Genomic DNA, 56,164 nt, shown 5'->3' with positions numbered 1-56,164 from the left:
AACACAAGCATCAACATCCGCGGGCTCGGCAACAACGTGTCGGTCTATAACGACGGGCTCGAGCCTGCGGTCGGCGTGTATCTGGATCAGGTCTATCTCGCGCGGCCGGGACAGACCGTCTTCGATCTGGTCGATGTCGACCGGATCGAAGTGCTGCGCGGTCCGCAGGGGACGCTGTTCGGCAAGAACACCTCGGCAGGCGCGGTGGTGATCTCGACGCGCGCACCAAGTTTCACCCCCGAGGCCGGGGGCGACGTGACGCTGGGCAATTACGATTTCCGCCAGGTCCACGCCTATCTCAGCGGACCGCTGGTCGGCGATACGCTCGCGGCGCGGCTGTCGTTCAGCAAGACCGACCGCGACGGCTTCAACGTCAACCGGTTCGACGGCAGCAGGACGCAGGATTATCATGATCTCGGCCTGCGCGGCCAATTGCTCTACAAACCGACCGACGCCTTCAAGCTGCGCGTCATCGGCGATTACGGCCGCCAGCACGCGACGACCGCCGCCGCGGTGCTCGAAGGCGTCGTCCGCAGCTATGCCAACGGCACCAATTTCCCGAACAACTACACCGATCGGGCGACCCGGCTCGGCTACACGCCCGTCCCCTACAGCACCACCGACCGCGTGGTCGATGTCGATGCGAACCCGCGCTACAAGATGAATCAGGGCGGCGTGTCGGCGATCGCGGACCTGAGCCTGCCGGGAAACACGCTGACCTCCGTCACCGCATGGCGATACTGGCACTGGTACCCGCATAACGACGGCGACGGCACCGCGCTGGATGCCGGTCGCGATTTCCACCAGAGCAACGAACAGCAGCAGTTCAGCCAGGAGCTGCGCATCGCCTCCGAAGGCGAACGGCGCGTCGATTACGTTGCCGGCGTCTATTACCTCTGGCAGGAGATCAAGGCCAACGCCGTCAACGCCTATGGCACGCGGGCAGCCGACTGGTTCCTGGCGCCTACGGTCGACCGCGTCGTCGGTGCCGCCGCGCTCAACAATTACAGCTATGTCAGCGAGTCGAGTCCGGTTACGAACAGCTACGCCGCCTTTACCCAGGGCATCTGGCACATCACGCCGACGCTCGATCTAACCGGTGGGTTGCGGTATACCTACGAGACCAAACGCGGCTATTTCGACCAGACCGCAACCGGGACGGATCTGTCGACGCTGACGACGACGCAGCAGGCCGCGGCGCAGGCGATCCGCTCGCGCTATGGCATCGCCAACAGCTATACCGCGCGGACCAGCGCAGGCCGGGTTTCCGGCCAGGCGACGCTGGCGTACAAGATGACACCCGATGTCCTGACCTATGCGACCTATTCGCGTGGGCATAAATTCGGCGGGTTGAACCTTGCCAACATCAACGTCGTCGGTGCCCTCGCCGCCGATCCGGTGATCCGGCCCGAGACGATCGACAGCTACGAGGTCGGCCTGAAGACGAGTTGGGCGAACGGCCGGCTGATCGCCAACATCGCCGCGTTCTGGACCGACGATCGCGATTTCCAGTCGACGATCGTCGATGTCGAGCGCAACGGCGCGAGCTTCTTCACCAACGTCGGCGCGGTGCGATCGCGTGGGATCGAAGTCGACACCCGCGCCACGCCCGCACGCTGGCTGTCGCTGTACGCCTCGGGCACCTACGACGATGCGACATACGTCTCCTACCCGACCTCCCCCTGCCCGATCGAGACCACCGGCCAGGTGCTGTGCGATCTGAGCGGCGCGCGCCTCCCCGGTGTCAGCAAATGGGCGGGGTCCGCTGGTGGCGAGGCGCACGGCGATGTCGGCCGGATCGCCGGACGCGACGTCGAACTCTACGCCGGTGGGGACCATAGCTACCGCTCGTCCTTCTACACGACCGCGAACCTCTCCGCTTATTCGCGCATCGCCGGGTACGACCTCACCAATGTCCGTATCGGCCTGCGCACGAACGACGGACTTGTCGACATCCAGGCATGGGGACGAAACGTGTTCGATACGCACTACGCGCTCACGAGATCCGCGGCGAACACCGGGGCGGTGACCTACTCGCCCGGCGACCCCGCAACCTACGGCGTGACGTTGCGGACAAGATTTTGATGCGAACGGGGATTTGGCCGCGACTTCGGCCTCGCTGGCCGTTTGAACCAGAAGCTCCAGACGCTCAACGTGCCGAGCAGGCCGAGTACGAGGCCTGACACGGTCATCACCAGCCGGTAGCCGAGCCCGCCGACCTTGGCCGCGTGCAGCGGATACAGGATATTGTAGGCGGCGACGACGTTCGACAGCGAGCCTGCATCACGCGCCCCGATCAGACGACCGTCATCGGCCGCGAACCACAGCGTCGTCCGCCCGTTCGGCAGCCATTCCTGCGGTCGCTTCATCCGGATCGTGATGAGGCCGCTCTCCTTGCGCGGCAGCGACAGGCTGCGCAGTTCGGCGTCGGGAAAGCGCGCGCGCGCCACGACGATCATGCCCTGCCAGTCGAGGTGACCGGCGAGTGCGACCTTGGGTCCCTTTGGCGGCTTCAATGCCGCGTCGATCGTCGCCGGTGCGCTGGGCCCGAGGAACAGCGCGCTGATCGGCCGGAACACCAATGTCGCACCGGTCAGCAGCGACAGGATCAGCAACGGTGCCGCGACGATCCCCAGATCGCGGTGATGCCGGACGATCGCCGGACGACTGAGACGCTTGGGCAGCAGCCGGAACGCGAACGTCTTGCGCGTCCGCCACCACAGGATCGTCCCCGTGATCACGAACAACAGCCCCGCCACGCCCGCAATCCCGATGATCGTCTCGCCGATGTCGCCCGACAACAGGTGATGGTGCAGGTCGAACAGCCACAATTCGGGCCGCGCCCACTGGCTCGGCCACTGGCTGACGATCGTGCCCGCCTGGTCGGTATAGGCGCCTGCCCCCTTGCCGAAATCGAGCCGGTCGAGCCCGAGATTGGCGTTGGCGAAGGTGACGCTTTGCGGGCGTGTCGCGGGGTCCGCCATCAGCCGCTCGGTGGTCGCGGCGAGGATGCGCGTACTCTGGATCTGCGCGTCGCCGGCATGCGACAGCATGATCCACGCATCGCGGTGGACCAGGATCGCGCCCGTCAGCCCGAGAATTGCGAGGACCAGCCCGACAAAACCACCGGCCCAGCGATGCAGCGTATCGAGTAGTCCCATCCTAGAACCGGACGTCCCAGCCGAGCGTGAAATTACGCCCGCGCCCGGAGAAGAAATGCGCGTTGTCGGTCGGGCGCACCGTGTCGCTGTAATAATCGATGTAGAAATGGTCGAAGATGTTCTGCGCGCTCAGCGTCAGCGCGCCGACTGGCAACGCGTACCGTATGGAGGCATCGGTGATGTTGTACCCGCCGAAATCGTTCGCGGCGGGCAGCCCGGCATATTTGCGGGCGAGGTAGAATTGCTGCTGTACGCGAGCCGACACCTTGCCGCGCGCATAGCTGGCGGCGAGGTTAAGGCGATCGGGCGAGATGTTCGCGCCGTCCAGATCGATATCCACCTTGCCGTCGTCGTTCGAGTCCGTGCGGCCGACGAGATGCGCAAATCCGGTCGACAGCGTCAGCCCGGGCAGCGGCATTCGCGCTTCCAGATTGACCTCGATACCCTGTATTTCGACGCGCTGGCGTTGCGCCTCGTACGCGCCGCCCGTGAACACCAGCACCTGTCCGCGCGTGCTAGTCGACCAGAAATAGGTCGCGCTCGCGTTAATCGGTCCACGCTTCACCTCGACCCCGAGTTCGCGGTTGTTCGACACGATCGGCGCGATGTCGACATAGCTGTCGAGGTCGACCCCGTCGCGGTTGATCGCGCGCGAGATGCGGCCGACATCGGGCACCGTAAAGCCCTGCGCATAGCTGCCATAGGCGCGGATGCCGGAGATCGGCTCGACGATGACGCCGCCGTTGAACAACGCCTTGCTGAAGCTCGGACTGCCGCCGGACACCGCGTGGCTGCCATACGAGGCGAGCGTGGTGTAGTCGTCGATGACGATCGTCACATTCTCGTAGCGTGCACCGCCGGCGAGGCGAACGACCTTGTCGAACAGCGCGAGGTTGACCTGCCCGAATGGCGCGAGGCTGCGGAAGTCGGCGGGCGGTACCCAGACGCGGTTGGTCGCGATCAGGCGTTGCTCTGTGCGATCGTACAGCGCGTCGAAGCCGAGCGTCGCGGTCAGCGCCTCGAAGCCGGGAATGCCGCGTTCGTAGCTGAACTTGCCGCCATATTTGCGCGAGCGGTTCTGCGACTGGTCGAACAACTGACCGATTGGTGCGAGCCGCACGTCCTGGAACGTGGCGATCGGCGCGACCTCGCCGCCGAACGTATCGCGCGACCGGTTGAAGAACACCTGGGTCAAGAGATTGCCGCCCCACAGATCGGGATCGGTCAGCGACAGCGCGATACTCTCGGTGCGGTTCTCGGCCGGGTCGCCCGGCGGCGTCCCGCGCACCGACGTGGTCGGCAGGTTCGTGCGGAAATTACCGTTGCTGGCGATGTAATTGCCGCCGCCCTTCAGCTCGAACCGGTTGGCGATCAGGTCGATCCGCGCGGTATCGGTCAGCGCATAGCCGGCGCGTGCGAACACCGACCAGCTGCGCGAATCCTGCGTCTCGCCCTGCGTCAGGTCGGTGCCGACGCGGTTGCCGTGCCCATCGTAGAACGCACCGCGCTTGTCGTAGGCGCCCCCCGCCATGACGTCGAAGCGCCCCGATTTCCACGCGAGCAGTCCGGCGACCTTGCCACCGTTGCCGTCGCCGCTGAAGCCGGTATCGGTCGTCCCCTGCACCAGCGCGCGGCCCGAAAGACCTTCGGTGCGCGGCGGCTGCACGGTCACCTGGTTGACGATCCCGCCGGTGCCGCCGATCCCCTGCAACGCGTTCGAGCCGTAGATCAGTTCGACGCGGTCGATGAAGAACGGGTCGATCGTGAAGCCGTCGCGCGATCCATCGCGGAGCGGCGTCGACTGCGGGATACCGTTGATCGCGTACAGCGGCGATCGCCCGCGCAACGTCTCGCCCGCGCCCGACAGCTTCTGCCGCGTCGGCGAGAAGGAGGGGGTCAGGTTCGAGACCGCATCGACCACCGAACCGCCGATCGCGACCTGCTGGTCCAGGGTTGGGCGGTCGATCACGTCGATCGTCAGCGGGAGTGCATTGGGCGGCAAGATGCTGCGCGACGCACTGACGATGATGTCGGAAGGGGCGTCCGAAGCCCGGGCGTCGGTATCATCTCCCGCCGGCGTGATCATCGCCTGCGCGCAGACCGGCACGGCGGTACCGACGATCGGCATCGCCAGGATAGTGAATATTCCAAACCGCATCATTGTCCCCCGAACGGGGGCGTCCGTACGCGCGCCGGCCCGCTAATGCAAATCGTTCGCATATGCTCTGGGCGAGCGATGACTCTGCGTCCGGACGCGGGCGCTCCTTTGACGACGACCCACAACCGATATCCGCAAGGTGCTTACGCGTTCTCCGGCAACCGACGTCCGCAACTCCGCCAAACCGATCGCGCCTGGCGAGCCGAGGTCCCGAACCGTCCGGCAACGCAGCTGGCACGGCCCGGCCTCAGGCACCTGTTCACTTGGAGCCGTGGAGAACACATCGGTAAGTCACGAGCCTGCCCGTCCCTTTGCCCGGCTCGCCAGCCGCCGATCGAGGACGAAGCACGCTGTCGGGTCTGCTCGCTTTGAACGCCGTGTATCCTGCCTCGGCGGGCGTGTCTCAAGCAACACGGTTGGCAAGGACCACATCGAGAAGGCCGGGAAAGCGCTGGTCGAAATCGACGCGTCGCAACGTGTTGATCATTTCGCGCCCCGCCTGGGTCGTCTCGATCAGCCCCGCCGCGCGCAGCAGTTTCAGATGGTTCGACAGCGTGCTTTTGGGGATCGACTCGCACGGTGCAGCGTCGGTGCAACTGAGCCGCTCGGTCGCGGCCAGGCGCGCCACCATACCCAATCGATTGGGGTCGGCCAGCGCGTGCAGCGCGAGATCGAGTGGAACGTCCTCCAGCCTGGGATGCGTAAAACGGGGCATCAGCCTCATATAAGAAAACTTTACCGATTTAATAGTTCGGATATATTGAACTGTCGAACTGTTGGCTTATCTTCCATCCTGCCGGCAGCGCACGACGACGTGATCGCGGGCCACATTTCGGAGAATTGACATGTCACTTCAGGGCAAGACGGCGCTCGTCACCGGTGGATCGCGCGGCATCGGCGCGGCGATCGCCAAGCGGCTGGCTGCCGACGGTGCGGCCGTCGCGATCACCTATGCCGGCAACAAGACCGCCGCAGACGCAACCGTGGCGGCGATCGAAAGCGCCGGCGGCACCGCCTTCGCGTTCCAGGCCGACGCGGCCAACCCGGCATCGCAGCGCGCTGGCGTCGAGCAGGCTGCCGCAGCGCTGGGCGCGATCGACATCCTCGTCCACAATGCCGGTGTGGCGGAGTTCTCCGCTGTCGCCGACGATACGGATGAGACGTTCGACCGACAATTCGACGTCAACGTAAAGGGCCTGCACGTCGGCACCCGCGCAGCGCTGCCTCACCTGAACGATGGCGGGCGGATCATCCTGATAGGCAGCGTCTCAGGCGAACTCGCCTTCCCGGCGACCGCGGTCTACAGCGCGACCAAGGCGGCGGTGGCAGCGTTGGCACGTGGCTGGGCGAAAGACCTCGCATCCCGCAATATCCTGGTCAACACGGTGCAACCGGGCCCGATCGACACCGACATGAATCCCGCCGACGGCGAGTTCGCGCAACAGATGATCGGATTTATTCCACTCGGCCGCTACGGCAAGGTCGACGAGATTGCGGGCGCGGTTGCGTTCCTCGCCGGGCCGGATGCCAGTTACATCACGGGCACGACGCTCAACATAGACGGCGGCGCCGCTGCCTGAAAACCAGCGATCGGCCCGACTGCCAGATTGGAAGGGCCGATTGCTCCGATGCGCGTCGGGTAGGCGCACGACAATTTAGCGAGGAGGTTTAGAAGGGCGCTGCGGCTTAGCCGCATCGTCAGATGGCGCTTTGCGCCGCTGGCCGCGCTCACGTTTGCCTGCAAACGTTCGCGGTGGGAGCCGGGACGACCCGTGGCTTAGTCGTTGTGGCTGCTTCCTTCCGGATCTGACCAAGTTGGCGACGACCACGTCCGCCCGACTCCCGCGGCGCATATGGCGGGGTCGGGCGGGATGATCAAGCCGCTTTGAGAGCGGACCCGGACTTAGCGGCTGACACGGACAGTGCGGCAGACGCGCTGGCGATGATGGTTGCGATAGACGTTGCGGCAGACCTGGCGCGTGCGGACGACATGGCGACGGTAACCGGGACGACGGTCGTCATGGCGGACGACGGTGCGCTCATGGACGACGGTACGCTGCGCCGAGGCTTCGGCTGCGATGCCGACGGGCGCGAGGCCGGTGAGTGCGACGAGACCGGCGGCGGCGATGGTGAACAACTTCATGATACTCTCCTCTTGGGTGCGAGGCCTCCCGACCCCGGCAACCTATGTTATCAAACTAAAGGGGTTCGTTACGGTTCCGTACTAGCGGCGGAAGCAGCGACGAACCGGGCCGTAATAGCCACGCTCTATCCGGCAGACGACGCGTGAGCGGCCGTATCCGCGAGGTCCGCGATAGCCGTAGCCGCCGCCACGATAGCCATAGTCGCCACGATACCCGCCGCCATAGCCACGGTAGCCGCGATCCCTGCCGCGCCAGCCGCGGTCACCGTGCCAACCGCGATTGCCGTGCCAGCCACGGTCGCCGTGCCAGCCACCACCGTGGCGGGGGCCGTCCCAGCCGTGGCGCTCCGCATCGGCGGGGGCCGAGGCGAACAGCGTTCCGGCGGCCAGCGCGCCGGCGGCGAACATTGCGATGATCTTCATGTCCGGTACTCCTCTCAAGACCTCGTACATTGAGGCGATGAGGGAATAATCCGCTCCCGGCCGTGCACGTTCCCTGAACCGGCCGTTGTCTTCCTGTAAGCTTTGCTGTCGTTTATTCCGGGATGCGGACGGTCAAGCCATCGAGCGCTTCGGTCAGGCGGATCTGGCAGGCGAGACGGCTGGTGCGCGTCGCATTATGCGCGAGATCGAGCATGTCTTCCTCGTCCTCGCTCGCCGGCGGGAGGTTGGGAAAGTCGGTGGCGTCGACGATGACGTGGCAGGTCGCGCAGGCGAGTTGGCCTTCGCAGGTGCCTTCGAGCGGCTGGTTGTCGGCGTGGGCCACGTCGAGCAGGCGGTCGCCGGGGTTGGCCGCAACGCTGCTGACGGTACCGTCGCGGGTGATGAAGCGGACGATCATGGCCATTGCGCCTCGGCTGCGGCGACGATCGCATCGATCGCGTCGCGGAGTTCGGTTTCGGTGGTGTAGCGGCCGAAGCCGAGGCGGATGCTGGCGCGCGCCTGGGCTTCGGTGAGGCCGATCGCGCGGAGGACATGGCTGGAACGGCCAGAGCCGCTGGCACAGGCGGAGCCGGCGGAGAAGGCGATGTCGCGCAGGTCGGACATCAGGCGGTTCACGTCGAGGTTTGCGCGGCGGACGTTGAAGTTGCCGTGGTAGCGGTGTTCGGTCGAGCCGTTGATTGTCCAGCCGGGGCCGAGGCGGTCGAGCGAGAGGGACCAGAGGCGGTCGATGTGTGCAGCGTCCTGGTCTTTGCGATCCGCCATGAGTTGTGCGGCGACGCCGAAGCCCGCGCAGAGTGCGGGTGACAGCGTGCCCGAGCGGCCGGGGGCTTCCTGACCACCACCGTGCATCAGCGGCGCGAGGTCGATGCCATCGCGGATCCAGAGCGCGCCGATGCCTTTGGGGCCATGGATTTTGTGCGCGGAGATGGCGATGAGGTCTACGGTGTCGGGAACAGGCACACGGCCGTAACCTTGCACCGCGTCGCAGAGTATCAACGCGCCGGCTGCGTGGGCGATCTCGGCGAGCGCGGCGATCGGCTGGATGACGCCGATCTCGTTGTTGACGAGCATTGCCGCGACGAGCCCTGTGCCGGGCGGGATCACGGCGCGGGCTTCGTCGAGGTCGACCACGCCGTCTGGGTTGACCGGGAGGATCGTGACTTGGCGCCTCTTCGCCGCTTCCGCTGCGACCGTGTCTAGGACGGCAGCATGTTCGGTGGCGAGCGTGACGATCGGGCCGGTCGTGCCCTTGATCGCCCAGTTGAGCGCTTCGGTCGCACCGCTGGTGAAGGCGACGCGACCGCCGGGGGGAAACAGCGCCGCAACTTGATCGCGGGCGACTTCGACGGCGGCTTTGGCGCGACGGCCTTCGCGGTGGGGGGAGTGCGGGTTGGCGTGCTGTGACTCCAGCCAAGGGAGCATAGCGGCGAGCGCTTCGGGCGCCAGCGGGGTGGTCGCCTGATAGTCCAGGTACGTCATACGGCGCGCTTTATGTCGATGGCGATGCGCGTCCAGGCTTCGGCGAACTTCGCGACGTCGGCGGCGGTCGTGGTCCAGCCGAAGCTGACGCGGACGACTTCAGCGGCGGCTTGTGCGGAATAGCCCATTGCGGCGAGCACGTGGCTCGGGCGCATGCTGCCCGACGAGCAGGCACTGCCTGCGGAAACGGCGAAGCCGGCCATGTCGAGGCGGATCAACTGTGCCGCGGAACTGACGCCCGGCATGCGGTAGGAGGCGATCGTCGGGATGCGTGGGGAGTTCTGCGCGACGATCTCGCCGCCGCCCGCGAAGATTGCTTCGTCGAGTTCGGCGCGAAGGTCGGCCATGTCGGCGAACCAGTCGCGAGGCGCTTCGAGCGCGGCGGCGAAGCCGAGCGCGCCGGGCAGGTTCTCGGTGCCGCCGCGGTAGCCTCGCTCCTGCCCGCCAGTCGGGTCGAGCAGACCGAGATCGCGGACCAGCAGCGCGCCGATGCCGGGAGGGCCGCCGAGCTTGTGTGCGGAGACGATGATAAGGTCGGCTTCGGGGAGCGGGAGCTTGCCCGCTGTCTGCGAGCAATCGGCTATCCAGACGCCGGTGGGGCGATCCTGGAGGACGCCGGTTTCGCTGTTCGCGGATTGTAGCGCGATCGTCGGGGCGTCCGCCCCGTCCGTGACGATACCGCCGGCATCGACCTCCAGCATCACCGGCTGCTCGGCCGCGCGGAGGACCGCATCATGCTCTACTGCAGCAACAGCGATGTCGGGGCGCCCCCGCAACGCCAGCGCTGCGGACTCGCTCGCGCCGCTCGTCAGGATGACGTGATGTGGCCAGTCTAGAGCCTTGGCGATCCGCTTCCGCGAATCCTCCAGTGCCGCCCGTGCCGCCCGCCCCTCGGCATGCGGCGAGGACGGGTTCGCCCAGCGCGCCATGCCCTCGATCACCGCCGCGATCGCCTCGGGGCGCATCGGCGTGGTGGCGGCGTGATCAAGGTAGATGCGCCGGCTGATAATGGGTCCGTGAGCAGGCAGGGTCGGTTCCAATTGCGGAAAGGGGCGTTCAGCCTATATAATGGAGATCACCCCGCACTCCACCCGAGTGCGTATCCCAGCTCGCGAGTGCCTATGCCAGAAGTCATTTTTCCCGGTCCCGAAGGCCGTCTCGAAGGTCGTTTTGCGCCGGGCCCACGTCCGCGCGCGCCTGTCGCGATGATCCTGCACCCGCATCCGTCGGCCGGTGGCACGATGAACAACGCGATCGTGCAGCAGCTCTACAAGACATTCCAGCGACGTGGCTTTGCGACGCTGCGGTTCAACTTCCGCGGTGTCGGCAAGAGCCAGGGCGTGTTCGATAACGGCGTCGGCGAATTGAGCGATGCGGCGAGCGCGCTCGACTGGGTGCAGAGCTTCCATCCCGAGGCGCAGACGACCTGGATTGCGGGCGTCAGCTTCGGTGCATGGATCGGCATGCAGCTGCTGATGCGCCGGCCTGAGATCCGCGGGTTCATCTCGGTGGCACCACCGGCGAATTTGTACGACTTCACGTTCCTGGCACCCTGCCCTTCGAGCGGAATCATCATTCAGGGCGAGGCCGATGAGGTCGCGACGCCGGGCGCCACGCAGAAGCTGGTCGACAAGCTGCGGACGCAGAAGCATATTACCATCCATCACGACACGATCCCGAAGGCGAACCACTTCTTCGAGCACGAGATGCCGGAGTTGATGGGGTCGGTGGACAAGTATCTCGACATGCGGCTGGACCCGAATTCGCCTATCCGGTGAGCAAATTCCCTTCTCCCCTCGGGGAGAAGGTGGCGCGCCAGCATCGGATGAGGGGGAGTTGGGGATCGATACGCTCTCGCCAAAGCCCCTCACCCTTCCCACCGCAAGCGCGGCGGGCCCCTTCCCTCTCCCCGCAGGGGCGAGGGAGTTAGAGCGTCCAGATCGCCACGTTGGCGAGCAGGACTGCGGCCATGATCAGCATCAGCACTCCCTTCTTCGTGTCGCGCTTCTTCGCGATCAGCGTGATGCCGCCGATCAGGCTGGCGAACATCCCCAGCATGGCGATGGCGGGTGCCGCCGCAGCGATCGACGTCAGTGCGGCGTTCATGCTGCCATTGCCTTGGCGTAGGCGGCGAAGTCGACGTTGCCGCCGGACAGGATGACGAGCAGCCCGGGTTCGAGCTTTACCTTGCCGGCCAGCACGGCCGCCAGTCCGACCGAACCGCCGGGTTCGATTACCAGGCGCAGCTTCTCCGCGGCCCAGCGCTGCGCCGCGGCGATCCCCGATTCGCTGACGGCGACGCCGGTCGCGTCTCGGCGGGAGAGGACATCGAAGGTCAGCGGCGACACACGCATGGTCTGGAGCGAATCGCAGGCGGTTGGTGGCGGGTTGGGGCCGACGGGTTCGATCCAGGATGCCTCCAGCGAGCGGCGCATGTCGTCCCAGCCCTCGGGCTCGACGACGGTGATCGCGCTGTCCTTCAGCGCCAGCGCGATGCCTGCGGACAAGCCACCGCCGCCGCAGGGGATGACGACGCGGCTTGGCACGCCCATGCCTAGCGCCGCCATCTGCGCGGCTGCCTCGATGCCTGTACTCCCCTGCCCCTCGATAATCCACGGATCGTCGAAGCTCGGCACCAGCGTCGCGCCCCTCGCCTCCGCCAGCCCCGCGGCGATCGTCTCGCGGCTTTCGGTCGCGCGGTCGTAGGTCACCACCTCCGCGCCCAGTGCCAGCGTCGACTCGCGCTTCAGCCGCGGCGCATCCGACGGCATCACGATCGTCGCTGCGATGCCGAGCCGTTTTGCCGCCCACGCCACTCCCTGCGCGTGGTTGCCCGACGAGAACGCGACCACGCCTTTTCTCCGCGTGGCTTCGTCCAATGCGGTGAGCCGATGCCACGCGCCGCGAATCTTGAACGCGCCGATTGGTTGCAACGATTCAGCCTTGAAAGCGACCGGTACGCCCTTGATTTCACAGACGAACAGTGGCGTGGGCGGGAGGATGCGGGCGATCTTTTCCGCGGCGTCCCGCACACCCGCCCGCGTCGGTTGTCGCAAAATCGTCACACATCGTCTCCTACGCGCCAAACGCTATTTACATGGGGGGCGCGTAACCCTAGATCGCGCTTCCGCTGCCCCATGGGACTTCCAACCGCAAGGCAGTGTTTTTGTAATTTGTCTCAGGACATTGGAGGTCCCTTGAATTGGTCAAGCATCATATCGCGCTGGGGTTAGCGAAAGCCCATTCGACCGCCGACACCTCCCGCATCGGGAGCGGCATCGACATCGCTAAAGGGCGTCCGGTCAACCCGGTCACGCTCGTTCGTCCGCACGCTGCTGCGCGCGCCGCTCGGTTCTTCGTTGAGAAGTTCCCGGGCCGCTCGATGTATGCGGTGAAGGCGAACCCGTCTCCCGAACTCCTGCAGATCCTGTGGGACAATGGCATCACGCATTACGACGTGGCGTCGATCGCCGAAGTGCGCCTGGTCGCACGGACGCTGCCCGAGGCTACGCTCTGTTTCATGCACCCGGTCAAGGCCGAGGAAGCGATCGCCGAGGCGTATTTCACGCACGGCGTCCGTACCTTCAGCCTCGACAGCCTGGAAGAGCTCGACAAGGTCGTTCGCGCCACGAAAGCCGCCACCGACCTGACGCTCTGCGTGCGTCTGCGCGTATCGTCGGAGCATTCGAAGCTGAGCCTCGCGTCGAAGTTCGGTGCCGCCCCGCACGAAGCCAAGGAGCTGCTGTTCGCGGCCCGTCAGGCAGCGGACGCACTCGGCATCTGCTTCCATGTCGGTTCGCAGGCGATGACCCCCGAAGCCTATTCGAACGCGATGGAGCGCGTCCGTGCGGCGATCGTCGAGGCGGCGGTCACGGTCGACGTCATCGACGTCGGCGGCGGCTTCCCGTCCTCGTATCCCGGCATGGAGCCCCCGCCGCTCGAGCATTTCTTCGAGACGATCCACCGTGCGTTCGAATCGCTGCCCGTCAGCTATTCGTCCGAGCTGTGGTGCGAGCCGGGCCGGGCATTGTGCGCGGAATATTCTTCGATCATCGTCCGCGTCGAAAAGCGTCGCGGGACCGAGCTGTACATCAACGACGGTGCGTATGGCGCGCTGTTCGACGCGGCGCATATCGGCTGGCGTTTCCCGGTCGAGCTGCTCCGCGAGCCGGACAGTCGTGCGAAGGACATGGAGTTCAGCTTCTATGGTCCGACGTGCGACGACATGGACTATATGGTCGGCCCGTTCATGCTGCCCGCGGATACGCAGGCCGGTGATTATATCGAGATCGGCATGCTCGGCGCGTATGGCTCGGCGATGCGGACCGCGTTCAACGGGTTCGGATCGGATGAGACGGTGATCGTCACCGACGAGCCGATGGTCTCGCTGTATGACGAACGCTTCCAGGATCTCGCGTCGAACGTCGTCAAGCTGTAACCAACACTAAGTAATCGTTCGCTCTTCGTCTTCCCCTCCCGCTCGCGGGAGGGGACCGAGGGGTGGGCGCGCGTTTTCCACATCCGGAGCGTTCGCGGTGAGCGGGCGCCCACCCCCTAGCCCCCTCCCGCAGGCGGGAGGGGGGATCAGGAGAAATTAGACATGACCGAAGACACCCGCATCGACGCGCAGCGCAAGGCGGAACTCCTCTCGACCACCGTCGAGCATATTGACATCACCAGCTTCGACGCGCGGCCGATCGTCGATGCGATGAAGAAGATGTCGTTCACCAGCCGCGATCTCGGCCGCGCGACCGACATCTACAACCAGATGCTGGCCGACAAGGACTGCACGATCTTCCTGGTAATCGCGGGCTCGACGAGCGCCGGCGGCTGCATGGACCTGTATGCCGAGTTGCTGCGCAACAACATGATCGACGGCATCGTCGCGACCGGCGCGACCATCGTCGACATGGATTTCTTCGAGGGCCTCGGCCACAAGCATTATCAGGCGCTTGAAGTGCCGCACGACGACGTGCTGCGCTCGCTGATGATCGACCGGATCTACGACACGTATATCGACGAGGAAGAGCTCCAGCACGTCGACCACACGATCTTCGAGATCGCCGAGACGCTCGAGCCACGCGCCTATTCGAGCCGCGAGTTCATCCGCGAGATGGGCAAGTACCTCGTCGAGCACGGCAAGAAGGAGAACAGCCTCGTCAAGCTCGCCTATGAGCATGACGTGCCGATCTTCTGCCCCGCGTTCGTCGATTCGTCGGCGGGCTTCGGGCTGGTCAAGCATCAGGTCGACGCGGTGAAGGCGGGCAAGCCATACATGGTCCTCGACGCGATCGCCGACTTCCGCGAGCTCACCGAGATCAAGATCAAGGCAGGCACCACGGGCCTGCTGATGATCGGCGGCGGCGTGCCGAAGAACTTCATCCAGGACACCGTCGTCTGTGCCGAGATCCTCGGTCACGACGACGTCCAGGTGCACAAGTATGCGGTGCAGATCACGGTTGCCGATGTGCGCGACGGTGCGTGCTCGTCCTCGACGCTGCAGGAAGCGGCTTCGTGGGGCAAGGTGAACACCGGGATCGAGCAGATGGTGTTCGCCGAAGCGGGTTCGGTGATGCCGCTGCTGGCGTCGGATGCGTATCATCGTGGGCTTTGGAAGGACCGTCCGGTCCGCAAGTGGGGCGCGAGCTTCGACAAGGCCTGAATCTTTCGATCCTCCCCCGCTAGGGGGAGGTGGCGCGAAGCGACGGAGGGGGAGGCGGCGATAACGCTGGTTGCCCTCTCCTCCCCCTCCGTCAGGCAAGCGCCTGCCACCTCCCCCTGACGGGGGAGGATTAGAGATACCGTTGCCCCTTCCCGGCAATTGATGCAGCCTCTCCCGAATAACCGGGGGAGGCTTTTTCATGCACAGCGACATCCTGCGACCGATGGTCGTCCTGATCGCGTGGACGCTCGTGATGCTGGGCTGGACGCTCGCGACGCGGTTGCCGGCGATGAAGGCGGCCGGCGTCGACATGGGCAAGCTCGTCGGCACCAAGGCGTCCGACGCGGATCGATCGCTGCCACCGCAAGTCCAGTGGAAGGCGCACAATCACAATCACCTGATGGAGCAGCCGACGCTGTTCTACGCGGTCTGCGCCGTGCTCGCGCTGACCGGCACGGGCAACGGCATCAACGCCTGGATCGCCTGGGCCTATGTCGGGCTACGGATCGCCCACAGCCTCGTCCAGGCAACCAGCAACCGCGTCAGGGGCCGCTTTCTCCTCTTCATGCTGTCGAGCCTGATGCTCGTCGCACTGACGCTCCATGCCGCCCTGGCAGTGTTCTGAATGCTGCCGGGCGGTCCGACCGGGGCGGTGCCTGAAAATAGCATGGGCCGCGTTGGTAGACGCTTTTCCCGACGGGGCCGTATCGGGTAGCAGAGCACCATGACCTTCGACCGCCGTTCGCTCCTGACGCTGCCGCTCGCCGCCGGTATCGCGCCTGCCGCCTTTGCCCGATCTTCCGCGCTGCCTGGACCTTCGGACATACCGGTCTGGCCACCGGTCGAACATTTTGCGCTCTGGCCAGGCCTGCCGCCGGGTGCGCCGAACCCGCTGCCACGCCCCAACCCCGAAATCGCGACGCGGGAGAACGGCTATCGCGACATCAAGATGCGCGGGGTCGCGCGGCCCGAGGTGGGCGTTTTCCGGCCGCAACGACCCGACGGACGTGCCGTACTGGTGATGCCCGGCGGCGGCTATTTTCTTACCTCGCTGCGCAACGAGGGGATCGACGTCGCACGCGTCCTGAACGGCTTCGGGATCACGGTGTTCGTCCTGAGCTACCGCCTCCCCTGCGAGGGCTGGGCCGACCGCGCCGATGTGCCGCTTGCCGATGCGCAGCGGGCGATGCGGTTGATCCGCGCCAATGCCCGCGCCTACCGGATCGATGCGCGCAAACTGGGCGTTGTAGGTTTTTCCGCCGGTGGACATCTGGCCGGGTCGGTAACGGTGCTGCACGACTATCCGGCGTATCGTCCGGTCGACGCCGCCGATCGACACTCCGCGCGCCCGGCGTATGCGGGGTTGATGTATGCGGTTTCGAACGTCGACCCGAACCGCAGCCATGGCGGATCGCGCGCGAACCTGCTCGGTCCGGATCCGCTCCCCGCGGTGCAAGAGCGCTTTGCGATCGATCGACAGCTTCGACCCGGCATGCCGCCGCTGTTCCTGCTGCACGCCGAGGACGACAGGACCGTACCCGTCGCCAACACGGTGGACATGCTCGCCGCCGCACGTCGCGTCGATATCCGGGCCGAAGCGCATTTCCTGCAGCATGGTGGCCACGGCTTCGGCACACGATTGTCGCCGCGGTCGCCGGGATCGCTCTGGCCGCAATTGTTCGATCGGTGGATGGGTGAAACGGTCTCGATCTGAGCTAGGTCAGGGTCACGGACCTAGCCGGTCGATTCAAGCGTTGCTGTTCTGGACGGGAGAATGCTGATGCCGATACCGTATTCCGAGCCGCGCAACGTGTTCCATGAACAAGGCGAAGTCATCATCGACGGTCCCGACGGGACGGTGATCGCAATGACTCCGGAAGCTGCGCTGCGAACGGCTGGGCGGCTTGATGAAGCCGCGCTGGACGAACTGATCGCCCGGGCTCAGGACAAGGTCGGGATCGCTTAACCGAACACGCGGCGCATCGAGCGTTCCAGCATCACGAACTGCCACAGCGTGCGGCCGTGTTCGACGCGCCCCATCCGATGCTCGTCGGCGATCCGCGAGATCGTCGCCATGTCGAACCAGCCGGTCTCTCCCAGCGTTCGCGATTTGGCGAGCGCGCTCGCCTCGCCGGCCAGCGCATCCCGGAACCAGGCACTGATGGGGGTCACGAAACCCATCTTCTTGCGATAGAGGATGTCGTGCGGCAGATACGGCTCCATTGCTTTCTTCATCAGCCATTTGCCCTCGCCGCGCCGTAACCGCATGTCGGCGGGCAACGTCGCGCAGAACTCGATCAGGCGGTGGTCGAGCAGCGGTTCGCGTGCCTCCAGCCCGACCGCCATGCTGGTCCGGTCGACCTTGGTGAGAATGTCGCCGGGAAGCCAATGCTTGATATCCGCATATTGCGCGCGGTCGATCGGATCGCGAGCCGGCGCATTCGCCATCGTCGCGACATAGCGATCTTCGGCACGATAGCCTCGCAGGGCCGCGCTAGCGTTTGCGCTGAACAGTTGCGCGCGCAGTTCGGGCGTGGTGACGCCGACCGATCGGGCATAGGCCTCGCCGCCACCCCGAGCGAGCGCAAGCAGCGTCGATTTAGCGCGCAAAGGTCGCGGTGCCCAATCGGCCTTCGGGTACCACCGCCCAAGCGTGCCGAACACGTCCTGCCGCAGATGCTCGGGGAGGAGTCCGCGCACGCGCTCCTCCGCCGCCTGGAACTTGTAGCGTCGATACCCCGCGAGCGCCTCGTCGGCGCCATCGCCCGACAGCGCGACCGTGACGCTCTCGCGGGCGAGCGCGCAGACTTGATGCGTCGCCAGCGCCGAAGCATCGGCAAAGGGTTCGTCGAAACTTGCTACCAGCGTGTCGATAAGGCCGAAAGCGCCCGACTGGACGACGCGCTCGCGGTGATCGGTTGCGAACCGGCGTGCGACGGTATCGGCATAGCCGCGTTCGTCATGACCAGCCTCGTCGAATCCGATCGTGCAGGTGCGCACAGCCTTAGGGCTCGCCTCGGCCATCAAGGCGACCACCGCCGAGCTGTCGACGCCGCCCGACAGGAATGCGCCAAGCGGTACGTCGGCGACCATCCGCGAACGCACGCCAGCCCGCATCCGGTCGACCAGTTCCTCGCCGAGTGCCTTGGCCGAGCCGGTCGCGCGGTTGGAGAAATCGATGTCCCACCATTTGCGCGGCTGCGGGACCGGACGGCCGCGCTCGACGAGCAGGAAATGCCCCGCCGCCAGCTTCTTCACGCCCGCGACGATGCACGAATCGTCGGGAACATAGCCGAACGCCAGATAATCCTCGACCGCGCGCAGATCGGGCACGCGGCGGAGTTGCGGATGCGCGAGCAGACCCTTCAGTTCGGACGCGAACGCCAGCGACCCATCTGCCAACTCGACGTAATGCAGCGGCTTTACGCCCATCCGGTCGCGCGCGAGGAACAGCGTGTGCGCGGCCGAATCGTGGATCGCGAAGGCGAACATGCCGTTCAGCCGGTCGAGCATCGACGGCCCCCAGGCGCGCCACGCGTGCAGCAGCACTTCGGTATCGCCCGATGTACGGAATATCGCCCCCCTGGCGGCCAGTTCGCCGCGCAGTTCGACGAAATTATAGACTTCGCCATTGTACGTGATCGTCAGCGTGCCGTCCGACATCGGCTGCGGCGAGCCTTCGAGATCGATGATCGACAGGCGGCGGTGGCCAAGCCCCACGCCCGCCGCGGTCCAGATCCCGTCGCCGTCGGGTCCGCGATGGGCCTGTGCCGCGATCATCGCATGGACCCGGTTCGGATCGACGGGCTTTGGCGTGCCCGGATGAAAGATCCCCGCGATACCGCACATCTAGCGCATCCCCGCAGCATGATCGGCGACCGTTCCGATCGGCCCGAGCGCGCCAAGAAAACGCGCCATCGGACGCTGGTCGGTGCCCTCTACCGAGAGGTGGATCGCCACCGCGCGTTGCGGGCCACCGAGCAGCCGCGCCTTCATCGTCTCGATCTTCACCAGCGTCTCGTCCTGCGTGGTCCTGTCGCCGACCCGGTACCACGTCGCGACGATCCGCTCCACGGGGCCGGGCGCGGTAATCCGCATGACACTGCCGTCCACACCACTCGCATCGGCGATGGCGGGTAGATCGGCGACGCGAACCCAGCGGTCTTCCTGCCGCAGCACGCCGGTACCGAAGGCGACCAGTTCCTTACCCTCATGCTGGTTGCCGAACACCGCGACGCTCATGTCCACCGTCGCGCCGGACGCGTCGGCGTAGCGGCCGAACAGATAATGATCGGCGTCGGGGTAATTGGGCGTCCACGGTGCGCGGGTGCTGATCGCGACGCGGTGCCAGCCAGCGACGTCGGGTAGGTCGACATGCGCGGGAAGCGGCTGTGCCCGACCGGCGATCGCCGCGCTCCAAGCCGGAAAAGCCGCTGCCGTCGTCAGTACCAGCGCGGTCGCGACCAACAGGTCGGTACGGTGTCGCGGGATCGTCTGGAAGGCCGTCGGATCGAACGCCGGGTCGTCGGGCGCGCGATCGAACCAGCGCCAGCCGATCGCCAGCACGCCTGCCATGACGAGCGCAAAGAACACCCAGCCATAGACGATGTGATCCATTCCGGTGGCGGCCTCGACCGAGGTCAGGTCCGCCGCCCAGATCGTCGCGAATGCGCGGACGCCGTTGGCGATCACCGGGACGATCACCGAGACCAAGAGGAACACCACGCGCCGCTTCCACGAGACAAAGCACAGATTGGCGACGAGCACGCCGAACGCGACCATCGCCAGAACGAACTTTGAGCCCGAGCATGCCTCGGCGACCTCGAAATAGTAGCGGCCGGCATGGATGAGCACGCCGTCGACCACCGCGGGTACGCCGACGAGGTGCAGCAATGGCATCACGATCGCGACCGTCACGGTCTGCAACGGCGGTTCGAGCCCCTCGCCGAACGGCACTAGGAAGAACGCGTAACACAGCGGAAACAGAAGCCCGCGCGCGACATTGGGACCAAGGATGGTCAACACGGCACCTTGCAGCATCATGACGAGCCCCAATTGGCGCGCGAAACCGACCGAGGCAGCATCGCCCATCAGCCAGCCGAACCCGCCGACCGCCACCAGTGCGAGGCCCGGCCACCATCCAATGGGGGTCAACGCGGCCAGTTCCGCTCGACGCTGCACCACGAGCCACGCGACGACCGGGCCGATGAACAGGCAATGCCCGAACGTCGTGCTGTTCCACCAGATCCGGACCAGGTCAGCAACGTCGCCGCGAAACAGCAGCAGGATCACGACGACCGATGCCGCCAGTGCCATGCCGTGACGGCGCCACGGCGTCACGCGTCGAGACCGAACAGCGTGTCGAGTGGAGCAAGGCGCGCGTCCCACCCGTAGCGCGCGATAACCCGTTCGCGGGCCGCGATACCGAGCGCGGCGGCCGCTTCGGGTGCAGCGAGCAGCCCGATCACCCGATCGGCGAAGTCCTGCGCGGTTTCGGCGACGCGGATCGTACCGGCGTGGTCGATCCCCTCGGCGGCGGCGGTCGAAGCGACGACGGGGCGCGCCATCGCCATCGCCTCGAGCACCTTGTTCTGGATCCCGCGCGCGAGCTTGAGGGGGGCGACGCAGACATCGGCCGCCGCGAGCCAGCCGCGAACGTCGTCGACCTCGCCGGTGACGGTGACATCGTCGCCGGCAAGCGCCTTGACCGCCGAGGTCGGCACGCGGCCGACGATCGCGAAATGCACGGGGACGTGCTGGCGGATCAACGGCAGAATCTCGCGCGCAAACCAGGTGACCGCGTCGACGTTGGGGCGATAATCCATCTGGCCGGTGAAGACGAGCAGCGCTTCTGCCCGCGTCGCAGGCGCATCCGCCACCCCGGCGGAGGCCGGGGTCCAGTTGGGAGACGTTGATGACGGCGGACTGTCCGCATTTACTGCGACCTTCCCCACTGGGCCCCGGTCTCCGCCGGGATGGTCGCCATTCTTGAGCGTTGTAAATTCAGCGGCCGGATCGAACGTCACCGAATCGATACCGTTCTCGACCGCGAGGATCCGCCCGGTCGCGCCGCCGTCGCGAAAGACCGCCCCTTCGGCGTCGCTGACGAAAAGGCTCGCCGAAACCTGCGCGGCAACTTCCCGCTCGAACGCCCCCAGGAGCCGAGCCTCGCGCCGCATCATCCGCCGCATCGGCCCGCGCGCATCCTCGGCAAAGCCCGCAAACTTGGCCGAATCCACGTCGACAAAATCCATCAAGACCGGCGGGCCGTCGGCCGGCAGATACTGCGCCATCTGGCCCGAGAAACAGTAGATTCCCGACACCTCCGGCACGATCCGGTCGACCGCCGCCTGCACCGCGGGATGCGCGAAGGCGGTCAGCGATACCGGCTTGCCGGTTGCCAGCGCCTCGATCGCCGCGCGCACCTGCGACTTGCCGCGCGGCACGATCGTGCAGCTCGCGAGCATGTCGGTGAACACGGCCGGCGGATCGAGGTCGGCGTCGTCATCGGCAAACGCGACCAGGTGGACGCGCGCGCGCTTCGCCAGATAGTGCAGGATGTGGAAGCTGCGAATCTTGTCGCCGCGATCGGGCGGGAACGGGATCCGGTGTGCCAGGAAGAGCAGGCTCACCCCAGGCCTCGGGAAATCCACGGCCCGGCTGCATTCGCTGCCCACAGCGGCAACTTCTTCCACGTCCGCACCATCAACGCGTATTTGGGATTGAGCGGATTCACCTCGCGCGCCGGACCGTTGCTGCGCTTGGCGTAGAGCCGCGGTTCGGGCGTGAACCCCCAATTCTTCTTGAACGCCGCAGCCCCCGTTCCAGTCTTCGACCGTCCGAAATCGAACCGCGTGCAGCCTTTTGCGCGGGCGTGCGCCATCAGCGCGAAATACATCCGGTCGTTGGCGCGAAGCCCCCGCGCCGCCTCGGTGCCGCCGCCCCAATAGGGATAGACGGTGCCGTTGAAATACAGGCTGAGTACGCTCGCGACCGCCCTGCCCTCATGCCGGACGGTCAGAACATCGGCGTCCATCATGCTCGCAACGCTGCGGAAAAGTTTTGCGGGGAACACCGGCGTGCCGAGGTTGCGGACCGACTCGGCATAGACCCGGTAATGCTCGGCAAGCAGTGTCCTATCGGCGCCGGTAACGATCTCCAGATCGAACCCGAGCGCACGACGCACCTCGGCGCGCTGTTTGCGCGGGATCGCGAGCAGTTCCGCCTCGTCGTCCTTCGCCAGGTCGCGTGCGAACCCGAGATAGCTCTGGTCGTCACTGACCCAGCCGTCCGGGGCCGGACCACCGCGCAGTTCGACCGACGGACAGCCGAGTCGCAAGGCGAGGTTCCACGCGCCATCGGCGAGCGCTTCTAGCGAATTGCCCAGCACGCCGCCGTCGACGCCGAACCCGGTCGAGACGAGCGCGCGGCCAAACAACGGGGAGCGCATCTCGGTCAGCGGCAGGACTCCGGCGATCGCCCCGCTCGCGCGCTCGGCGATCAGATAATGTGCACGCTGGCCGCAGCCGTCCTGCACCGCTTGGCTCCATGCTGGCAGATGAAACGGCGCGGACCCGTCGGTCGCCTCGACGAACGCCACGATCCGCGCGCACTCGCCCGGATCGCGAAGGTTCGCTTCGCGCACGCCGACAGGCACGGGTGCGGTCACGCCAACCGCACCGCTTCGCGTGCGACGACCGCATCGACGCGGCCCCATGCGTGCCGGCCGAGCAGCCCGCGCAACTTGCCGGCCATCGCACCGAGCCGCGAATAATGCCGGAACTTCGACCGCATCGGCGCCCGATCGACACGCGGTTGCGCCGGATCGATCTCCCATGGGTGAAAATAGAACATCGCAGGACGATCTTCGCGATTGACCTGGCGCACCGCGAAGTCGGTGATCGCCGCGGGCAGCAGGCGGAAGAAGCCGCCGCCGGTCGCCAGCTTGCGCGTGCCGAACTGCGCGACCGTGACCGGCACCTCGATCAGCGCGCTGTCGGTAAGCGGCTTGAACCCATAGCGCGGCGCATCGAGCCAGCCATAATGATCGTGCTTCACCGGCGCGACGCTGGAGGAATAGGCATAGCCCGCCTCGGCCAGTTCGACGTGCGCCCAGGGCGTGCGCTGGTCGATCGAGAAACTCGGTGCGCGGTAGCCGGTAACTTTGGTGCCGGCCGCATCCTCGATCGCGGATCGCGCCCGCACCAGATCGGCGCGAAAGACCGCCGGCGTCATCGTGAACACGCGCTGGTGATCCCAGCCATGGCTGGCGATCTCGTGGCCTGCCTCGACGATCCGGCGGACAAGCGCGGGATAGCGGTGCGCGACCCAGCCGAGCGTGAAGAACGTCGCTTTGGTGTCGCGCTCGGCAAACAGGGCCAACACGGCGTCGGTATTCGCCTCGACGCGCGGCATCAGCGAGTCCCAGTCGGCCTTGTCGATGACGTTCTCGAAGGCGCCGACCTGAAACCAGTCCTCCACGTCGACCGACATGCCATTGAGAACGCTCATCCTACGCCGCGTCGTGCCAGGCGGCGACGCCGCGGATCGGCGCGTATTCCGGTTTGTCGGTATCGTTTTCCACCCAGTCCACCAGCAAGGTGAGGACGCGGCGAAGCGCCTTGTCCTGCAACTCGACGCGCGCTTCGAGCGCGGCAATCCGGTCCTCGATCATGGGATCGGTCCGCGGCACAGGCGTCGCCACAGCGGCAGGCGGCAGCTTGCCGTCGGATGCAGCGGCGCCCTTCCCCGTGTCGGTCGCGAGCATCGGCAGGTCGCCCTCGAGATCGCGCTGCACCGTCTTCACCACGGCCGCATCGATGACGGTCAGATCCTCGATCGCGGCGTGGAGCATCACCCGGCCGGCCAGCATGTTGAGGCGTCGCGGCACACCCGCGGATCCCGCATAGAACGCCGCAAAGGCATCGTCCGCGAAATCCGGATTGCCGGTCCAGCCGACCACGGACAGGCGGTGTGCGAGATAGTCCGAAACCTCGTCCTCCTCCATCGGATCGAGATGATGGATCGCGATGACGCGCTGGCGGAGCTGTTCGAGCCGCTCCGAGCCGTGCAGGCGATCACGGAACTCGGGCTGGCCGAGCAGCACGATCTGCAACAGCGCATGCCCGCCCGCCTGGAAGTTCGACAGCATCCGCAGTTCCTCGAGCGCGGACACCGGCAAGGCCTGCGCCTCGTCGACGATCAGCAGCGTACGCTTGCCGGTGCGCGCGACCGCGTGCAGCCCGCGTTCGATGGCCGGCAGCAATTCGCCCTTGGTCAGCCCTGCGGGATCGACCTTCAATTCGGTTGCGACGATCCGCAGCAGGTCTTCCGCCTCGATCGCGGTCGATACCAGCTTGATCGCGTTGAGCCGCTGGTGATCGATCGTGTCCATCAGATGGCCGACCAGCGTGGTCTTGCCCGCACCGATATCACCGGTGATGACAATGAAGCCCTCGCCTTGCGCCAGTCCGTAGCCGAGATACGCCATCGCCTTGCGGTGGGTATCGGTCTCGAACCAGAATTTGGGGTCCGGGGTAAGCTGGAAGGGTCGCCCCGTCAGTCCGTAATGTTCGTCGTACATCTGCTGCTCGCCTTCAGAACTGGTACCGCGCACCGACCAACGCCTGGGCAGTCCAGTCGCTGTCGAGGTCGCCGACCTTGAAGCTGTAAAGCCCGAGTGACGCGGTTGTGCCGAGTCGCCCGAAATTGTGGTAATAGGTGCCGGTCGCGCCGTACGACCATATGCCGTCGTCGCCGGACGCGTCGCTCGCTGCGAGGTTGGCGACGCCCGGATCGTAATAGTTGACGAACAGGTCGCCATTCACGCCCGAGACCTGGGTGAGCGAGCGGGAATAGAAGAGCTGCCCGTAATAGCTTTCGTCCTCCAGACCGGTCACGATCAGGCCCGGGGCCACGTTGGGCGCATAGAGCCTGCGGTTGGCATAACCGACGCCCCCGCCCCACGTCGAACGACCGCGCGTGGCGACGATCACGCCGTCGATCCCGCGCGCCCGGTAGCTGGCGGTCGAAATCGACTGGAACACGTCGTTCAAGCACCCGCCCGGTGCCGCGCCCGACGATCCGAACACGCAGCCGTTGAACTGCTGGCCGAAGCCTTGCTGCTGCCCGGTGAGGAAACTGGTCGGGAGATTGCCGATACCGGTCCGGAGCTGCCTGCCGAACGTCTGAACGCCGTCATAGACGTTGACCGCCAGGCCGACCGACTTCGACGCCTGGTAGGTCGCGGTGCCGGTGAAGCTGGTCGACCCATAGCGACGGCCGATATGCCCCTCGACCGACGTCCGGCGATTGGGTCGCCACACCACGCCCGCGTCGTAGTAGACGCCGTCGGTGCGGTAGGCGATCCGGCGCGGCGATGCAGTGTCGGTGACGAATCGGCCGTCCCGGTCGAGCACCGGCGCGCCGGTCGCATCGACGAGCGGGTCCTTCTGACTCGTCTCGATCTTCTCGTAGCCGACGCCGGCGGTGAGCGCGACGTAGGGCGAGATCGGCATCAGCACGTCGCCGCGGCCGTAATAGCCCTCATAGCGCTGTTTCAGCTGGCTCGCCGTTTCGCGATCATAGGAACCGCTGACGGTCACGCCGAACGGCGCGAGCGCACCGGGCGATACCGCGGCGCTGGCGGTGACGGTGTTGCCGATCGAATCGTCGTAATAGTCGAGCCGCTGGCCGCCCAGCGTGGGGTCGCCGAAGGTCGGCGTTTCGACCTTGGTATAGCCCAGGCGGTAGTTCGCGTTGAACGCGACCGGACCCGCGTTGCTCGTGAAGCTCGGGCCGGCATAGACCGAATAGATCTGGCTGACATTGTCGACATTGCCCGCCAGCAGCCCAGGCGCCGCACCGCGGATATCCGAGCGGGCGCGGGTGGCGATCCCGGCCGCTTCCAGAGTCAGGTTCGGGGTCACCTGCGCATTGATGCGGGCGAGGCCCGAATGGATATCCTGGTCGCCCAGATCGTCGCCCCAGCCGAAGCGGCGTTCGTACCGATAGCTCAGCTGCCCGGCAATCCGCTGCGTCGCGAGCGCGGCGTCGACGCCGGCGGCAAGGCTGGTATAGGTCAGCACGTCACCGCCGTTCAGATCGGCGGCGAGAGTCTGGCTCGCCTCGATGTACGGGTTGATCGTGACGCGGCGGCTCGCCTGCGCGAGGACGGGAGTCGCAGCGAGCGTCACCAGCACGGCCGCATTGCCGGCGAGCGCCATGGCGCGAATCGTCGGCCTCGTCATCTGCATGCGCATCACGAAGCCTCCTGACCGTAATAGCTGCCGAACCGCGCGCCGCCCTGGACGAACGATACGGCATTGAGGACAAGCTGAATATGCTCGCAGCCGTCGAGCAGGTTGACCGCGGCACGCAGTTCGTTTTCAGGCGTGCGATCGGCGCGGACCACGAGCATGATCTGGCCGACCCGCATCGCGAGCACGGCAGCGGGCGACGCGGCGAGCGCAGGTGGCGAATCGAAGATGATGACGCGGCGCGGGTTCGCCTCGAGCAGTCGCGCGATCACCGCCTTGGTCCTCGTGCTGGCGAGCAGTTCGGTATCCATCGCCGTCTTCGAGCCCGCAGGCAGGATCGACAGATGCGGGACATCGGTATGGATCACGAGATCCTCGACGTCGATCCGGCTATCGCCGAGCGCATCGAGCAGACCGGGACCATCGGTCAGTCCGAGTTGATGGACGATGTCGGGCTTCGCGACATCGGCGTCGACCAGCAAAACCTCGGTATCGCGCTCGGCAGCGATTGAAAGCGCGAGGTTGACCGCGCAGAACGTCTTGCCGTCACCGGGACGCGCGGAACAGACGAGGATCATCCGCGCCTTGTCGGGGCTGTCGCTCTCGGCGATGCGCGCGCTGGCGATCAGCAGCTGGCGCTTGACGAGACGGAACTCCTCGGCGAGCGGCCCGACCGGGGCGCCCGGCACGATCATGCCATTCGCCGCCAGCATGCCGCGGTCGATCATCGCCGCGTCCCCCGACCCGTTCGGTAGATGGAATTCGTCGGGAAGCTCCTCACCGACCGGGGCGCGCAGTTCCTCGGGGATCGCCAGGAACGTCGGATCAATGAAGGCTGGCCCGGCTCCGGCAGGCTTGGCAACGGGGGCTGCGGCAGGCGCGTCGACAGCCGCATCGACGGGCCAATCGGTCTCGAGCTCCGACACATGCTGCTGGGCGCCGGTACGCGCACGGGCATGCGCGTTGAAGTCGTACACCTTGGCTGCGCGTTCGAGCAGCGACAATTCGCGAACGGGTTTGGTCACGGTCATATCCCTCAAGCCGCCAGGCCGCGCTGCAGGATCTCGACCCCGAGCAGCAGGACGTAGGCAGCACCCAAAGCAGCCGTTCCACCAAGGAACATCCGGAAGCCGCGGCGACGCTGTTCGGACTGGATCCGCGTCACCACTTCGCCGATCGAACCGATCACCGGCATCCCCGCCGCCTTCTCCAGCCGCGTGCTGGTGGCAAACGTGGTCCGCAACTGGCCCAGCGCGAACGCCGCACCGATACCGGCGGCAAGTCCCGCGATCAGGACGCCCGACAGCAACAGCATGCGATTGGGCGCGCTCGGCATGCGCGGCATCGTCGGCGGATCGATCACGCTGAACTTGACGCGATCGGTCTGCGTCTGCGCCTGTCCGCGGAGCGCAATCTGCTCGCGTTGCGTGAGCAACTGGTCGTACTGGTCCTTGAGCACCTGATAGTCGCGATCGATCGAGCCCTGTTCGGCGGCAACCTCGGGATCGCCGGCGAGCTTGGCGTTCAACTGATCGAGATCGCCCTGCAACTGGCTCCTCCGCATGCGGAGCGAGGCGACCGTCGCCTGCTTGTCGGCGACCATCGATTGCAGCGAGGCGTAGAGCGGATTCTGCGCGCTGCCGGCACCACTGCCGCCCGACAGCGGTTCGTTGCGCGCCGCCGCGGTCGCAGCCGCCAACTGGCTCTTCAATGCAACGATATCGGGATGATTCTCGGTATAGCCGCGCGCCCGCGCGTCGGCGAGCTGACCCTGGATCGCCTGCAGTCGCGCACGTGCGGGCCCCGCCGCACCGGCGACGCCGCCGGCGCCAGCGACGGTCGCCGGGGTACCCGCCATCTGGCCCTGCACCGCGGCGAGGCTCGACTGGGCCGCCGCCAGATCGCCATCGACCTGCGACATCTGCGTCCGCGACGCGCCGATCCGATCGGCGACCGAGCCGGTACCGGGCAGGCTGCCGAGATAGCGGTTCTGGAAATCCGCACGCTTGGCCTCGGCGTCGGCCAGCTGCTTCTGGCGGACGGCCAGTTGCTGGTCGAGAAACGCGAGGCTCTGCGTCGTGTTGGTCCGGTCGCCCGCCAGATTCTGCTCGACGAAGATGTCGATCAGCTTCTGCGTGATCTGTCGCGCGAGCTTCGGGCTGGCCGCGGTCGTCGTGATCTGGAACAGATTATCCTGCTGCGACGTGACCTTGATGTTCTGCGCGAGCCCGGCGACCCGATCGGCGACGTCGCGGTCGCTCGACACCGTGTTGGCGAGATCGGTGCCACGAACGACCTTCTGGAGGTTCACCGCGGACACCAAAGTCGTGCGGATCGTGTCGATGTTGGTCTGCGTCGCCTGCGGTGCGGCGTCCATGCTGGAGGGCAGGATGTTCTGCATCTGCACGAACACGCGCGCGGTCGATTCGTAGCGGCTGGGGATCTGCGACACCAGCAGCCAGCCCAGCACGCACACGCCCCATGCGACGCCCAGCGCCAGCCAGCGCCGCGTCCAGATCGCGTGCAGTGCGATCCGCACTTCGTCGTAGATCCCGTTCATCCCGGCGTGCCTCAGAACATCGATTCGGGGATGATGATCACGTCGCCCGGCTCAAGCCGGACGTTCGCCGACGAATCGCCCTTCTTGAGCAGATTGCCGATCTGCAGCGCGAATTCGGTCTGCTTGCCCGTCGCACGGTCGTAGCGCACCAGCCGCGCCTTGTTGCCCGCGGCATATTGGCTGAGCCCGCCGACCGCGATCATCGCGTCGAGCAACGTCATGTTGGCGCGGTACGGGATCGACGCGGGCTTCTCGGTCGCGCCGACGATGCGGACCTGCTGGCTGTAGGTGCCACTGAAATTCTCGACGATCACAGAGACGATCGGGTCCTTGATATAGGCCCCCAGCGCCTTCTTCATGTCGTCCGCGAGCATCGCCGGGGTCTTGCCGACCGCGGGCATGTCGTTGATCAACGGCGTGGTGATGCGGCCGTCGGGGCGAACCTGCACCTTCGACGACAGCTCCGGGTTGCGCCAGACGAAGATATTGAGCTGGTCGAGCGGACCGATCACATATTCCTCGCCCGGCAGCTCCTTGTTCGCGACATACGCGGCGGGCGGCAGTTCGGGGCGGCCGCCGGTGCTGGTGCACGCGGTCAGCGTCGCGGCGGCGAGGCCGAGGGTCGTGAGGGACTTCGAAACGGGTCCGGAACGCATGGGCACTTGTCTCCTGGGCGCCATCCCGACCATCGGTCGCCCGGCGGTCGATTAAACTGGGTATAGGCTATGCGAGGAACAGGTGAAGATAGCGTTAGGAGCGCCGTGTAACCATGCTCGCCACGCCGCCTGGACCTGTGGCTATGAGACAGTAACGATCTCGAGCGCCGGTGGATGCCCGAGAAATGCACTTGGGCTCGCGCTGGCACCATAGGCGCCGGCCATGAAGATCGCGATCAGGTCGCCGACCCGGACCGCAGGCAGCGCGACCTTGTCGCCGAGCCGATCGAGCGGGGTACATAACGGGCCGACCACGGTCACCGGATCGGCCGCGTCCTCGCCCATCCGCGCCGCTACCGCGATCGGGTAGTTGCGCCGGACGACCGTGCCGAAATTGCCGCTCGCCGCGAGCTGGTGGTTGAGCCCGCCGTCGACGACGACGAACATCTCGCCCTGGCTCTGCTTGATGTCGACGATGCGGGTCAGGTACACGCCCGCTTCGGCCACCAGCCAGCGGCCGAGTTCGATCGCGTAGCGCATTCCCGTGTGGGTCAGCGGGCAGTCCGCGATCGCGGACTGCAGCGCCGCGCCGACTGCCTCGACATCCAGCGTCCTGTCGCCGGCAAAATAGGGGACTCCGAATCCGCCGCCCAGATTGACGAGCGGTGGCGTGTACCCCGCCTCGGCCGCCAGCCGTTCGGCCAGCGCCAGCGTCGCGGCCTGGGTGTCGATGATCGCGGCGGCATCCAGCGCCTGGCTGCCTGCATAAATATGAAAGCCACGCCAGTCCGCGCCGGCCCCGACGATCGCGCGCACCAACGCCGCGGCGCGCCCCGCATCGACGCCGAACGGCGACGCACGGCCGCCCATCCTCATGCCCGAGCCGCGCAATTCGATATCGGGGTTCACGCGGACCGCCATCCGGGGGGCGATGCCGAGCCGATCGCCGATCGCGAAGGCCCGTCCCGCCTCGCCTTCCGATTCGACGTTCAGCGTCGAGCCGGCGGTGATCGCGGCGGCGAGTTCGTCGTCGCGCTTGCCGGGACCGGCAAAGCTGACCGAGGCGGCGGGCTTGACGAGCAGCGCCTTGGCGAGTTCGCCCGAAGACGCAACGTCGAGCCCGTCGACCAGCGGCGCGATCGCCGCCAGCACATCGGCGTGCGGATTCGCCTTGATCGCATAATGGAGGTCGATCGCCGGCATTGCCGCGCGAAAGCGCGCGATGCGCGACGCGACGATCGCCATGTCGTAGACGAACAGCGGCGTGTCGCCTGCCTGTATCACCCAATCGTCAGCGGACCGTCCGCCGATTTCGAGATTGCCCGACTGCGCGAGAAACTCCGGAGGAAGAGCACCCATGGGTTTCATCGTGTCACCTGCTCGTTCACCCGGACCTCGGACGCGATCGCAGACCGGTCCAGCTTGCCATTGGCATTGCGTGGCAATTCGTCCCGCCAAAGATATGTTCCCGGCTGCATGAAGCTCGGCAACGCCGTTCGCAGTCGAGCCCGCAGAGACGGCTCTCCGGCCGCATCCCCTGCGAGCATGACGACGATCGCCTGGCCCAATCGTTCGTCCGCAACGCCCACCGCCACCGCCTCGCGCGCTTCACCACCAGCCAGCACCGCCTCCTCGACTTCGAGCGGACTGATCCGGTTGCCGGCGCTCTTGATCATCTCGTCGTCGCGCCCGACGAAGCGCAACAGCCCGTCCGCGCCCTCGACCACGGTATCCCCCGACCACACCGCCATGCCCCGGCCGTCCGGCGCTGGCCGAAACCGCTGCGCCGTCCGCACCGCATCCTGCCAATAGCCCTGCGCGACAAGCGGCCCCGCATGGACCAGTTCCCCCGCCTCGCCCAGCGCCGCGCGCGTCCCGTCGGGCTTTACCACCGAAACTTCCGCGAACGGGATGGCCCGCCCCATCGCGTCAGGTTTCGAATCGATCAGCGTAGGATCGAGATAGGTCGAGCGAAACGCCTCCGTCAGCCCATACATCGCGTAGATATCCGCCGCAGGAAATCGCTCGCGAAGGCCCCGCACCAGTCGCAGCGTCAACGCGCCCCCCGAGTTAGTCAGCCGTTTCAACCGCGCCGCAGTCTCCGCCGGCCAGTCCGCCTCGAGCAGCTGCGTCCACAACGGCGGCACGCCCGCCAGCGTCGTCGCCCCGACCCGCTCGACCGCTTTCACGACATCGCGCGCCACCAGATAATCGAGCGGCGCCACCGACGCGCCCGCCGCCCAGGTCGAGAACAGCTGGTTCTGGCCATAATCGAACGACAGCGGGAGTACGCCCAGGACACGATCGTGCGGCTCCAGCTTCAAGTAATGCGCGACGGAAATCGCCCCAAGCCAGAGATTCGCATGGCTCAGCATGACGCCCTTCGGCCGACCGGTAGAGCCCGAGGTGTAGAGGATCGCGGCAAGCGAATCGGTATCGGGATCGGACGGCCCTATCCTCTCACCGTTCCCCCACGAAGGCGGTGCCCCAGTTTCACAAGGGGCAACGCCCGTGGTTCCTGAGCCCCCGCGTTCGCAAGGAAACAGAGGATCAGCCTCGTCGAGGATGGCACAGTCACTCGGGACATCGCCGTCTTGCAGCGTCCCAGCCCGGACACCCTGCGTCACCAGCAACCGAGCGCCGCTATCCCCAAGAATATACGCGACCTGCGCCCGTCGCAGCAGCGGATTGACCGGCACGTGCACCAACCCCGCCCGCGCCACTGCCAGCGGCATCAGGCACGCGGTGCGCGTCTTCGGCAACCAGGTCGCCACCCGGTCGCCCAGCGTCAGCCCCTGCCCTGCCAGCCAACCCGCCAGCGCCGCCACCGCGTCCTCAAGCTCGGCGAACGTCATCGTGCCGGACTTGTCGACCAGCGCTACGTCCGCCGCGGCACCGCGCAACGCGACATGGTCGATGGGGTACGGAATGGGGTCGAGCGCGATCATCCGCCCCTAATAGCGCCAAGCGCCCTAATATCGCCAAGCGATTGCCGAATTCACCCCCACACGCTAGCGGGGCGCGGTTCGTAACGGTTCAGGCGATGCTCGTGATCTTCGAAGGCACTTCCCAAGTCGAAACGACGGTACGCGCCGTCCTCGCCGATATCCTCGGTCTCAGCGCCGACCGCGTCGCCGCGTTTACTGATGACACGCCGCTGTTCGGGGCGTTGCCCGAACTCGATTCGATGGCGGTGGCCAGCGTGCTGACCGAGCTGGAAGACCGGCTCGGCATCCTGATCGAGGACGACGAGATCGACGGCGAGATGCTCGAGACGTTCGGCGCACTGGTCCAGTTTGCCGCAAGGAAGGCGCTGGTCTAGCTCGCGGAGGGGGTTTAGCCTCTGCCGCAATGACCGGTCTCCGCTTCGATCACTATGACTGGGCGGGCGGGCGCGAGGGGATGCTGCGGTTCGGCCCCGATACCGGCCCGATCGTCATCGCCGCGCTTCCGTTGTTCGAAGAAGCCAACCGCACGCGCCAGTTCGCCGTCACGATTTTGCGCGCGCTCGCGGATCACGGCATTCGTGGCGTGCTCCCGGACTTTCCCGGCACCGGCGAAAGCCTGATCGCGACGTCGGGTTCCACGCTGTCCAACCAGCGCCGAGCCTTTATCGCTCTAGCACAGCAGCTTGGTCCACGTTCCTACGCGCTATCGATAAGAAGCGGGGCGCTGCTAGATACCGACGCACGCCTCGCCGGACGCTGGCACCTCGCACCGCAAGCCGGCGAAGACGTGGTGCGCGATCTCGACCGAGCGCGCGCCGTGGCGTCGCGCTCGGACCGCCCCGCAGAAAACGAGTATGCGGGCAATATCGTGTCCCGAGAAATGCTGGCCGAACTCTGCGCAGCATCCCCTTCGGAAGTGGGTCCGCGGCGGGTCGTCCGCATGGCGACCGACCCCCGGCCCGCCGACGCGACATACCCCGGCGTGCCCCTCTGGCGGCGGTCCGAACCCGATAATGATATCACGCTTGCCCAACAGCTTGCGACCGATATTTCCGAGTGGATCGCATCATGCGAAAGCTGATCGCGTTCCCCTGCGAGGGCGAAACGCTGGCGGCTACGCTGGACGAGGCGAATGGAACGACTGGCGTGCTGATCGTGTCCGGCGGCAATGAAATCCGCAGCGGCGCGCATCGCGGCATGGCATTCCTAGCCAAGCGGCTGGCTGCGACGAGAACGCCCGTCTTCCGCTATGACCGACGCGGCGTCGGTGACTCAACGGGACACAATGGCGGTTTCCTCAGTGCCCAACCGGACCTGATCGCCGCCGCCGCCACGTTCCGTGCAGCGGCGCCCCATATCACCGGCATCGTCGGCTTCGGCAATTGCGACGCCGCCAGCACGCTCGCGCTGTTCGGGCGTGCCGCCGGTATCGACCGCATCGTCCTCGCCAACCCCTGGCTGACCGAGCAGACCGACGATCTTCCCCCAGCCGCCGCCATCCGCGTCCGGTATCAGGCGGCCCTGCGCGACCCCGCCACATGGCAGAGAGCTCTGAAGGGCGGCATCAGTTTTCGTAATTTTATCCGCGGCTTAAAAAAATTGTCTCGCACTGCGACCGAAGCTGAAAGCTCACTCGCAGCGCGGGTTCTCACTGCGCTCGCGGACTGGAAAACTGACGCCGCGATCGTCTTGGCGAGCGGCGATGCGACCGCGATCGCCTTCGCCTCAGCCGCCGGCAAAGGCATCATGGTCGAGACGATCGAAACCGCCTCGCACAGCTTCACCGGCGATGCCGGTACCGCGCTCGAAAACGCGATCAGGCGCAACCTCGCCTGATTTGCTTTGACTATTCGGCGGCTTCGGCCAGTTCGGCGAACTCCGCCGCGGCCAGGAACCGCTCCGCATCCAACGCTGCCATGCAGCCCGTTCCTGCCGCGGTCACCGCCTGGCGGTAGATCTTGTCGGCCACGTCGCCACAGGCGAACACACCCTCGACGTTGGTGCGCGTCGATCCGGTCTCGACCGCGATATAGCCGTCCGAGTCGAGCTCGAGATGGCCGCGGAACAGCTCGGTCGCCGGGTGGTGACCGATCGCCACGAACCCGCCATCGACCGCGAGGCGCGAGCGCTCGCCGGTGACCGTGTCCTCGAGCTCCAGCGCAACCAGACCCGCATTGCCGCCACCGTCGACGAACTCGCGGACCTCCTTGTTCCAGAGCACCGTCACGCCCTTGTGTGCGAACAGGCGTTCCTGGAGGATCTTCTCCGACCGCAGCGAATCACGGCGGTGGATCAGCGTCACGTCGGGCGAATGGTTGGTGAGGTACAGAGCCTCCTCGACCGCGGTGTTGCCGCCGCCGATGACGGCAACCTTCTTGCCGCGGTAGAAGAACCCGTCGCAGGTCGCGCAGGCGCTGACGCCCTTGCCCTTCATCGGCTCCTCGCTGTCGATCCCGAGCCACTTCGCCTGTGCACCGGTCGCGATCACCAGCGTGTCGCCCTCATACACGTCGCCACTGTCGCCGATCAGGCGGAACGGGCGGCGGGTCAGGTCGACCTGTACGATCGTGTCCCACATCATCCGCGTGCCGACATGCTCGGCCTGTGCCTGCATCTGCTCCATCAGCCACGGGCCCTGGATCACGTCCTTGAAGCCGGGATAATTCTCGACATCGGTAGTCGTGGTCAGCTGGCCGCCGGGCTGGATGCCCTGCACGACGATCGGCGCCATCCCGGCACGCGCGCCATAGATCGCGGCGGAGAGCCCGGCGGGGCCCGACCCGAGGATAAGCATGCGGGTGGTATGCGTCGTCATCGTGATTCCTTGGAGATTTGATCCCCATCTAGGCGATGCGCCGCGAAATTTGAACCGCCGGGAAATCTTGTACGCCTGCATCGAAAGCTACGCCGCTTCGTTCTCGTCGCAGGACAAGGAGTTTTCATGAGCGACGCCCCGCGCGAGACCCGCACGATCGAGATCGAAAAATACGACGCACCGGCCGGTGGCTGGGGGTCTATGAAGTCGCTCGTCGAGATCAGCGCCCGGGAAAAGATCGGCCCCGAAGCGCTGAAGGAACTGACCCGCCAGAACAAGCCGGACGGTTTCGCCTGCGTCAGTTGCGCCTGGGGCAAGCCCGCGCACCCGCACGTCGCCGAGTTTTGCGAAAACGGTGCGAAGGCCACCGCCTGGGAGCTGACGTCGTATAGGGTCACGCCCGCGTTCTTCCAGCAGCATACCGTCAGCGAACTGATCACGTGGAAGGATTTCGACCTCGAACAGGCAGGTCGCCTCACGCATCCGCTGAAGTACGACGGTGCCACCGACAAATATGTCGCGTGCAGCTGGGACGAGGCGTTCGCCGGGATCGGTGCAAAGCTGAAGACCTACGATCCGACCAAGGTCATTTTCTACGCGTCCGGCCGCGCCAGCCTCGAGACGTCGTACATGTATGGGCTGATGGCCCGGATGTACGGCAGCCAGAACCTGCCCGACAGCTCGAACATGTGTCACGAGACCACGTCGGTCGGGCTCAAGTCGGCGATCGGGTCACCAGTCGGCACGATCCATCTCGACGATTACGAGAAATGCGACGCGATCTTCTATTTCGGGCAGAACCCCGGCGTGAACAGCCCGCGGTTCCTGCATCCGCTGCGCGATTGCGCGAAGCGCGGTGTCGAGATCGTCGTCTTCAATCCGCTCAAGGAACGCGGGCTGGAGAAATTCCAGGATCCACAGAACCCGCTGGAGATGGTCAGCGGCAAGTCGACCCCGATCGCCTCGCAATATCACCAGGTGAAGACCGGGGGCGACGTCGCGGCGATCATGGGCATGTGCAAATACCTGATCGAGGCGGATGATACCGCGCAGCGGATCGACGGCCTTCCGGTGCTCGACCACGAGTTCCTGAACGCGCATACGAACGGGTTCGACGCGTTCGCGGAGGTCGCGCGCAAGACCGAATGGTCCGCGATCGAGCACGAGAGCGGCCTGTCCCGTACCGACATCGAGGCGGCAGCCAAGGTCTACGCGAAATCGAAGGCGGTGATCGCGGTATACGGCATGGGGCTGACGCAGCATGTTGGCGGGATCGACAATGTCCACATGCTCGTGAACCTGATGCTGCTTCGCGGCAACATCGGCAAGCCGGGTGCCGGCATGGGCCCGGTACGCGGCCATTCCAACGTGCAGGGTCAGCGTACCGTCGGGATTACAGAAAAACCCGAACTGGCGCCCCTCGATATCCTCGCCGAGCAATATGGCTTCGAACCGCCGCGTGACCTCGGCTGGGATACGGTCGCCGCGTGCGAAGCCGTGCTCGAGGGCACCGCGCAGGCGTTCGTCGGACTTGGCGGCAATTTCGTCCGCGCCATTCCCGATCATGGCGCGATGGAACCCAAATGGCGCGGGCTGGACCTGACCGTCCATATTGCGACCAAGCTCAACCGGTCGCATCTGCTGCCGGGAAAGACCTGCTACCTGCTTCCCTGCCTCGGCCGGATCGAGACGGACATGCAGGCGACCGGCCCCCAAAGCGTGTCTATCGAGGATTCGTTCAGCCGGATCTATGGCTCCAAGGGCAAGGCGACACCCGCGGCGGAAACGTTGCTGTCCGAGCCCGCGATCCTGGCCGGGATCGCCAAGGCGACGCTGGCGCCGAACCCTAAGCTCGACTGGGACGCGTGGGTCGGCGACTACGCCAAGGTGCGCGATGCGATCGAAGTGACGTACCCCGATCTGTTCGCGCGGTTCAACGACCGCATGTTCACCGCAGGCGGCTTCTGGAAAGGGGTGCCGGCCGCACATCGCGAATGGAAGACAGAGAGCGGCAAGGCCGAGATCAACATTCCGCAGGCGTTGAACGCGACCGGGTTCGACGAGGCGGAAGGTCGCTTCCGCCTGATGACGCTCAGGTCGAACGACCAGTTCAACACCACCGTCTATGGCTATCACGACCGCTTCCGCGGGGTGAAGGGCACGCGCGACATCGTGTTCATGAACCGCAAGGACATGGCGCGGATGGGCTTGGCCGACGGCGACGATGTGGATCTCGTGGGCGACGCCGGCGACAATGCGGACCGGCGTGTCAACAAGCAGCGCGTGGTCGAATATTCAATTCCGGAAGGCTGCATCGGGGCCTATTATCCCGAGTGCAACATCCTGATGCCGGTCGCCCACCACGCCCGGGAAAGTCATGTGCCAGCGGCCAAATCGGTGCCCGTACGGATCGAGCGGACGCGCTGACCCCGTCGCGAATCCTGGGGGTCGTATTGGCCGGGGGAAGGTCGTCGCGGTTCGGGTCGGACAAGGCGACGGCCACGCTTGCAGGACGGTCGCTGGCGGACCTTTCACGCGCGCTCTTGCTTCCGCATGTCGAATGCGCGGTGATAGCGGGACGTGACGGTGAGATCCCGGATATGCCGGGCCCGGACCTGGGGCCGCTGGGTGGCATCGCGGGCGCGTTGCATCATGCGGCGCAACGGGGGTTCGACACGGTGCTGACGATCGGTTGCGATATGCCGCGCCTGCCGGACGGTTTGCTCCTGGCAATTGCGGGTTCGGCACCCCGCTACTGTCCCGACGCGCCGGTATTGGGGCATTGGCCGGTCGCGCTTGGTCCCGGGCTGCTCGCCTATATCGAGACGGCCCCAAATCGGTCGGTTCGGCGATGGGCCAGCGCAATCCACGCGGCCCCGATCGCGGCGGACGGCGCGATCCCCAACATCAATACACCGCGCGATCTGGAGGCTTTGTGACCACATCGCGTGTCGAACCGATCCTGACCTTGCGCCAAGACGGCATCTCAGCCGCCGAGCGGAGGATCGCGATCGAGGCGCCGGTTGCGATCGAGGTCGACGGCCTTGGCTACGCCGTGATGATGATGACGCCAGCCGATCTTGCCGAGTTCGCGATCGGGTTCATGCTGACCGAACGACTCGCCGACAGCGCGGCGGACGTGGTCGACGTCGATCCGTTCGAGGCCGACGCGGGCTGGATCGTCCGGGTGGCGCTGTCCAAGCGTTGCAGGGGACGTATTCAGGACCGCGTCCGCCACCGCACCAGCGATACCAGTTGCGGGCTCTGCGGGATCGCCGGGCTGGAGCAACTCCGCAAGCCGGTGCCTGGCAGGCCTGGCAAGCCCGCGGTGGCGCCATCCGCCCTGTTTGCTGCGCTGGATGCACTGCGAACCCATCAGCCCCTCAATGCCGCCACAGGGGCGATCCACGCCGCCGCCGCCTGCGATCGGCAAGGTCAGATCGTCGCGGCGTATGAGGATGTCGGGCGTCACAATGCGCTCGACAAGCTGATCGGCGCCGCCGCGATGCGAGGCGGAGCTGGCGAGGGGGAGCGCGCTGGCTTCATCCTGGTGACCTCGCGCATCAGTTTCGAGATGGTGGACAAGGCGCTGGTTGCCGGAACGCCGATGCTGGTCGGTATCTCCGCGCCCACCAGTCTGGCGATCGATCACGCGCGCGCGCACGGGCTCACCCTGCTGGCACTGGCCCGGCGCGATGCCATCCTGGTGGCGAATGATCCGTGGAGCGTCTTTCCCGTCGATCGTCCTTAGCCATCCGGTGCGCGGCGGGTGCGCCTACCGGTCGAGCATCCGGCGTGCCTCGAAGATCGTCGTCAGCAGCGTTTCGGCCGCGGTGTGGATCGCCTCGTCGAGATAATCGGCGATCGCGGCTTCGTCGGCAAAGTCCGCCTCGCGGGGTTGCAGAGCGTCGAGGCAGGGCCGCATGTTCCGCTGCAACGTGGTCAGGCGGCGCATGAGATCGGTATCGCCGAGCCGCAGCCCGTATTTGGACATGCCCATCAGTTCCTCGCTGTCGCGCGCGGCGTCGACGATCGCCCTGGCCTGCTCACGCTGGCGGCGCGCGGATATCTTGCCGGACACGTCGGAGAGTAGCGTCAGCGGCGGCTTGGCGATGGCACCGGCCAATTGTTCGAGCGCACCCGCGAGCATCTGCCGATCATGCTTGAGCTCGTTGAGCTGCCGACGCTGATCAAGCCAGAAGCTGCCGATGACGGCCAGACCGGGCCCGATCGCGGCGCCGATGATCGATCCGATGAATTCGAGCAGCGCATCATTGTCCGCTGCGTTCCGCGCGGTGAGATGCGTGGCGTAGCCCAACAGATAGAGGACCACCGCGGCGGTGACGAAGAACGCGACCGTCGGCGCGTGTTCGATCAGCCAGGAAACCGTGCCTCGTCGTGGCTGATCGCGCATAGCTTTACCTGAAGGATCGACGGCTATCGCCAATGCCCCTTCCGCCACGTGCTGACAAGGCGCCTGTCGCAGAGGATTTTGGTAGCGAAGGAGGGACTTGAACCCCCGACCCCAGGATTATGATTCCCGTGCTCTAACCAACTGAGCTACTTCGCCGTACCGTCCGTCAGGGAAGCGTTCTTCCCTGCGAGGCGCGGCCTATAGGAAGCGGTTTCGAGGCGGTCAAGCGAACATGTGCCGGGAAATCGCTTCCCATGGTCCGCCGCGATACCACCACGCGCCCAGACCGGCGATTTCGACGTCCTTCGGGGTGAAATCGCGCTGCAGATTGCCGAGCAGGAGCTTGGCGACTTGCGGGCTGACCTTGTTCTGGATGGTGACGTGCGGACGCCAGCCGCCGGCGTCCTGCGGGGTGAGCATGCCGGTGAACGCGTCGGCAAGCCGCGCACGGATGCCGACAAGCTCGGGGGACTCGATCCGGTAGGCGACACCGCGGCCGAGCGACATCAGGCCGCCCACGCGCGCCTGGGGGGCACGGATGCCGCGCGTTTCCTGATTGAGGCGGTGCTTGAGCTCGTCGAGACCCGACGGCGGCAGGTGATGGAACAGCGTCAGATGTGCGTCGAGCTGGTTGCGCTCGGGCGGGAAATGCTCGCGGCGCATTGAGTCGAAGAACGCGGTGTCCTTGCGGCCGAACAAGGCGGTGACGATGATCGGAGCGACTTCGGTGGGGCCGGTCGTCAAAAAGACACCGCCCCGGCGAAGGCCGGGGTCCAGTTGGGAAACGTCGATGACGGACGTTGCGCTTCGTTACTGCAACCTTTCCGACTGGACCCCGGCCTCCGCCGGGGCGGTGCGACTTTGGCGGCGCGTATGGGGTAAGTCATCAAATCTCGACCTGGCTGCCGAGTTCGACCACGCGATTCGTCGGCAGGCGGAAGAACTCCATCGCGCTTTCCGCGTTGCGCAGCATCCACGCGAACAGCTTTTCGCGCCAGATCATCATGCCGGGCTTGTCCGACGCGAGCAGGGTCTGACGCGACAGGAAGAAGCTGGTGTCCATCATCTTGAAGTCCGCGCCGCAATTATGGACCTGGCGCAGCGCTGCGGGCACGTCGGCGTCCTCCATGAATCCATAGCGCAGCACGAGGCGGTGGAAGCCGTCGCCAAGCTCCTCGCGCACCGCACGGTCGTGCGCAGGCCAATAGGGCTGGCCAACGATCTTCACGGTAAGCAGGATGACGCGCTCGTGCAGTACCTTGTTGTGCTTGAGATTGTGGAGCAGAGCATGCGGCACGCCGTCCGCGGTCGAGGTCATGAACACTGCTGTGCCCGGCACGCGCGACGCGGAACTAGCCGCCGAGCCGATGAACACCTTTATCGGCATCGCGGCCTCGTGCATCCGGTCGATCATCAGCTGCCGTCCCTTCGACCAGGTCGTCAGGAAGGTGAAGATAATGAACCCGACCAGCAACGGGAACCAGCCACCGGCCGGCACCTTGGTCAGGTTGGCCGCAAAATAGGCGCCGTCGACCGTGAAGAAGATCGCCAGCAGCGGGATCGCCGCGATCTTCGGCCAGTTCCAGAGGCGGAACAGCACCACGCCGAGCAGGCAGGTGTCGATGAACATCGCCCCGGTCACCGCAATTCCGTACGCGCTCGTCAGGTTCGACGAGGTACGGAAGAACAGCACGAGCAGAATCACCATCACCATCAGCGCGCCGTTGACGAGCGGGATGTAGATCTGGCCGGCGGTCGAGGCGCTCGTGTGCTCGATCCGCAGGCGCGGGATGAAGCCGAGCTGGATCGCCTGCTGCGTCACCGAGAACGCGCCGGAGATGACCGCCTGCGAGGCGATCACCGCGGCCATCGTCGCGAGGATGACGAGCGGGAGCTGGAGGCTTTCGGGGGCGAGGTTGTAGAACGGGCTCACGAGCGCCTCGCGACCATCGCGAAACAGCAGTGCGCCCTGCCCCATATAGTTGAGGATCAACGCGGGGAGCACGAAGAACAGCCACGACAGCCCGATTGGCTTGCGGCCGAAATGCCCCATGTCCGCGTACAGCGCCTCGGCGCCGGTGACCGCGAGGACGACCGAGCCGAGCGCCAGGAACGCGCGCTCGGGATCGATGATGAAGAACTCGACCGCATAGTGCGGCGACAGCGCCCAAAGCACTTCGGGGGTCTGGACGATGCTGAGGATACCGAGCACCGCGATCACGCTGAAATACACCAGCATGATCGGCCCGAAGACGAGGCCGATACGCGCGGTGCCGCTTTTCTGCACCCAGAACAGCCCGATCAGGATGACGATCACGATCGGCAGCACCAGGCCGCCGAAAGCGGGCGCGGCGACGGCGAGACCCTCGACCGCGGACAATACCGAGACGGCGGGCGTGATCATGCTGTCGCCGTAGAACAACGCCGTCGCGAAGACGCCGAGCAGGATGATGCCCTTGCTCCAGCGCTTCGTCTTGGTCTTGCCCGAGACAAGCGCGAGCAGTGCGAGACTGCCACCCTCGCCCTTGTTGTCGGCGCGCATGATGATGATGACGTATTTGACGGTTACGACGATCATCATCGACCAGAACATCAGGCTGATGACGCCCATGATGTGCGCCGCGTCGAGCGCGAGCTTGTGGTGGCCGGCGAAGGTCTCGCGGAAGGCGTAGAGCGGGCTGGTGCCGATATCGCCGAAGACGATGCCGATCGCACCGAAGGCGAGCTTCAGCATGCCGTCCGAGTTGTGATGCCCCGTCTCGAGATCGAGATTGGCGGGTGGCACGGTCGAGGCCGCGGCGGTCTGGTCGACGCTCACTGGACGGTGAATCGACCCGGAAGTGCAGCAATACTCATCGAATTTCCGATTTCACCCTGTGCCCCAAGTCGGCGCATTTAGCATGAGGGGTAGAGGGCGGCAACGGCGAGGCGGTTAGCGTGGATTAACCGCGCCTGATCGGACCGGCGCGTAAGGTGAGAACGCTCCGGTTCTCCTGCGAACGCAGGAGCGCAGGGTAACAGGCGCTGGTGTTCTTGGTCCTGGATTCCTGCGTGCGCAGGAAAACGCTAGCGCCGGATCACTTCACGAATGACGAAATGCGACGCCAACCGCGTCACCCCCGGCAATTGCGACAGCGTCTCGCGGTGGATGCGTTCAAACGTCTCGCCGTGGCGGATCTCGACGTGGAGCATGTAATCCGCCTCCCCGCTCATCAGGAAGCATTGCACGACCTGCGGACACTCGACGATCTCGGCCTCGAACGCAGCCATCGTCTCCTTGCGCTGATCCCGCAGCGTGACGTTGACGAGGACGATGCTGGGATCGCCGCGCGCCGCTTGCGACAACACTGCACGGTAACCGACGATCGCGCCGCTTTCCCGCAACTGCGCGACCCGGCGATGCGCCGCACTCGCCGAAAGGCCGACCGCGTCGCCTAGCTCCGCGCTGGTCAAGTCGGAATTGGCGGCGAGCAGGTCCAGAATCCTGCGTTCGATCGTGATGCTCAAGATTATCCCGTTTCGGCGGCGATGAATGCAATCATCTTGCAGATGCGGTATCGCACCAAGACCAGTTTGCGAACCCTTCCCGTCCAAGGCGCGCTAGTATGGCGCAAACGATAATGGAGTGGAATCAATGCGCGTCGGTGTCCCCAAGGAAATCAAGAACCACGAATATCGCGTCGGCCTGACCCCGCCGTCGGTCGCCGAACTCGTCGCCGCGGGCCACGAGGTCGTCGTCGAGACGCTGGCCGGATCAGGCATCGATTTCGAGGACCAGGACTATGTCGACGCGGGTGCGACGATCCTGCCGACCGCCGCTGCCGTATTCGCCGGCGCCGACATGATCGTGAAGGTCAAGGAGCCTCAGCCGAGCGAGATCGCGATGCTCGAGCCGCGCCACCTGCTGTTCACCTACCTCCATCTCGCCGCCGACAAGCCGCAGGCCGAGGGGCTGATGAAGTCCGGCGCGACCTGCATCGCGTACGAAACCGTCACCGACAACCGCCGCGGTCTGCCGTTGCTCAAGCCGATGTCCGAGGTCGCGGGCCGCATGTCGGTGCAGGTCGGCGCGCATTATCTCGAGAAGGAGCAGGGCGGTCGTGGCGTGCTGCTCGGCGGCGTGCCCGGTGTCGCGCCGGCGAAGGTCGCGATCCTCGGCGGCGGCGTCTCCGGCGTCAACGCCGCGCAGATGGCGGTCGGCATGCGCGCCGACGTGACGATCTACGACATTTCGAACGATCGCTTGGCCGAACTCGACATGTTCTTCTCCAGCCAGATCAAGACGGCGTATGCGTCGAAGGCCGCGATCGCGGCGGCGGTAAAGAACGCACATCTTGTGATCGGTGCGGTGCTGGTGCCGGGGGCAGCTGCGCCCAAGCTCGTCACGCGCGAAATGCTGAAGACGATGAAGCGCGGCTCGGTACTGGTCGACATCGCGATCGACCAGGGTGGGTGCTTCGAGACGTCGCATGCCACGACGCACGAGGATCCGGTGTTCGAGGTCGACGGCGTGATCCACTACTGCGTCGCCAACATGCCGGGGGCGGTGGCGCGCACCTCCGCGTTCGCGCTGAACAACGCGACGCTGCCGTTCGCGCTGAAGCTCGCCAATCTCGGTGCCGAAGCAGCGATGAAGGCCGACCCGCATCTCGCCAACGGGCTGAACGTCTACAAGGGCAAGATCGCGTACAAGGCAGTCGCCGATGATCTAGGTTTACCTTACGAAGCATGGGCTGGCTGACTCGGGAACGGATACGGAACACGGGTGTTGGACAGGGGAAAGGAATTTCCAATGTCCGACACCCCGAACCCCAAGTCCGAACCGTTCTCGAACGCCGAGAAGGATCCCGACGACTGGACCACCGGCGACGAGAAGATGACCGGTGCGCAGGCGAGCTACCTCAAAACGCTGTCCGAGGAAGCGCATGAGGAATTCGACGAGACGCTGACCAAGGCGGATGCGTCGAAGAAGATCGACGAACTGCAGTCGAAGACCGGTCGCGGGCAGTAAGTCTATATTCCTCTTACCCCTTTTCCCGTCATCCTGACGAAAGTCAGGATCCAGAGCCAAATAGCTTAACGTTCATGGCTCTGGATCCTGGGTCGAGCCCAGGATGACGGGATTATCTTGGGCTGGTGTCCGGCGTATCCTGCATAGCCAGGAACCGATCCAGCAATGCGAGCCGAGTGGCGATCTCGCCCCGGTATGAGATATTGGCCGGCGTCAAAGCTAGCGCCTTCGCCCAATACGGCCGAGCCGTCGCGAACTCTCCCGCACGTACATACGCCAGCCCCAGGAAGAACGGCGGAGCAGGATGCTTGGGCGCCAACCGCATCGCCTGCTGGAACGCAAACAGCGCAGGCGGCGAAACCTGGTTGGCATCGTGCGCCGCCAGCGCGTTGGCGAGGCCCGTCCACATCACCACGCTCTTCGGGGCGATCCTGAGCCCTCCGAGCAACACCTGCACAGCCGCGCGCCGGTCGCCGATACGCGTCATCGCGTCCGCCGCAACCAGATACGCTGCCGCGCCCGTATACCGCTCGAGCATCTGGTCGCGCAGTTCGAGCATCGCGCTATCGTCCGGTGTTGCTGCAAGCCCGGTAGACACTTCGTGGCCGGCAAGCCCAGGCTGCCCCTGCCACGCGTATCCCGCCGCACCTAGCATCAGCGCCGCAGCGACCATCGTCCACAGGACGCGGTTCACCTTCAATACTGCGAGCAAGGCAAACGCACCGACTCCGATCGCGGCCAGCCAAACGTACCCCATCAGCGTGTCCTCCGCCGAAAGCTCGACCGTGCGATCCAGCCGCCGATGCTGAGCAGCAGGATCGGCGCCAGCCACAACGGCCATGTCAAGCCCGATAGCGGCGGATCATACGTCACGTAGTCGCCGTAGCGCGCGATCAGCCAGTCTCGGATCGAGGCAGGCTTTTCGCCGCGCTCGATCCGCTCGCGAACGAGCGCGCGCATGTCGGCGGCCATGTCGGCATCGCTGTCGGCGATCGACTGGCCCTGGCAGACGAGGCAGCGCAGCGTTTCCATGAGCGCTCGGGCGGAGGCTTCCTTGGCGGGGTCGGTAAGCTGCACGTCGGCGTAATCCGATGGCGGCGTGACCGGCTGGGCGAAGGCCGGCGAGATGCAGAGCAACAGCGCCGCAACGACCTCCCCTCCCGCTCGCGGGAGGGGTCGGGGGAGGGCATGACGCGAACGCGTGCTTGGTAAGCGGGAAGAAGCCCCTCCCCTAACCCCTCCCGCAAGCGGGAGGGGAACTTGGTTGCGCTCGCTCACCGCACATCCTTCACGGCTTGCACGATCTCCGGCACATTCTCAGGCCGGATATCGCCGATGATCTGCTTCACGACGATCCCGCGGCCGTCGATCACGAACGTCTCCGGCACGCCCGACGAACCTAGCGCCAGTTGCACCTGGCTGGCCCGATCGCTACCGATCCGCTCGTACGGATCGCCGTTGCGTCGCAGGAACCCGCTAATGGCCGGTGCGGTGTCGCGGATCGCGATCGCGTCGATCGGCACGCCCATCGCTTTCAGGCGCATCAGTTGCGGCGCTTCGGCGATGCACGGAATGCACCAGCTCGCGAAGACGTTGAGCAACCGCGGCTTGCCCTGCCGGAACGACGCGCTGGTCAGGCCCGGCTTACCCGGAACCATCGCCGGCAGCGCGAAATCGGGGAGCGGTTTGCCGACCATCGCCGATCGCACCACCTTCTCGGCGGGCCGGAACAGCCCGCTCGCGACCACCGCGAACAGCAGCGCGAATATCGCCAGCGGCGCCCAAAGTGCGAACCGCTTCACGCCCATTCAGCCCGTGTTGCGGCGCGTCGCTCGCGGAGCACCCGACCGATCAGCGACAGCATACCGCCGAGCGCGATCAGCACGCCGCCGAACCAGATCAGCGTCACGAACGGCTTCCACCAGAGGCGGAGCTGCCAGCGTCCCTGCCCGTCCGGCTGGCCGAGCACGGTATAAAGCTGGCCGTCGAGCACCGTCAGGATGGCGGACTCGTTCGTGCTCGTCGACGGGTTAGCGAAGAAGCGGAGTTGCGGGCGCAGGATGCTCTCGCTGCCGCCGCGTGTCGCGGTGAGCCGCGCTTCCAATGCCGACCAGTTCTCGCCGATCACTGGTGAAATCCCGTCGAGCGTCACGGTGTACGGCCCAACCCGCGCTGGCTCGCCCGCGCGCACCGCGACCAGCGTTTCCTTGGTGAACGCGCTGTCCGACGCCATCCCCGCGAGGCTGACGGCGATGCCGAGATGCGCGATGACCATGCCGTAGGTGAACAGCGGAGTGCGCCTGAGGTTGCGCTTCCACAACGGCGCGACGCTGGCGACAGCGAGCCCTGCGGCGAGCGACAGCCCGGCCCAGGGCAGCAAGCCCGGCCAGACGAACAACAGCGCGAGCGCCGCGGCCAGCGTCGCACCGATCGGCAGCATCACGCGGCGCAGCACCGCCTTCGCATCATCCCGCCGCCAGCGCAGCAACGGACCGACGGCCATTACCGCGACGAGAAGCAACGCGACCGGCCCCGCCGCCTTGTTGAAGAACGGCGGTCCGACCGAAAGCTGCACGCCGAAGCTGGCCGCGACGATCGGGTACAGCGTGCCGATCAGGACGATGCCGAGGATCACCGACAACAACAAGTTGTTCGCGACCAGCCCGCCCTCGCGGCTGACCGGATCGAAGGTCGTGCCGGCGCGGACGGTGCCGATCCGCGCGGCGAACAGCGCGAGCGCACCACCGATGTAGATCGCGAGCAACGCGAGGATGAACGCGCCGCGCTCGGGGTCGACCGCGAACGCGTGGACGCTCGTCAGGATGCCCGAGCGCACCAAAAACGTGCCGATCATCGACATCGAGAACGCGACCACCGCCAGCATGATCGTCCACGCGCGGAGGCCGTCGCGGGTCGCCAGCACCGTCACCGAATGGAGCAAGGCCGTCGCCGCGAGCCACGGCATCAGCGAGGCGTTCTCGACCGGATCCCAGAACCACCAGCCGCCCCAGCCGAGCTCGTAATACGCCCAGTACGACCCGGCAGTGATACCGAGGGTGAGGAATATCCAAGCGATCAGCACCCAGGGGCGCATCGCCTTCGCGAACGCTGGCCCCACATCACGCGTGACGAGGGCCCCAACAGCGAACGAGAACGCGACCGAGAGACCGACATAGCCGGTGTAGAGCGTCGGCGGGTGGAACGCCAAGCCGGGGTCCTGCAACAGCGGGTTGAGCCCGAGTCCATCGGCGGCGGCGGGGTTCAATCGCGCGAACGGGTTCGAGGAGAAGAGCAGGAACGCGTAGAAGCCGAGCGCGATCGTCGCCTGTGCGCCGAGTGTCGCGGTGAGCGTGCGTTCGGGCAGCGAGCGTTCGAAGATCGCGACCGCGCCGCCGGCCAGCCCGAGGATCGTCACCCAAAGCAGCATCGAGCCTTCGTGGTTCCCCCATACGCCGGCGAACTTGTAGAGCCACGGCTTGGCGGAATGACTGTTCTCCACGACCAGCTTCACGGACATGTCGGAGTCGAGGAACAGCTCGATCAGCAGCGCCATCGCCAACAGTGCGAGCAGGCCCTGGACGATCGCCACCGGCCGGACCGCCGCCGCAACGTCTTCACGACCGCGTGCGATGCCGATCGCCGCCATCACGAGCTGCAACGCCGCGAGCGCGCCCGCGAACCAGAGCGCGGCAAGGCCCGCTTCGGCGATCACGGCTTTGCGTCCGGTTCGAGCGTCTTGGTCTCGTGCATCTTGCCGGCCATCTGCGGCGGCATGTATTTCTCGTCGTGCTTGGCGAGCAGGTTCGACGCGACGAAGCTGCCGTTGGGCTGGAACTGGCCTTCGGCGACGACGCCCGATTTCTCGCGAAACAGGTCTGGGACGATGCCGGCGAAGACGACGGGGGTGGTTGCCTGGCCGTCGGTGACGGTGAAATGCACGGTGATGCCGTCCGCGGCGCGTCTTACCGAGCCACCTTCGACCATCCCGCCGAGCCGGACCGCGCGTCCGAGCGGCAGGCCGTCGCGACGCACGTCGGAGGGCGCGTAGAAGAACGCGGCCTGGTCCTTGAGTGCCGACAGCGCGAGCAGGCCCGCGACCACGACCGCGCCAAGCGCGAGCAATGCCAGCGTCAGGCGTTGATGCTTGGCCTTCATTTTTCGGACCTACGCATCGCCAGATAGCTTAGCAACGCAATGATCGCGCCGCCCCCCAGCGTCACGACATACGCGGCAGTCACGAACGGCCAGGGATTCATGCTCTCGCCATTCTGCGCATACGGGCTTCGGCCTTCGTCAGGGCAAGAATTGTCCGCATCCGCATGAGCACGATCCCCGCGAACACGAACGTGAACCCGGCCAACATGATCGGCAGCGGCCAGAGGATCGAACCGTCGATCGTCGATTGCGTCAGCCCGATGCTCGGTCCCTGGTGCAGAGTGTTCCACCACACCACCGAATAACGGATGATCGGCAGCAGCACCGACCCGGCGATCCCGTAGAGCGCCGGCACGCGCCCGTCGCCGCCACGATCCGCATCGGCCTTCGCGAGCGCCATATAGCCGAGATAGACGAAGAACAGCAGCAGCATCGAGGTCAGCCGGCCATCCCATTGCCACCAGGTCCCCCAGGTCGGCCGTCCCCAGATCGAGCCGGTCATGAGACATAGAGCCGCAAACACAGCACCAGGCAATGCGATCGCGCGCGCGGCGACGCTGGCGAGCGGATGGCGCCAGACCAGGAATATGATGCTGGAGATCGCGATCCCGCTCCATCCGCCCATGCCGAGCCAGGCTGCGGGGACGTGGATGTAGAGGATGCGAACCGTCTCACCCTGGAGGTAATCGGGCGGCGTCTGCGTCAGGCCTGCCCAGCAGCCCAGCACGATCAGCGCGACGCCCGCCCAGAAGAGCGCTGGCGTCAACGGCTTGGCGATCTTCAGGAAGCGCGCGGGGTTTGCGAAGGCGTGTAGGGTGGCCACTGGGGACAGCCATTATGGCAAGTCATCGCGGACTTAAAGCCCCTCTCCCGCCGGGGAGAGGGAGGGGCCCGCCGCTCTTGCGGTGGGAGGGTGAGGGGCTTGAGGCTCAGGCGTTCGCCCCAACTCCCCTCATCCGGCACTTTGTGCCACCTTCTTCCCGGAGGGGAGAAGGACCGTTACCGGCCGATCAGGCGCTTGGCGATCGAGTCCGACACGTCCGACGCGGGCTGGCCGGTGCGGTCGCTTTCGTTCCAAACCTCGATCAGACGCTCGGGGATGCGCGCGATCCGCGCCTTCACCTCGGCTTCGTCGCCGTGACCCAGATACTCCAGGCCGACGTTGATGATCCCACCTGCGTTGATCACGTAATCCGGCGCATACAGGATGCCGCGCGCATGCAGCCGCGCACCGTCCTCGCGGACGCTGAGCTGGTTGTTCGCACCGCCGGCGACGACCTTCGCCTTCAGCGCCGCGATCGACATCTCGGTCAGGATCGCACCGAGCGCGTTCGGGCTGAAGATATCCGCCTCGGTCGTCAGGATCGCCTCGGCCGCAACCGCAGTCGCGCCGAGTTCACCGGCGAGTTTCTGCGCACGGCCCTCGTCGACATCCGCCAGCGTCAGCACCGCGCCGTCCTTCGCCAACAACCGCGCAAGCCCGCCGCCGACCGAGCCGACGCCCTGGATCGCGACGCGCACACCCTTCATGTCGGTCGCGCCGAGGCCACGCTGCGCCGCCGCCTTCACGCCGAGATAGATGCCGAGCGCGGTGTACGGCCCGGGATCGCCGCCCGCCGCACCGCTCGCAACTGGCAGGCCGGAGACGTAACGCGTCTGCGTGGCGATCACCTTCATCCGCTCTTCGGACATGCCGACGTCTTCCGCCGTCACATAGCGCCCGCCGAGCGAATCGACCGCGCGGCCGAACGCCTCGAGCTGCGCCGTCGTGATGACGTCGCCGGGCTTGGCCGCGAGAACCACGCCCTTGCCGCCGCCAAGCTCCAGCCCCGCCATTGCGTTCTTGAAGCTCATGCCGCGCGACAGGCGCAGCGCATCGGTCACGGCGCGGCCGTTGTCGGCATAATGCCAGAAGCGCGTGCCACCAGCCGCCGGCCCGAGCTTGGTCGAGTGCAGCGCAATTACCGCGCGCAGGCCCGATTCGGGATCGGTGAAGGCATGTACGCCCTCGTGGTCGTCGAAATCGGGAAGGTCCCAAACCGCTGTCATCGCCGGCTCCTGAAAAGGAATAAAATTACCGGGACGCGAAATATTATTTTCCGACCGGTTTTACCAGCCCAAAGCGCCCGCATTGCGGGGGCTTACGAAAATAAGGGAAAATGGGGCGACCGACGGGACTTGAACCCGCAACATCCGGCATCACAAGCCGACGCTCTAACCAATTGAACTACGACCGCCGCGTAGGCATCGCCCCCTAGCGGGGGTCGCCGGGCGGCGTCAACCATCGACTTGCCAAAAAGACGTCAAAAACGTCCTTCGATCGCGAGCCGGTAGCCGTTCGGCCCACGCACGAAGCCCGCCTGTTCGAGCTTTTGCACGGCCAGCGGATCGGAAGGACGCAGCGACAGTTCGGCGCGGTAGGTCCCTGCCCCTTCGATCCTCAGCGCAATGCTCTCGGTCCCGGCCTGGCTCGCCAGAGGGAGCAGCAAGGCTGTCCCGTCGCAGCGCGCGGTGCCGCTCACCGACTGCGGCAGCGCGATGCCGCCGACGTCACCCGCCAAGGTTGCGCGGACCCGACCCTCGGCGACCTCGCACTGACCGTCGCGGAAGCGGACCGAGACGTCGTCGAGATCGAGCGCGGCAACGGGTACCGGCGCGAACAGCCGCCCCGTCGCGACGAGGGCGGTCATGTGATCGACCCCGAAGCCGTGGCGGCTGACGCTCGCGGAACCGCGCAACGGTTTGGCTGACACCGACTCGGGGCCGGCGAAGACGATTGTCGCGCGGCCGACCAGCAGCGGCAGTGGCGACAACCGCGCGTGCAGATCGCCGAGCGCAAGATCGCCGAACCGCGCTTCGATCAGCGTTGCGCCCCAGATCGTCCCCGACACGCGCCGCGCGACCAGCCCTTCGTCGCCGACGCCGACCCAGCCGAGCACCGCGCGCATCGGCAGGAAGACGATCAGCGCGATCAGCAGCATCCCGCCGAACAGCGCGGCAGGGCCGGTACGCAAACGGATCCGCCTCATGCCGCGCGCGCCTTCAACGTGAGCGCGACGCCGACGGTCTTGTCGCCCTTGTCGGTCATCGCCACCGAATCGACGAGGATGCCGAGCCGTTCGAGGCGCGCGAGCCAAGCGGTCAGCGCCGCCGGTCGCGCCGACTGGATCCCCACACGCACCCGATTCGCGCCGTCCTGATCGAGTGACGCGAGCGCGAAGCCGGCTTGGTCAGCCTCGGCGCGGACCGTGTCCGCCAGCGTTCCCGTCAGCGGTCTGGCTCGATCGCGCTGGATATCGCGCAAAGTCGCGACCTGCGCACGTGTCTCGCCCAGCCGCGTCACGGCGCTGGCGTGACGCTCGCGTGCGCTTGACAGCCCGTCGCCGACCGGACGGATGATCAGCCCCCACAGCAAGGTCAGCACCGCGAGCGCGGCCATGACGAGCAATAGGCGACGTTCCCGGAGCGAGCGTCCTTCGAACCACGTCTTCAAGCCGGTCATCGTCCGCTCCCCGGGCTGATCGTAAGTTCACCCGTTACGCGACCGGCCGCAGCCTGGAACACGCCAGCGCGGACGGTGAAGCCCGCCGCTTCGAGCGCACGCTTGAGATCGGTTGCCAGCGCCTCGCGCTCGACCGAGACCGACAGCCGCAGGTCGCCGTTCGCCTGGAAATCCAGCCCCGTGACTTCGGTCCCCGGCGTGGCGCGGATCGCGGCGAACGCGGCAGCGGTCGTGGTGGTGAAGCCGAGCCCCGGCCCGCGCACGCGCGACAGGCGCTCGTCGAGCTGGCGGCTGGCATCGACCATTGTCTCGCCGCGCGGCAGGCCGGTCACGGCGACCGTGTCTGCCTCAGCCTCCAACGCATCCGCGCCAAAGCTGTACTTGGCGATGCGGACGAGCGAGATCGCGAGCGTCACCGCGAGGATCGTCAGCGACAACAGCGCGAGCCGCCGGATCAGCCCCCAGTCGATCGCGAACCGACGCCGGCGCGCAAACACGCCCTGCCGCAGATCGAGCGTCGGCGACGCGGCGACACCAACGATCGCCGCCTCGAGCGATCCGCGGTCGATGGTCGTCGGTGCGGCGCCGCCGGTCACGAGTTCGGTCAGCCGGGCCTCGTCCGCGAACCCGCTCGACGTACCGCGCACCACGCCGCTACCTGCAAGCTCTGCCCGCGCGTACCCCTCTTCGGGGCGCGGGAGGAGCATTGGCGCAGGGATAAGCGCGACCGGATCGACGCCTGCCTCGGTGAGTATCCGCAGCCAGTCGCGCATCGTCGCGGCACTGACGACTCCGATCGGTCGGTCGCCAGCGCCTTCGTCCCCGACTGCGACGTGGAGTTCGGCGAGCGGCGATGCACTCGCCTCGCTCGCCAGGATCCGCGCGGCCGCCGTTGCCTGCGCCGCAGACCGCGACGGCAGTTCCGCCCAGTGCAACGTCACCGCGTCGGCGGGCGCGACCGCGATCGTCTCATCGTCGGCGGCGATGTCGGGGATACCCTCACCCTCCCCGACCACGCGCGCATCGACGACGCGCATCCAGCGAAATCCGGTCTCGCCGGCGGGAAGGAACAGCAAAGTCGTCATGATGGCTCGCCCCATTGCCGCGATACGAGCTGCGCGGGAAGTCGGTTCGCGTCGATCAGCGCGCGTTCCTGCATTTGCGTCGTGTCGAGCGTCACGTCGATATCGAGCGTGAACCATTTCGACAGCACCGTCGCCTCGGCACCGGGCGCAAGGTTGGCCGCACCCTGCAATGCCGCCGCCTTGGTGATCTCGCCGACATCGGCATAGCCCTGCGGTGGACGACGCAGCAGCATCTGCTGCGCGCTGCCGACCGACAGCGTGTCGGGATACAGCATCGCGAACAGCGGCGCCTGCTCGGGCGCGAGCGTGTTGACGTTGATCGGCGACGGCTTGGCGATCGGCAGCGTGCAGATCCAGGGCCGCAGCGTGGCGTAGATCTCGGGCGTCATGCCGGCGACTACGCGGAGTTCGCTCGGGTCGGACATGAGCGTGCCGGCGGTACGGTACGGCGTCTCGCGGCCGAGATACGCGCCATCCTCGGCGCCCATCGCCTGCTGGTCCTGATCGCTGTCGATCCAGTCCGCGGTGCCCGATGCGACCTGTTCGGCGACCTGCGTCGGGATGCTCAACAACCGCATCAGCCGGACGAATTGCGGGCGGATCTCGGGGTTGGTGACATACACGCCGGGCGTGGTCGCTTGCGTGACGAGCGCGTTGAGATTGAAGCAATTGCCGCCGTCGCGCACGCGGGCGGTCGCGAAGCCGCCAGGGACCGGCAGGCCGAACGGCGTGTTGCTCCAGTTGCCGGCGAGCGTGACCCGCTTGGGGCTCTGGCCGAGCAGATTGGAGACGCGGGTGAGCGCCATCGTCTCGGCGGCGAACGCGTAGGCGCGCGCTTGTTCGCCGGTCGCGGCGTTGCCGGTGAGGCGGGTCGACAGGCGCAGTTTCTCCAGCGCCGCGCCCGCCATCACGGCAATGATCGCGACGAGCATCAGTACGGTGAGCAGCGCTGCACCGCGCTCGGATTCGCGGTCGCTAGCGCGCACCGGAAGCCCCCTGCGCCGGCGGCACGGTGCCGGACGGTGGCGTGGCAGACGGACCGGTTCCTTCGGGGGGCGCCGGCACATAGCCCGTGCCAACGAGGAACATTTGGCGGAACAGCGTGCCATCGTCACGCTGGACGGTGAGTTCCATCGCATCGGGTAACGGCCTGGCACTGGCGCCATCCCAGCGATCGCTCCACGCGCCGGCGATCCGGTAGCGCAACGCAGCCTGGCGGACGTGCGCGAGAAGCGCCGCGGGCGGCAGCGGTTGCGCGCCGTCGACCATCGGATACGCGATCCGCTGGATCGCGCCGCCATCGACGCGGTAGGCGACCTTCTGCATGCTGGACCGGGCCGCACCGTCGATGTTGCTCCAGCCGGCGCGGACGAGGCGGAGCATCGGCGTGACGCCCGACCCGCTCTCGCCGATGAATGCGGGGACGCTGGTGCCTGCCTCGTCACGGGTGGCGCGGTTGGTGGCCTGGGCGAGATCGGCGGACAGGATCGACATCGTCCGGGTAAGCGCGCTGATGTCATCGAGCTTCGCACCGGTCGAACTCTGCGCCTTCACGCTGAACGACAGGATCGCCACACCGGCGGCGGCGATCATGCCAAAGATCATGAGGGATACCATGACTTCGATGAGCGTGAAGCCGGCCTCGGTTTTCGGAGGCGTCACATCACCATCCGCGGCGCGGGTCGCACCATCGTCAGGCGGCCGAGTTGCGTGCCCGTGCGATCCGCGACCGCCACGTCGATCCGCAACACGCTCGATCCGCCAAGCGCGCTGACCTGCCGCGTCCACGTCCAGGGTTGGCCGCCGTTCGTCTCGACCCCGGTGACGCGGCCTGCGGTCGGTGGCTGCGCGCTGGTGACCGCGTCGATCGCGACGTTGCGCGCGACCATTTGCGCGACCAGCGTTTCGTCGAGGATCGAGGCGCCGCGGATCGTCGCGCTTTCCAGACGTACGAGCGCCATGGCCGCGAGGCTGAACACTGCCAGCGCGACCATGATTTCGATCAACGTGAAGCCGTGTTCGGCGTAACGTCGACGAAGCGTGAAGCCGCGCTCAGCCCGCATCGGCTCTTACGCTGCCGTCGGCATCGATGTGGACGGTCGCCGCCACCCCGCCGCGATCGAGCCGGATCTCCGCCGGGCGATCGACGAGGCCGGTCGGGTCGAACGTCACGCGCATCCGGCCGGTGGTGTCGCCGATGCTGGCCCTGGTGCCTTCGTTCCAGCGTTCGACGCGCATCGGTTTCTCCGCGATCGGCGTCCAGCCGCCAGCCAGCCGCCGGTCGAAGCCGTAGCCGCCACCGCTGATCCAGACGCTCACCGGACGCGCCTCGACGATCGCTGAATCGTGCGCGGCGCGGGTGCGCAGGGCGAAGCGCGTTGCCTCGTCGAGCACGCGGCCGCGCGGGTCCGGCATGACGAGCACGGCTACCGCTGCTGCGAGCCCGATGATTGTGACGACGACCATCAGCTCGACCAGCGTGAAACCGGCTTCGCGCTTATTGCCAGCTGCCGATATCGGCATCGATCCCCTCGCCGCCTTCCTTGCCGTCCGCACCGAAGGTCCAGACGTCGGCCTCGCCGTGTGCGCCGGGCGAGGCATAGAGATACGGGCGACCCCAGGGATCGTTCGGCAGCTTCTTCAGATACCCACCACGCTGATACCGCGATGGATCGGTCAGGCCCGCGGGCGCCGAGACGAGCGCGTTCAGCCC

At 66.3% G+C, this 56,164-nt stretch carries 58 protein-coding genes, 2 tRNA genes and 1 other RNA gene (2 of these 61 only partly in view); 16 read left to right on the top strand and 45 right to left on the bottom strand.

What is annotated here, in order from left to right; all coding sequences use genetic code 11:
* Positions 1–2,085, top strand: partial view of a TonB-dependent receptor gene (locus O6Y00_RS09895; protein WP_353442410.1) — the 3' portion only. The gene continues 321 nt to the left of window position 1, outside the view; 2,085 of the gene's 2,406 nt are visible here — the last part of the coding sequence; the start codon falls outside the window, past its left edge; the stop codon is at positions 2,083–2,085.
* Here O6Y00_RS09895 and O6Y00_RS09890 read toward each other — a convergent pair.
* The 3 genes from O6Y00_RS09890 to O6Y00_RS09880 all read right to left on the bottom strand — a co-directional run bounded on the left by O6Y00_RS09890 (position 2,055) and on the right by O6Y00_RS09880 (position 6,034).
* Positions 2,055–3,161, bottom strand: a complete 1,107-nt coding sequence (locus O6Y00_RS09890) for a PepSY-associated TM helix domain-containing protein (RefSeq protein WP_353442409.1) — start codon at positions 3,159–3,161, stop codon at positions 2,055–2,057. The genes O6Y00_RS09895 and O6Y00_RS09890 overlap by 31 nt on opposite strands.
* A 1-nt stretch (position 3,162) precedes the next feature.
* Positions 3,163–5,322 carry a TonB-dependent receptor gene (locus tag O6Y00_RS09885; RefSeq protein ID WP_435368608.1) on the bottom strand — a complete coding sequence of 720 codons (2,160 nt, stop codon included), beginning with the start codon at positions 5,320–5,322 and terminating at the stop codon, positions 3,163–3,165.
* 400 nt (positions 5,323–5,722) lie between these two features.
* Positions 5,723–6,034, bottom strand: coding sequence for an ArsR/SmtB family transcription factor (locus O6Y00_RS09880; RefSeq protein ID WP_353442408.1), 312 nt, complete (start codon positions 6,032–6,034; stop codon positions 5,723–5,725).
* 130 nt (positions 6,035–6,164) lie between these two features.
* Between O6Y00_RS09880 and O6Y00_RS09875 the strand changes: the two genes are divergently transcribed.
* Positions 6,165–6,899, top strand: coding sequence for a 3-oxoacyl-ACP reductase family protein (locus tag O6Y00_RS09875; protein WP_353442407.1), 735 nt, complete (start codon positions 6,165–6,167; stop codon positions 6,897–6,899).
* A gap of 171 nt (positions 6,900–7,070) precedes the next feature.
* On the opposite strand, the gene ffs is transcribed toward O6Y00_RS09875, so the two are convergent.
* From ffs to O6Y00_RS09845, 6 genes are all read right to left on the bottom strand, one after another.
* An RNA gene (gene ffs / locus O6Y00_RS09870) (signal recognition particle sRNA small type) lies at positions 7,071–7,164 on the bottom strand.
* Between the two features lie 58 nt (positions 7,165–7,222).
* Entirely contained in the window at positions 7,223–7,462 is a 240-nt protein-coding gene (locus O6Y00_RS09865) for a hypothetical protein (protein ID WP_353442406.1), read from the bottom strand.
* A gap of 81 nt (positions 7,463–7,543) precedes the next feature.
* Entirely contained in the window at positions 7,544–7,885 is a 342-nt protein-coding gene (locus O6Y00_RS09860; RefSeq protein WP_353442405.1) for a hypothetical protein, read from the bottom strand.
* A gap of 112 nt (positions 7,886–7,997) precedes the next feature.
* Positions 7,998–8,303: a 2Fe-2S iron-sulfur cluster-binding protein gene (locus O6Y00_RS09855; protein WP_353442404.1), complete on the bottom strand. Its 306-nt coding sequence runs from the start codon at positions 8,301–8,303 to the stop codon at positions 7,998–8,000.
* A complete protein-coding gene (locus O6Y00_RS09850; RefSeq protein ID WP_353442403.1) occupies positions 8,300–9,385 on the bottom strand; it encodes a cysteine desulfurase family protein in 1,086 nt (361 codons plus the stop codon). The genes O6Y00_RS09855 and O6Y00_RS09850 overlap by 4 nt, the downstream gene beginning before the upstream one ends.
* Positions 9,382–10,395 (bottom strand): cysteine desulfurase family protein, encoded by a 1,014-nt coding sequence (locus O6Y00_RS09845; protein ID WP_353442680.1) that lies wholly within the window; start codon positions 10,393–10,395, stop codon positions 9,382–9,384. Before O6Y00_RS09845 ends, O6Y00_RS09850 begins: the two co-directional genes overlap by 4 nt.
* A gap of 111 nt (positions 10,396–10,506) precedes the next feature.
* Here O6Y00_RS09845 and O6Y00_RS09840 point away from each other — a divergent pair, with 111 nt between their 5' ends.
* Positions 10,507–11,163 (top strand): alpha/beta hydrolase, encoded by a 657-nt coding sequence (locus O6Y00_RS09840; protein ID WP_056048342.1) that lies wholly within the window; start codon positions 10,507–10,509, stop codon positions 11,161–11,163.
* Between the two features lie 148 nt (positions 11,164–11,311).
* Here the strand turns inward: O6Y00_RS09840 and O6Y00_RS09835 are convergent, their stop codons facing one another.
* Positions 11,312–11,491, bottom strand: coding sequence for a hypothetical protein (locus O6Y00_RS09835; protein ID WP_353442402.1), 180 nt, complete (start codon positions 11,489–11,491; stop codon positions 11,312–11,314).
* Positions 11,488–12,450 (bottom strand): threonine ammonia-lyase, encoded by a 963-nt coding sequence (locus O6Y00_RS09830; RefSeq protein ID WP_353442401.1) that lies wholly within the window; start codon positions 12,448–12,450, stop codon positions 11,488–11,490. The genes O6Y00_RS09835 and O6Y00_RS09830 overlap by 4 nt, the downstream gene beginning before the upstream one ends.
* 137 nt (positions 12,451–12,587) lie before the next feature.
* On the opposite strand from O6Y00_RS09830, the gene O6Y00_RS09825 reads away from it, so the two are divergent.
* The 5 genes from O6Y00_RS09825 (at position 12,588) to O6Y00_RS09805 (ending at position 17,013) form a co-directional block, all read left to right on the top strand.
* Entirely contained in the window at positions 12,588–13,823 is a 1,236-nt protein-coding gene (locus tag O6Y00_RS09825) for a type III PLP-dependent enzyme (RefSeq protein ID WP_353442400.1), read from the top strand.
* Between the two features lie 162 nt (positions 13,824–13,985).
* Entirely contained in the window at positions 13,986–15,047 is a 1,062-nt protein-coding gene (locus tag O6Y00_RS09820; RefSeq protein WP_056048328.1) for a 1,9-bis(guanidino)-5-aza-nonane synthase, read from the top strand.
* 199 nt (positions 15,048–15,246) lie between these two features.
* A complete protein-coding gene (locus O6Y00_RS09815; protein ID WP_353442399.1) occupies positions 15,247–15,672 on the top strand; it encodes an MAPEG family protein in 426 nt (141 codons plus the stop codon).
* A gap of 99 nt (positions 15,673–15,771) precedes the next feature.
* A complete protein-coding gene (locus tag O6Y00_RS09810) occupies positions 15,772–16,761 on the top strand; it encodes an alpha/beta hydrolase (RefSeq protein WP_353442398.1) in 990 nt (329 codons plus the stop codon).
* Between the two features lie 66 nt (positions 16,762–16,827).
* Complete coding sequence (locus O6Y00_RS09805) at positions 16,828–17,013, top strand: hypothetical protein (RefSeq protein ID WP_353442397.1); 186 nt, start codon at positions 16,828–16,830, stop codon at positions 17,011–17,013.
* Here the strand turns inward: O6Y00_RS09805 and O6Y00_RS09800 are convergent.
* From O6Y00_RS09800 to O6Y00_RS09745, 12 genes are all read right to left on the bottom strand, one after another.
* Complete coding sequence (locus O6Y00_RS09800; protein WP_353442396.1) at positions 17,010–18,896, bottom strand: XrtA/PEP-CTERM system amidotransferase; 1,887 nt, start codon at positions 18,894–18,896, stop codon at positions 17,010–17,012. The genes O6Y00_RS09805 and O6Y00_RS09800 overlap by 4 nt on opposite strands.
* On the bottom strand, positions 18,897–20,363 hold the full coding sequence (xrtA, locus tag O6Y00_RS09795; RefSeq protein ID WP_353442679.1) for an exosortase A: 1,467 nt from the start codon (positions 20,361–20,363) through the stop codon (positions 18,897–18,899).
* A gap of 20 nt (positions 20,364–20,383) precedes the next feature.
* Complete coding sequence (locus O6Y00_RS09790; RefSeq protein WP_353442395.1) at positions 20,384–21,679, bottom strand: glycosyltransferase; 1,296 nt, start codon at positions 21,677–21,679, stop codon at positions 20,384–20,386.
* Positions 21,676–22,716: a FemAB family XrtA/PEP-CTERM system-associated protein gene (locus tag O6Y00_RS09785; RefSeq protein ID WP_353442394.1), complete on the bottom strand. Its 1,041-nt coding sequence runs from the start codon at positions 22,714–22,716 to the stop codon at positions 21,676–21,678. Before O6Y00_RS09785 ends, O6Y00_RS09790 begins: the two co-directional genes overlap by 4 nt.
* Positions 22,713–23,558, bottom strand: a complete 846-nt coding sequence (locus O6Y00_RS09780) for an XrtA system polysaccharide deacetylase (RefSeq protein WP_353442393.1) — start codon at positions 23,556–23,558, stop codon at positions 22,713–22,715. Before O6Y00_RS09780 ends, O6Y00_RS09785 begins: the two co-directional genes overlap by 4 nt.
* A gap of 1 nt (position 23,559) precedes the next feature.
* Positions 23,560–24,630 (bottom strand): ExeA family protein, encoded by a 1,071-nt coding sequence (locus O6Y00_RS09775; protein ID WP_353442678.1) that lies wholly within the window; start codon positions 24,628–24,630, stop codon positions 23,560–23,562.
* Positions 24,631–24,643: 13 nt separating this feature from the next.
* On the bottom strand, positions 24,644–26,302 hold the full coding sequence (locus O6Y00_RS09770; protein ID WP_353442392.1) for a hypothetical protein: 1,659 nt from the start codon (positions 26,300–26,302) through the stop codon (positions 24,644–24,646).
* Between the two features lie 5 nt (positions 26,303–26,307).
* A complete protein-coding gene (locus tag O6Y00_RS09765; protein WP_353442391.1) occupies positions 26,308–27,336 on the bottom strand; it encodes an AAA family ATPase in 1,029 nt (342 codons plus the stop codon).
* A gap of 5 nt (positions 27,337–27,341) precedes the next feature.
* On the bottom strand, positions 27,342–28,865 hold the full coding sequence (locus tag O6Y00_RS09760) for an XrtA system polysaccharide chain length determinant (RefSeq protein WP_353442390.1): 1,524 nt from the start codon (positions 28,863–28,865) through the stop codon (positions 27,342–27,344).
* 11 nt (positions 28,866–28,876) lie between these two features.
* Entirely contained in the window at positions 28,877–29,521 is a 645-nt protein-coding gene (locus O6Y00_RS09755) for an XrtA/PEP-CTERM system exopolysaccharide export protein (RefSeq protein WP_353442389.1), read from the bottom strand.
* A 141-nt stretch (positions 29,522–29,662) separates the two neighbouring features.
* On the bottom strand, positions 29,663–30,889 hold the full coding sequence (locus tag O6Y00_RS09750; RefSeq protein ID WP_353442388.1) for a pyridoxal-dependent decarboxylase, exosortase A system-associated: 1,227 nt from the start codon (positions 30,887–30,889) through the stop codon (positions 29,663–29,665).
* Positions 30,886–32,469, bottom strand: a complete 1,584-nt coding sequence (locus O6Y00_RS09745; protein ID WP_353442387.1) for an acyl-CoA ligase (AMP-forming), exosortase A system-associated — start codon at positions 32,467–32,469, stop codon at positions 30,886–30,888. Before O6Y00_RS09745 ends, O6Y00_RS09750 begins: the two co-directional genes overlap by 4 nt.
* A gap of 95 nt (positions 32,470–32,564) precedes the next feature.
* On the opposite strand from O6Y00_RS09745, the gene O6Y00_RS09740 reads away from it, so the two are divergent.
* The 3 genes from O6Y00_RS09740 to O6Y00_RS09730 are packed head-to-tail and all read left to right on the top strand — an operon-like array spanning position 32,565 to position 34,305.
* The gene (locus O6Y00_RS09740; RefSeq protein WP_353442386.1) at positions 32,565–32,843 is read left to right on the top strand and encodes an acyl carrier protein; all 279 of its coding nucleotides are present in this window, start codon (positions 32,565–32,567) and stop codon (positions 32,841–32,843) included.
* A gap of 29 nt (positions 32,844–32,872) precedes the next feature.
* Positions 32,873–33,550 (top strand): hypothetical protein, encoded by a 678-nt coding sequence (locus O6Y00_RS09735; RefSeq protein ID WP_353442385.1) that lies wholly within the window; start codon positions 32,873–32,875, stop codon positions 33,548–33,550.
* Positions 33,538–34,305, top strand: coding sequence for a hydrolase 1, exosortase A system-associated (locus tag O6Y00_RS09730; protein WP_353442384.1), 768 nt, complete (start codon positions 33,538–33,540; stop codon positions 34,303–34,305). The genes O6Y00_RS09735 and O6Y00_RS09730 overlap by 13 nt, the downstream gene beginning before the upstream one ends.
* 10 nt (positions 34,306–34,315) lie before the next feature.
* On the opposite strand, the gene trxB is transcribed toward O6Y00_RS09730, so the two are convergent.
* Complete coding sequence (trxB, locus tag O6Y00_RS09725; protein WP_353442383.1) at positions 34,316–35,284, bottom strand: thioredoxin-disulfide reductase; 969 nt, start codon at positions 35,282–35,284, stop codon at positions 34,316–34,318.
* Between the two features lie 126 nt (positions 35,285–35,410).
* Between trxB and O6Y00_RS09720 the strand changes: the two genes are divergently transcribed.
* From O6Y00_RS09720 to fdhD, 3 genes are read left to right on the top strand one after another with little or no spacing between them, the layout of a single operon-like run.
* Positions 35,411–37,711, top strand: coding sequence for an FdhF/YdeP family oxidoreductase (locus O6Y00_RS09720; RefSeq protein ID WP_353442381.1), 2,301 nt, complete (start codon positions 35,411–35,413; stop codon positions 37,709–37,711).
* Positions 37,618–38,223 carry a molybdenum cofactor guanylyltransferase gene (mobA, locus tag O6Y00_RS09715; protein WP_353442380.1) on the top strand — a complete coding sequence of 202 codons (606 nt, stop codon included), beginning with the start codon at positions 37,618–37,620 and terminating at the stop codon, positions 38,221–38,223. Before O6Y00_RS09720 ends, mobA begins: the two co-directional genes overlap by 94 nt.
* Positions 38,220–39,035: a formate dehydrogenase accessory sulfurtransferase FdhD gene (fdhD, locus tag O6Y00_RS09710; protein ID WP_353442379.1), complete on the top strand. Its 816-nt coding sequence runs from the start codon at positions 38,220–38,222 to the stop codon at positions 39,033–39,035. Before mobA ends, fdhD begins: the two co-directional genes overlap by 4 nt.
* Positions 39,036–39,059: 24 nt before the next feature.
* On the opposite strand, the gene O6Y00_RS09705 is transcribed toward fdhD, so the two are convergent.
* From O6Y00_RS09705 to O6Y00_RS09685, 5 genes are all read right to left on the bottom strand, one after another.
* Positions 39,060–39,698, bottom strand: coding sequence for a hypothetical protein (locus O6Y00_RS09705; RefSeq protein WP_353442378.1), 639 nt, complete (start codon positions 39,696–39,698; stop codon positions 39,060–39,062).
* A gap of 79 nt (positions 39,699–39,777) precedes the next feature.
* Positions 39,778–39,854, bottom strand: a tRNA-Met gene (locus O6Y00_RS09700).
* 66 nt (positions 39,855–39,920) lie between these two features.
* Positions 39,921–40,442 carry a 2'-5' RNA ligase family protein gene (locus tag O6Y00_RS09695; protein WP_353442377.1) on the bottom strand — a complete coding sequence of 174 codons (522 nt, stop codon included), beginning with the start codon at positions 40,440–40,442 and terminating at the stop codon, positions 39,921–39,923.
* A 142-nt stretch (positions 40,443–40,584) separates the two neighbouring features.
* A complete protein-coding gene (locus O6Y00_RS09690; protein WP_426284348.1) occupies positions 40,585–42,483 on the bottom strand; it encodes a potassium transporter Kup in 1,899 nt (632 codons plus the stop codon).
* Between the two features lie 281 nt (positions 42,484–42,764).
* Positions 42,765–43,205 carry an Lrp/AsnC family transcriptional regulator gene (locus tag O6Y00_RS09685; RefSeq protein WP_056048254.1) on the bottom strand — a complete coding sequence of 147 codons (441 nt, stop codon included), beginning with the start codon at positions 43,203–43,205 and terminating at the stop codon, positions 42,765–42,767.
* A 127-nt stretch (positions 43,206–43,332) separates the two neighbouring features.
* Between O6Y00_RS09685 and ald the strand changes: the two genes are divergently transcribed.
* Both ald and O6Y00_RS09675 read left to right on the top strand, forming a co-directional pair.
* Positions 43,333–44,439: an alanine dehydrogenase gene (gene ald, locus O6Y00_RS09680; RefSeq protein WP_132740815.1), complete on the top strand. Its 1,107-nt coding sequence runs from the start codon at positions 43,333–43,335 to the stop codon at positions 44,437–44,439.
* Between the two features lie 51 nt (positions 44,440–44,490).
* Positions 44,491–44,709, top strand: a complete 219-nt coding sequence (locus O6Y00_RS09675; protein WP_056058060.1) for a DUF3072 domain-containing protein — start codon at positions 44,491–44,493, stop codon at positions 44,707–44,709.
* A 112-nt stretch (positions 44,710–44,821) separates the two neighbouring features.
* Here O6Y00_RS09675 and O6Y00_RS09670 read toward each other — a convergent pair whose 3' ends face one another.
* The 16 genes from O6Y00_RS09670 to gspG all read right to left on the bottom strand — a co-directional run.
* Positions 44,822–45,466 carry a tetratricopeptide repeat protein gene (locus O6Y00_RS09670; RefSeq protein WP_353442376.1) on the bottom strand — a complete coding sequence of 215 codons (645 nt, stop codon included), beginning with the start codon at positions 45,464–45,466 and terminating at the stop codon, positions 44,822–44,824.
* A complete protein-coding gene (locus O6Y00_RS09665; protein WP_435368615.1) occupies positions 45,466–45,849 on the bottom strand; it encodes a cytochrome c-type biogenesis protein in 384 nt (127 codons plus the stop codon). Before O6Y00_RS09665 ends, O6Y00_RS09670 begins: the two co-directional genes overlap by 1 nt.
* A gap of 134 nt (positions 45,850–45,983) precedes the next feature.
* On the bottom strand, positions 45,984–46,511 hold the full coding sequence (locus O6Y00_RS09660; protein WP_435368607.1) for a DsbE family thiol:disulfide interchange protein: 528 nt from the start codon (positions 46,509–46,511) through the stop codon (positions 45,984–45,986).
* A complete protein-coding gene (locus O6Y00_RS09655) occupies positions 46,508–48,421 on the bottom strand; it encodes a heme lyase CcmF/NrfE family subunit (RefSeq protein WP_353442374.1) in 1,914 nt (637 codons plus the stop codon). Before O6Y00_RS09655 ends, O6Y00_RS09660 begins: the two co-directional genes overlap by 4 nt.
* Positions 48,418–48,864 carry a cytochrome c maturation protein CcmE gene (ccmE, locus tag O6Y00_RS09650; protein ID WP_353442373.1) on the bottom strand — a complete coding sequence of 149 codons (447 nt, stop codon included), beginning with the start codon at positions 48,862–48,864 and terminating at the stop codon, positions 48,418–48,420. The genes O6Y00_RS09655 and ccmE overlap by 4 nt, the downstream gene beginning before the upstream one ends.
* Positions 48,865–48,961: 97 nt before the next feature.
* On the bottom strand, positions 48,962–49,687 hold the full coding sequence (gene ccmC, locus O6Y00_RS09645; RefSeq protein ID WP_353442371.1) for a heme ABC transporter permease CcmC: 726 nt from the start codon (positions 49,685–49,687) through the stop codon (positions 48,962–48,964).
* Between the two features lie 176 nt (positions 49,688–49,863).
* Positions 49,864–50,913: a Leu/Phe/Val dehydrogenase gene (locus O6Y00_RS09640; RefSeq protein WP_353442370.1), complete on the bottom strand. Its 1,050-nt coding sequence runs from the start codon at positions 50,911–50,913 to the stop codon at positions 49,864–49,866.
* A gap of 111 nt (positions 50,914–51,024) precedes the next feature.
* A tRNA-His gene (locus O6Y00_RS09635) sits at positions 51,025–51,101 on the bottom strand.
* 66 nt (positions 51,102–51,167) lie between these two features.
* Positions 51,168–51,893, bottom strand: coding sequence for a type II secretion system protein N (gspN, locus tag O6Y00_RS09630; protein ID WP_353442369.1), 726 nt, complete (start codon positions 51,891–51,893; stop codon positions 51,168–51,170).
* Positions 51,890–52,366 (bottom strand): type II secretion system protein GspM, encoded by a 477-nt coding sequence (gspM, locus tag O6Y00_RS09625; RefSeq protein ID WP_353442368.1) that lies wholly within the window; start codon positions 52,364–52,366, stop codon positions 51,890–51,892. The genes gspN and gspM overlap by 4 nt, the downstream gene beginning before the upstream one ends.
* Complete coding sequence (gene gspL / locus O6Y00_RS09620; protein ID WP_353442367.1) at positions 52,363–53,451, bottom strand: type II secretion system protein GspL; 1,089 nt, start codon at positions 53,449–53,451, stop codon at positions 52,363–52,365. Before gspL ends, gspM begins: the two co-directional genes overlap by 4 nt.
* Entirely contained in the window at positions 53,448–54,437 is a 990-nt protein-coding gene (gspK, locus tag O6Y00_RS09615) for a type II secretion system minor pseudopilin GspK (RefSeq protein WP_353442365.1), read from the bottom strand. Before gspK ends, gspL begins: the two co-directional genes overlap by 4 nt.
* Positions 54,427–55,113, bottom strand: a complete 687-nt coding sequence (gene gspJ / locus O6Y00_RS09610) for a type II secretion system minor pseudopilin GspJ (RefSeq protein ID WP_353442364.1) — start codon at positions 55,111–55,113, stop codon at positions 54,427–54,429. The genes gspK and gspJ overlap by 11 nt, the downstream gene beginning before the upstream one ends.
* A complete protein-coding gene (gene gspI, locus O6Y00_RS09605; RefSeq protein WP_107954948.1) occupies positions 55,110–55,514 on the bottom strand; it encodes a type II secretion system minor pseudopilin GspI in 405 nt (134 codons plus the stop codon). The genes gspJ and gspI overlap by 4 nt, the downstream gene beginning before the upstream one ends.
* A complete protein-coding gene (locus O6Y00_RS09600; protein ID WP_353442363.1) occupies positions 55,504–55,974 on the bottom strand; it encodes a GspH/FimT family pseudopilin in 471 nt (156 codons plus the stop codon). The genes gspI and O6Y00_RS09600 overlap by 11 nt, the downstream gene beginning before the upstream one ends.
* On the bottom strand, positions 55,949–56,164 hold the end of the coding sequence (gene gspG / locus O6Y00_RS09595; protein WP_121885430.1) for a type II secretion system major pseudopilin GspG. Its footprint extends 225 nt past the window's final position; only the last 216 of its 441 coding nucleotides appear in the window; its start codon lies off the right edge, out of view — the gene reads right to left on this strand; its stop codon occupies positions 55,949–55,951. Before gspG ends, O6Y00_RS09600 begins: the two co-directional genes overlap by 26 nt.

This window comes from Sphingomonas faeni, assembly GCF_040407565.1.
Taxonomy (GTDB): domain Bacteria; phylum Pseudomonadota; class Alphaproteobacteria; order Sphingomonadales; family Sphingomonadaceae; genus Sphingomonas; species Sphingomonas faeni_F.
This window is presented reverse-complemented; position numbering and strand designations above follow the sequence as displayed.

Bases quoted from the DNA above. Each gene is read 5' to 3' on its own strand.
- O6Y00_RS09890 (WP_353442409.1), bottom strand. From the start codon at position 3,161: ATGGGACTACTCGATACGCTGCATCGCTGGGCCGGTGGTTTTGTCGGG.
- O6Y00_RS09885 (WP_435368608.1), bottom strand. From the start codon at position 5,322: ATGATGCGGTTTGGAATATTCACTATCCTGGCGATGCCGATCGTCGGT.
- O6Y00_RS09880 (WP_353442408.1), bottom strand. From the start codon at position 6,034: ATGCCCCGTTTTACGCATCCCAGGCTGGAGGACGTTCCACTCGATCTC.
- O6Y00_RS09875 (WP_353442407.1), top strand. From the start codon at position 6,165: ATGTCACTTCAGGGCAAGACGGCGCTCGTCACCGGTGGATCGCGCGGC.
- O6Y00_RS09865 (WP_353442406.1), bottom strand. From the start codon at position 7,462: ATGAAGTTGTTCACCATCGCCGCCGCCGGTCTCGTCGCACTCACCGGC.
- O6Y00_RS09860 (WP_353442405.1), bottom strand. From the start codon at position 7,885: ATGAAGATCATCGCAATGTTCGCCGCCGGCGCGCTGGCCGCCGGAACG.
- O6Y00_RS09855 (WP_353442404.1), bottom strand. From the start codon at position 8,303: ATGATCGTCCGCTTCATCACCCGCGACGGTACCGTCAGCAGCGTTGCG.
- O6Y00_RS09850 (WP_353442403.1), bottom strand. From the start codon at position 9,385: ATGACGTACCTGGACTATCAGGCGACCACCCCGCTGGCGCCCGAAGCG.
- O6Y00_RS09840 (WP_056048342.1), top strand. From the start codon at position 10,507: ATGCCAGAAGTCATTTTTCCCGGTCCCGAAGGCCGTCTCGAAGGTCGT.
- O6Y00_RS09835 (WP_353442402.1), bottom strand. From the start codon at position 11,491: ATGAACGCCGCACTGACGTCGATCGCTGCGGCGGCACCCGCCATCGCC.
- O6Y00_RS09820 (WP_056048328.1), top strand. From the start codon at position 13,986: ATGACCGAAGACACCCGCATCGACGCGCAGCGCAAGGCGGAACTCCTC.
- O6Y00_RS09815 (WP_353442399.1), top strand. From the start codon at position 15,247: ATGCACAGCGACATCCTGCGACCGATGGTCGTCCTGATCGCGTGGACG.
- O6Y00_RS09810 (WP_353442398.1), top strand. From the start codon at position 15,772: ATGACCTTCGACCGCCGTTCGCTCCTGACGCTGCCGCTCGCCGCCGGT.
- O6Y00_RS09805 (WP_353442397.1), top strand. From the start codon at position 16,828: ATGCCGATACCGTATTCCGAGCCGCGCAACGTGTTCCATGAACAAGGC.
- O6Y00_RS09800 (WP_353442396.1), bottom strand. From the start codon at position 18,896: ATGTGCGGTATCGCGGGGATCTTTCATCCGGGCACGCCAAAGCCCGTC.
- xrtA (WP_353442679.1), bottom strand. From the start codon at position 20,363: ATGGCACTGGCGGCATCGGTCGTCGTGATCCTGCTGCTGTTTCGCGGC.
- O6Y00_RS09780 (WP_353442393.1), bottom strand. From the start codon at position 23,558: ATGAGCGTTCTCAATGGCATGTCGGTCGACGTGGAGGACTGGTTTCAG.
- O6Y00_RS09775 (WP_353442678.1), bottom strand. From the start codon at position 24,630: ATGTACGACGAACATTACGGACTGACGGGGCGACCCTTCCAGCTTACC.
- O6Y00_RS09770 (WP_353442392.1), bottom strand. From the start codon at position 26,302: ATGCAGATGACGAGGCCGACGATTCGCGCCATGGCGCTCGCCGGCAAT.
- O6Y00_RS09765 (WP_353442391.1), bottom strand. From the start codon at position 27,336: ATGACCGTGACCAAACCCGTTCGCGAATTGTCGCTGCTCGAACGCGCA.
- O6Y00_RS09760 (WP_353442390.1), bottom strand. From the start codon at position 28,865: ATGAACGGGATCTACGACGAAGTGCGGATCGCACTGCACGCGATCTGG.
- O6Y00_RS09755 (WP_353442389.1), bottom strand. From the start codon at position 29,521: ATGCGTTCCGGACCCGTTTCGAAGTCCCTCACGACCCTCGGCCTCGCC.
- O6Y00_RS09750 (WP_353442388.1), bottom strand. From the start codon at position 30,889: ATGAAACCCATGGGTGCTCTTCCTCCGGAGTTTCTCGCGCAGTCGGGC.
- O6Y00_RS09745 (WP_353442387.1), bottom strand. From the start codon at position 32,469: ATGATCGCGCTCGACCCCATTCCGTACCCCATCGACCATGTCGCGTTG.
- O6Y00_RS09740 (WP_353442386.1), top strand. From the start codon at position 32,565: ATGCTCGTGATCTTCGAAGGCACTTCCCAAGTCGAAACGACGGTACGC.
- O6Y00_RS09735 (WP_353442385.1), top strand. From the start codon at position 32,873: ATGACCGGTCTCCGCTTCGATCACTATGACTGGGCGGGCGGGCGCGAG.
- O6Y00_RS09730 (WP_353442384.1), top strand. From the start codon at position 33,538: ATGCGAAAGCTGATCGCGTTCCCCTGCGAGGGCGAAACGCTGGCGGCT.
- trxB (WP_353442383.1), bottom strand. From the start codon at position 35,284: ATGACGACGCATACCACCCGCATGCTTATCCTCGGGTCGGGCCCCGCC.
- O6Y00_RS09720 (WP_353442381.1), top strand. From the start codon at position 35,411: ATGAGCGACGCCCCGCGCGAGACCCGCACGATCGAGATCGAAAAATAC.
- O6Y00_RS09705 (WP_353442378.1), bottom strand. From the start codon at position 39,698: ATGCGCGATCAGCCACGACGAGGCACGGTTTCCTGGCTGATCGAACAC.
- ald (WP_132740815.1), top strand. From the start codon at position 43,333: ATGCGCGTCGGTGTCCCCAAGGAAATCAAGAACCACGAATATCGCGTC.
- O6Y00_RS09675 (WP_056058060.1), top strand. From the start codon at position 44,491: ATGTCCGACACCCCGAACCCCAAGTCCGAACCGTTCTCGAACGCCGAG.
- O6Y00_RS09670 (WP_353442376.1), bottom strand. From the start codon at position 45,466: ATGGGGTACGTTTGGCTGGCCGCGATCGGAGTCGGTGCGTTTGCCTTG.
- ccmE (WP_353442373.1), bottom strand. From the start codon at position 48,864: ATGAAGGCCAAGCATCAACGCCTGACGCTGGCATTGCTCGCGCTTGGC.
- O6Y00_RS09640 (WP_353442370.1), bottom strand. From the start codon at position 50,913: ATGACAGCGGTTTGGGACCTTCCCGATTTCGACGACCACGAGGGCGTA.
- gspN (WP_353442369.1), bottom strand. From the start codon at position 51,893: ATGAGGCGGATCCGTTTGCGTACCGGCCCTGCCGCGCTGTTCGGCGGG.
- gspM (WP_353442368.1), bottom strand. From the start codon at position 52,366: ATGACCGGCTTGAAGACGTGGTTCGAAGGACGCTCGCTCCGGGAACGT.
- gspL (WP_353442367.1), bottom strand. From the start codon at position 53,451: ATGACGACTTTGCTGTTCCTTCCCGCCGGCGAGACCGGATTTCGCTGG.
- gspI (WP_107954948.1), bottom strand. From the start codon at position 55,514: ATGCGGGCTGAGCGCGGCTTCACGCTTCGTCGACGTTACGCCGAACAC.
- O6Y00_RS09600 (WP_353442363.1), bottom strand. From the start codon at position 55,974: ATGCCGATATCGGCAGCTGGCAATAAGCGCGAAGCCGGTTTCACGCTG.